Annotated in this window: 50 protein-coding genes and 1 pseudogene; 32 read left to right on the top strand and 19 right to left on the bottom strand. The window is 71.1% G+C overall.

Annotation, left to right across the window (positions count from 1 at the left end; genetic code table 11):
* Nucleotides 1–65: 65 nt before the first annotated feature.
* Entirely contained in the window at nt 66–266 is a 201-nt protein-coding gene (locus tag Q0L54_RS00255; protein WP_296664432.1) for a hypothetical protein, read from the top strand.
* Nucleotides 267–338: 72 nt separating this feature from the next.
* On the opposite strand, the gene Q0L54_RS00250 is transcribed toward Q0L54_RS00255, so the two are convergent.
* Nucleotides 339–2,132, bottom strand: coding sequence for a long-chain fatty acid--CoA ligase (locus Q0L54_RS00250; RefSeq protein WP_296664431.1), 1,794 nt, complete (start codon nt 2,130–2,132; stop codon nt 339–341).
* An 86-nt stretch (nt 2,133–2,218) separates the two neighbouring features.
* Here Q0L54_RS00250 and Q0L54_RS00245 point away from each other — a divergent pair, with 86 nt between their 5' ends.
* The 4 genes from Q0L54_RS00245 to Q0L54_RS00230 all read left to right on the top strand — a co-directional run bounded on the left by Q0L54_RS00245 (nt 2,219) and on the right by Q0L54_RS00230 (nt 6,570).
* Complete coding sequence (locus tag Q0L54_RS00245; protein ID WP_296664430.1) at nt 2,219–3,181, top strand: ROK family protein; 963 nt, start codon at nt 2,219–2,221, stop codon at nt 3,179–3,181.
* Between the two features lie 6 nt (nt 3,182–3,187).
* Nucleotides 3,188–3,901, top strand: a complete 714-nt coding sequence (locus tag Q0L54_RS00240) for a 1-acyl-sn-glycerol-3-phosphate acyltransferase (RefSeq protein WP_296664429.1) — start codon at nt 3,188–3,190, stop codon at nt 3,899–3,901.
* A gap of 82 nt (nt 3,902–3,983) precedes the next feature.
* Nucleotides 3,984–5,183: a pyrophosphate--fructose-6-phosphate 1-phosphotransferase gene (locus Q0L54_RS00235; protein ID WP_296664428.1), complete on the top strand. Its 1,200-nt coding sequence runs from the start codon at nt 3,984–3,986 to the stop codon at nt 5,181–5,183.
* 4 nt (nt 5,184–5,187) lie between these two features.
* The gene (locus Q0L54_RS00230; protein ID WP_296664427.1) at nt 5,188–6,570 is read left to right on the top strand and encodes a class II 3-deoxy-7-phosphoheptulonate synthase; all 1,383 of its coding nucleotides are present in this window, start codon (nt 5,188–5,190) and stop codon (nt 6,568–6,570) included.
* A gap of 14 nt (nt 6,571–6,584) precedes the next feature.
* Here Q0L54_RS00230 and pknB read toward each other — a convergent pair whose 3' ends face one another.
* Together pknB and Q0L54_RS00220 are read right to left on the bottom strand one after the other, a co-directional pair.
* The gene (pknB, locus tag Q0L54_RS00225; RefSeq protein WP_296664426.1) at nt 6,585–8,543 is read right to left on the bottom strand and encodes a Stk1 family PASTA domain-containing Ser/Thr kinase; all 1,959 of its coding nucleotides are present in this window, start codon (nt 8,541–8,543) and stop codon (nt 6,585–6,587) included.
* Nucleotides 8,544–8,644: 101 nt separating this feature from the next.
* Nucleotides 8,645–9,784: a LysM peptidoglycan-binding domain-containing protein gene (locus Q0L54_RS00220; protein ID WP_296664425.1), complete on the bottom strand. Its 1,140-nt coding sequence runs from the start codon at nt 9,782–9,784 to the stop codon at nt 8,645–8,647.
* Nucleotides 9,785–9,896: 112 nt separating this feature from the next.
* On the opposite strand from Q0L54_RS00220, the gene Q0L54_RS00215 reads away from it, so the two are divergent.
* A complete protein-coding gene (locus tag Q0L54_RS00215; RefSeq protein WP_296664424.1) occupies nt 9,897–10,247 on the top strand; it encodes an Rv2175c family DNA-binding protein in 351 nt (116 codons plus the stop codon).
* Between the two features lie 25 nt (nt 10,248–10,272).
* On the opposite strand, the gene Q0L54_RS00210 is transcribed toward Q0L54_RS00215, so the two are convergent.
* Nucleotides 10,273–11,328, bottom strand: coding sequence for a polyprenyl synthetase family protein (locus Q0L54_RS00210; RefSeq protein ID WP_296664423.1), 1,056 nt, complete (start codon nt 11,326–11,328; stop codon nt 10,273–10,275).
* Between the two features lie 118 nt (nt 11,329–11,446).
* Here Q0L54_RS00210 and Q0L54_RS00205 point away from each other — a divergent pair, with 118 nt between their 5' ends.
* The 3 genes from Q0L54_RS00205 (at nt 11,447) to Q0L54_RS00195 (ending at nt 14,378) form a co-directional block, all read left to right on the top strand.
* The gene (locus Q0L54_RS00205) at nt 11,447–12,433 is read left to right on the top strand and encodes a DUF4192 domain-containing protein (RefSeq protein WP_296664422.1); all 987 of its coding nucleotides are present in this window, start codon (nt 11,447–11,449) and stop codon (nt 12,431–12,433) included.
* 112 nt (nt 12,434–12,545) lie between these two features.
* Complete coding sequence (locus Q0L54_RS00200; protein ID WP_296664421.1) at nt 12,546–13,961, top strand: RNA polymerase sigma factor; 1,416 nt, start codon at nt 12,546–12,548, stop codon at nt 13,959–13,961.
* Nucleotides 13,962–14,087: 126 nt separating this feature from the next.
* Entirely contained in the window at nt 14,088–14,378 is a 291-nt protein-coding gene (locus Q0L54_RS00195; protein ID WP_296664420.1) for a hypothetical protein, read from the top strand.
* A gap of 200 nt (nt 14,379–14,578) precedes the next feature.
* Here the strand turns inward: Q0L54_RS00195 and Q0L54_RS00190 are convergent, their stop codons facing one another.
* The 3 genes from Q0L54_RS00190 to Q0L54_RS00180 all read right to left on the bottom strand — a co-directional run bounded on the left by Q0L54_RS00190 (nt 14,579) and on the right by Q0L54_RS00180 (nt 18,952).
* Complete coding sequence (locus Q0L54_RS00190) at nt 14,579–17,515, bottom strand: AAA family ATPase (protein ID WP_296664418.1); 2,937 nt, start codon at nt 17,513–17,515, stop codon at nt 14,579–14,581.
* A gap of 40 nt (nt 17,516–17,555) precedes the next feature.
* Entirely contained in the window at nt 17,556–17,753 is a 198-nt protein-coding gene (locus tag Q0L54_RS00185) for a hypothetical protein (protein WP_296664416.1), read from the bottom strand.
* Between the two features lie 218 nt (nt 17,754–17,971).
* Nucleotides 17,972–18,952, bottom strand: coding sequence for a DMT family transporter (locus tag Q0L54_RS00180; RefSeq protein WP_296664415.1), 981 nt, complete (start codon nt 18,950–18,952; stop codon nt 17,972–17,974).
* A gap of 72 nt (nt 18,953–19,024) precedes the next feature.
* On the opposite strand from Q0L54_RS00180, the gene Q0L54_RS00175 reads away from it, so the two are divergent.
* A complete protein-coding gene (locus Q0L54_RS00175; protein ID WP_296664414.1) occupies nt 19,025–19,366 on the top strand; it encodes a hypothetical protein in 342 nt (113 codons plus the stop codon).
* 1 nt (nt 19,367) lies between these two features.
* On the top strand, nt 19,368–19,838 hold the full coding sequence (locus Q0L54_RS00170; RefSeq protein ID WP_296664412.1) for a GNAT family N-acetyltransferase: 471 nt from the start codon (nt 19,368–19,370) through the stop codon (nt 19,836–19,838).
* On the opposite strand, the gene Q0L54_RS00165 is transcribed toward Q0L54_RS00170, so the two are convergent.
* Nucleotides 19,835–20,680, bottom strand: a complete 846-nt coding sequence (locus Q0L54_RS00165) for a tryptophan-rich sensory protein (protein ID WP_296664410.1) — start codon at nt 20,678–20,680, stop codon at nt 19,835–19,837. The genes Q0L54_RS00170 and Q0L54_RS00165 overlap by 4 nt on opposite strands.
* Nucleotides 20,681–20,784: 104 nt before the next feature.
* Here Q0L54_RS00165 and Q0L54_RS00160 point away from each other — a divergent pair, with 104 nt between their 5' ends.
* The 5 genes from Q0L54_RS00160 to Q0L54_RS00140 all read left to right on the top strand — a co-directional run bounded on the left by Q0L54_RS00160 (nt 20,785) and on the right by Q0L54_RS00140 (nt 25,938).
* Nucleotides 20,785–22,881 (top strand): DNA topoisomerase IV subunit B, encoded by a 2,097-nt coding sequence (locus tag Q0L54_RS00160; RefSeq protein ID WP_296664408.1) that lies wholly within the window; start codon nt 20,785–20,787, stop codon nt 22,879–22,881.
* The gene (locus Q0L54_RS00155; RefSeq protein WP_296664406.1) at nt 22,878–23,321 is read left to right on the top strand and encodes a hypothetical protein; all 444 of its coding nucleotides are present in this window, start codon (nt 22,878–22,880) and stop codon (nt 23,319–23,321) included. Before Q0L54_RS00160 ends, Q0L54_RS00155 begins: the two co-directional genes overlap by 4 nt.
* A 112-nt stretch (nt 23,322–23,433) precedes the next feature.
* Nucleotides 23,434–24,720: a threonine/serine exporter ThrE family protein gene (locus Q0L54_RS00150; protein WP_296664405.1), complete on the top strand. Its 1,287-nt coding sequence runs from the start codon at nt 23,434–23,436 to the stop codon at nt 24,718–24,720.
* Between the two features lie 37 nt (nt 24,721–24,757).
* Nucleotides 24,758–25,117, top strand: coding sequence for a hypothetical protein (locus Q0L54_RS00145; RefSeq protein WP_296664403.1), 360 nt, complete (start codon nt 24,758–24,760; stop codon nt 25,115–25,117).
* Nucleotides 25,114–25,938, top strand: a complete 825-nt coding sequence (locus Q0L54_RS00140) for a hypothetical protein (RefSeq protein WP_296664401.1) — start codon at nt 25,114–25,116, stop codon at nt 25,936–25,938. The genes Q0L54_RS00145 and Q0L54_RS00140 overlap by 4 nt, the downstream gene beginning before the upstream one ends.
* Nucleotides 25,939–25,973: 35 nt before the next feature.
* On the opposite strand, the gene Q0L54_RS00135 is transcribed toward Q0L54_RS00140, so the two are convergent.
* Nucleotides 25,974–28,400 (bottom strand): DNA topoisomerase (ATP-hydrolyzing) subunit A, encoded by a 2,427-nt coding sequence (locus Q0L54_RS00135; RefSeq protein ID WP_296664399.1) that lies wholly within the window; start codon nt 28,398–28,400, stop codon nt 25,974–25,976.
* Between the two features lie 154 nt (nt 28,401–28,554).
* On the opposite strand from Q0L54_RS00135, the gene Q0L54_RS00130 reads away from it, so the two are divergent.
* Complete coding sequence (locus Q0L54_RS00130; RefSeq protein ID WP_296664397.1) at nt 28,555–29,121, top strand: DUF5998 family protein; 567 nt, start codon at nt 28,555–28,557, stop codon at nt 29,119–29,121.
* The gene (locus tag Q0L54_RS00125) at nt 29,118–30,287 is read left to right on the top strand and encodes an alkaline phosphatase family protein (RefSeq protein WP_296664395.1); all 1,170 of its coding nucleotides are present in this window, start codon (nt 29,118–29,120) and stop codon (nt 30,285–30,287) included. Before Q0L54_RS00130 ends, Q0L54_RS00125 begins: the two co-directional genes overlap by 4 nt.
* Nucleotides 30,288–30,289: 2 nt before the next feature.
* Here the strand turns inward: Q0L54_RS00125 and sepH are convergent, their stop codons facing one another.
* Entirely contained in the window at nt 30,290–31,369 is a 1,080-nt protein-coding gene (gene sepH, locus Q0L54_RS00120; RefSeq protein ID WP_296664393.1) for a septation protein SepH, read from the bottom strand.
* 83 nt (nt 31,370–31,452) lie between these two features.
* On the opposite strand from sepH, the gene Q0L54_RS00115 reads away from it, so the two are divergent.
* From Q0L54_RS00115 to Q0L54_RS00095, 5 genes are all read left to right on the top strand, one after another.
* Complete coding sequence (locus Q0L54_RS00115) at nt 31,453–32,259, top strand: inositol monophosphatase family protein (protein WP_296664391.1); 807 nt, start codon at nt 31,453–31,455, stop codon at nt 32,257–32,259.
* Between the two features lie 248 nt (nt 32,260–32,507).
* Entirely contained in the window at nt 32,508–32,807 is a 300-nt protein-coding gene (locus Q0L54_RS00110) for a DUF4193 domain-containing protein (RefSeq protein WP_296664390.1), read from the top strand.
* Between the two features lie 3 nt (nt 32,808–32,810).
* Complete coding sequence (dut, locus tag Q0L54_RS00105; RefSeq protein WP_296664388.1) at nt 32,811–33,254, top strand: dUTP diphosphatase; 444 nt, start codon at nt 32,811–32,813, stop codon at nt 33,252–33,254.
* Nucleotides 33,251–33,535 (top strand): OB-fold nucleic acid binding domain-containing protein, encoded by a 285-nt coding sequence (locus tag Q0L54_RS00100; RefSeq protein ID WP_296664387.1) that lies wholly within the window; start codon nt 33,251–33,253, stop codon nt 33,533–33,535. Before dut ends, Q0L54_RS00100 begins: the two co-directional genes overlap by 4 nt.
* Nucleotides 33,532–34,197 carry a DUF3159 domain-containing protein gene (locus tag Q0L54_RS00095; RefSeq protein WP_296664385.1) on the top strand — a complete coding sequence of 222 codons (666 nt, stop codon included), beginning with the start codon at nt 33,532–33,534 and terminating at the stop codon, nt 34,195–34,197. Before Q0L54_RS00100 ends, Q0L54_RS00095 begins: the two co-directional genes overlap by 4 nt.
* On the opposite strand, the gene Q0L54_RS00090 is transcribed toward Q0L54_RS00095, so the two are convergent.
* Together Q0L54_RS00090 and Q0L54_RS00085 are read right to left on the bottom strand one after the other, a co-directional pair.
* On the bottom strand, nt 34,115–34,801 hold the full coding sequence (locus Q0L54_RS00090) for a TrkA family potassium uptake protein (RefSeq protein WP_296664383.1): 687 nt from the start codon (nt 34,799–34,801) through the stop codon (nt 34,115–34,117). The two genes, Q0L54_RS00095 and Q0L54_RS00090, sit on opposite strands and share 83 nt — an antisense overlap.
* A complete protein-coding gene (locus Q0L54_RS00085; protein ID WP_296664381.1) occupies nt 34,798–35,463 on the bottom strand; it encodes a TrkA family potassium uptake protein in 666 nt (221 codons plus the stop codon). The genes Q0L54_RS00090 and Q0L54_RS00085 overlap by 4 nt, the downstream gene beginning before the upstream one ends.
* Before the next feature lie 41 nt (nt 35,464–35,504).
* Between Q0L54_RS00085 and Q0L54_RS00080 the strand changes: the two genes are divergently transcribed.
* The 4 genes from Q0L54_RS00080 (at nt 35,505) to dxs (ending at nt 43,350) form a co-directional block, all read left to right on the top strand.
* Nucleotides 35,505–37,421 (top strand): APC family permease, encoded by a 1,917-nt coding sequence (locus Q0L54_RS00080; RefSeq protein ID WP_296664380.1) that lies wholly within the window; start codon nt 35,505–35,507, stop codon nt 37,419–37,421.
* Complete coding sequence (locus Q0L54_RS00075) at nt 37,414–38,613, top strand: class I SAM-dependent RNA methyltransferase (protein ID WP_296664378.1); 1,200 nt, start codon at nt 37,414–37,416, stop codon at nt 38,611–38,613. Before Q0L54_RS00080 ends, Q0L54_RS00075 begins: the two co-directional genes overlap by 8 nt.
* Before the next feature lie 93 nt (nt 38,614–38,706).
* Nucleotides 38,707–41,388 (top strand): aconitate hydratase AcnA, encoded by a 2,682-nt coding sequence (gene acnA / locus Q0L54_RS00070; protein ID WP_296664376.1) that lies wholly within the window; start codon nt 38,707–38,709, stop codon nt 41,386–41,388.
* Between the two features lie 99 nt (nt 41,389–41,487).
* A complete protein-coding gene (gene dxs / locus Q0L54_RS00065) occupies nt 41,488–43,350 on the top strand; it encodes a 1-deoxy-D-xylulose-5-phosphate synthase (RefSeq protein ID WP_296664374.1) in 1,863 nt (620 codons plus the stop codon).
* 94 nt (nt 43,351–43,444) lie between these two features.
* On the opposite strand, the gene Q0L54_RS00060 is transcribed toward dxs, so the two are convergent.
* Both Q0L54_RS00060 and Q0L54_RS00055 read right to left on the bottom strand, forming a co-directional pair.
* On the bottom strand, nt 43,445–44,695 hold the full coding sequence (locus Q0L54_RS00060; protein ID WP_296664372.1) for an HRDC domain-containing protein: 1,251 nt from the start codon (nt 44,693–44,695) through the stop codon (nt 43,445–43,447).
* Nucleotides 44,692–45,252, bottom strand: coding sequence for a DUF3000 domain-containing protein (locus tag Q0L54_RS00055; protein WP_296664370.1), 561 nt, complete (start codon nt 45,250–45,252; stop codon nt 44,692–44,694). The genes Q0L54_RS00060 and Q0L54_RS00055 overlap by 4 nt, the downstream gene beginning before the upstream one ends.
* A 103-nt stretch (nt 45,253–45,355) precedes the next feature.
* Here Q0L54_RS00055 and gndA point away from each other — a divergent pair, with 103 nt between their 5' ends.
* Entirely contained in the window at nt 45,356–46,792 is a 1,437-nt protein-coding gene (gndA, locus tag Q0L54_RS00050) for an NADP-dependent phosphogluconate dehydrogenase (protein ID WP_296664368.1), read from the top strand.
* A 3-nt stretch (nt 46,793–46,795) separates the two neighbouring features.
* Here the strand turns inward: gndA and Q0L54_RS00045 are convergent, their stop codons facing one another.
* Nucleotides 46,796–47,521, bottom strand: coding sequence for a dihydrofolate reductase family protein (locus tag Q0L54_RS00045; RefSeq protein WP_296664366.1), 726 nt, complete (start codon nt 47,519–47,521; stop codon nt 46,796–46,798).
* 67 nt (nt 47,522–47,588) lie between these two features.
* On the opposite strand from Q0L54_RS00045, the gene zapE reads away from it, so the two are divergent.
* On the top strand, nt 47,589–48,584 hold the full coding sequence (gene zapE, locus Q0L54_RS00040) for a cell division protein ZapE (RefSeq protein ID WP_296664363.1): 996 nt from the start codon (nt 47,589–47,591) through the stop codon (nt 48,582–48,584).
* A 1-nt stretch (nt 48,585) separates the two neighbouring features.
* On the opposite strand, the gene Q0L54_RS00035 is transcribed toward zapE, so the two are convergent.
* The gene (locus Q0L54_RS00035; RefSeq protein ID WP_296664361.1) at nt 48,586–49,491 is read right to left on the bottom strand and encodes a PPK2 family polyphosphate kinase; all 906 of its coding nucleotides are present in this window, start codon (nt 49,489–49,491) and stop codon (nt 48,586–48,588) included.
* A gap of 111 nt (nt 49,492–49,602) precedes the next feature.
* On the opposite strand from Q0L54_RS00035, the gene Q0L54_RS00030 reads away from it, so the two are divergent.
* Together Q0L54_RS00030 and Q0L54_RS00025 are read left to right on the top strand one after the other, a co-directional pair.
* Nucleotides 49,603–49,785 (top strand): hypothetical protein, encoded by a 183-nt coding sequence (locus Q0L54_RS00030; protein WP_296664358.1) that lies wholly within the window; start codon nt 49,603–49,605, stop codon nt 49,783–49,785.
* A gap of 93 nt (nt 49,786–49,878) precedes the next feature.
* Nucleotides 49,879–50,592, top strand: a complete 714-nt coding sequence (locus Q0L54_RS00025; protein WP_296664356.1) for a DUF4386 family protein — start codon at nt 49,879–49,881, stop codon at nt 50,590–50,592.
* A 31-nt stretch (nt 50,593–50,623) separates the two neighbouring features.
* Here the strand turns inward: Q0L54_RS00025 and Q0L54_RS00020 are convergent, their stop codons facing one another.
* The 3 genes from Q0L54_RS00020 to treY form a co-directional block, all read right to left on the bottom strand.
* Nucleotides 50,624–52,036: a hypothetical protein gene (locus Q0L54_RS00020; RefSeq protein ID WP_296664354.1), complete on the bottom strand. Its 1,413-nt coding sequence runs from the start codon at nt 52,034–52,036 to the stop codon at nt 50,624–50,626.
* A gap of 137 nt (nt 52,037–52,173) precedes the next feature.
* A complete protein-coding gene (gene treZ / locus Q0L54_RS00015; protein WP_296664352.1) occupies nt 52,174–53,922 on the bottom strand; it encodes a malto-oligosyltrehalose trehalohydrolase in 1,749 nt (582 codons plus the stop codon).
* Nucleotides 53,919–56,432 carry a malto-oligosyltrehalose synthase gene (gene treY / locus Q0L54_RS00010; protein ID WP_296664350.1) on the bottom strand — a complete coding sequence of 838 codons (2,514 nt, stop codon included), beginning with the start codon at nt 56,430–56,432 and terminating at the stop codon, nt 53,919–53,921. The genes treZ and treY overlap by 4 nt, the downstream gene beginning before the upstream one ends.
* A gap of 158 nt (nt 56,433–56,590) precedes the next feature.
* Here treY and Q0L54_RS00005 point away from each other — a divergent pair.
* Nucleotides 56,591–56,829: pseudogene (locus tag Q0L54_RS00005) on the top strand (hypothetical protein); the annotation flags it as partial.

The following is a 56,829-nucleotide window of genomic DNA, read 5'->3' as shown; positions in this document are numbered from 1 at the left end:
GGATGATCCGTGCCGCCACCAGGCAGGACGCGCCACTGTCGGACCCCGCTCGTAGCGTTGTCGTCATGATCATCGATTGCGATTCGTGCGAGATGCGCGGCAAGAGCTGCGGCGACTGCGTGGTGTCCTTCCTCACCATCGAGGTGAGGCCATCGGACCGGAGCAGGGTCGAATTGGACGACGACCAGGCGAGCGCCGTCTCCGCCTTGGCCGAGGCCGGGCTCGTCCCGCCGCTCCGCCTGGTGCGGCCGCCGCGCGCGAGCTAGCGGCATTGAACGGGCGCCGCGTGACGCCCGTTCGCGTGGTTCTCTGGAGGCGGTCTCGGTACCGCCCCGCGCCTACTCCGCGGCTGAGGCGTAGAGCGCCTCCACCTGGTCCGCGAAGTCGCGCAGCACCAGAGACCGCTTGAGCTTGAGAGACGGGGTGAGGTAGCCGTTCTCGACGGTGAAGTCGTCGTCCATGATCTCCCAGCGCCGGATCGACTCCGCGCGTGACACAACCTTGTTGGCCCGGGTGACGGCCTTGTCGACGTGTTCCCGCACGACCGGGTGCTGCGCGGCCTCCGCGACCGTCATGTCGGGGACGCCGTGACCCTTGAGCCATGCGGGCAGCGCCTCCGCGTCGAGCGTGATCAGCGCACCGATGAAGGGCTTGGCGTCGCCGACCACCACGCACTGGCTGACCAGGGCGTAGCCGCGAAGGCGGTCCTCGAGCACCGCGGGCGCCACGTTCTTGCCGCCGGCCGTGACGATGATCTCCTTCTTGCGCCCGGTGATGTAGAGGTAGCCCTCGTGGTCCTGATGGCCGATGTCTCCGGTGTGGAACCAGCCCTCGACCATCGCCTCGGCCGTCGCCTCCTCGTTGTGGTGATACCCGGCGAACAGCATGTCCCCGCGCATGAGGATCTCTCCGTCGTCGGCGATACGCACGTCGAATCCGGGCAGCGGTGCGCCCACCGACCCGATCTTCGACAGGTGAGTGCGGTTGACGTGGGAGGCGGCCGTGACCTCCGTGAGCCCGTATCCCTCCAGCACCTGGAGGCCGAGGCCGTGATAGAAGTGGCCCAGCCGCTCTCCGAGCGGCGCGGATCCGGAGATCGCGTGCACGGCCCGCCCGCCCAGGACGGCACGGATCTTGGCGAGCACGAGGCGATCTGCGATGGCGTGACGGGCCTTGAGCAGGAAGCCCGGGCCGCGCGGCGCTTCGAGTGCGCGCGAGTAGGCGATCGACTGCTGGGCGGCCCAGCGGAAGATCTTCACCTTCCCGCCCTCGGCGGCCTTCTGCTCGGCGGAGTTGTAGACCTTCTCGAATACCCGTGGGACGGCGAGGATCAGGCTGGGCTGGAAGGTGGCGAAGTAGGGAACCAGCTTGCGCGAGTCCGGGCAGTAGCCGATCACGGTGCCGGAGGCGAGCAACGCCACCTCGACCAGCCGGGCAAGCGAATGCGCCAGGGTGAGGAACAGCACGGTGCTCCTGCCCTCGCCGAAGAGCACGTCGTGCAGCTCCTCCTGGATCCCATAGGTATGGCGCACGAAGTTGAAGTGCGTGAGCGTGACGCCCTTGGGCCGTCCGGTGGTGCCCGAGGTGTAGATGATGGTCGCCGGCGACTCGAGGGTCGCCGTCGCGGTGCGTTCCGCGACCAGCGAGTCGGGGACGGCCTTGCCCGCCTCGGTGAGCTCGTCCATGGCCCCGTGGTCGATCACGAGCACCTCGGTGAGCGGGCTCTCTGAGTCCCGGGCGACCTTGTGTGCGAGCTTCGCGTGCTCCTCCGTCTCGACGACGAGCAGCGAGATCTCCGCATCCGACGTGATCCAGTCGATCTGCGAGGCGGACGAGGTGTCGTAGATGGGCACGGGGAGCGCTCCGACGGTCCAGATGGCGACGTCGAGGACTGACCATTCGATCCGAGTGCGCGCCATGATGCCCACGCTCTGTCCCGGCTCGACCCCGCGCGCGATGAGGCCCTTGGCGACCGCCGTCACCATCGCCTGAGCCTCCGCTCCGGTGACGTCTATCCAACGGTCGTCTGAGTCGGCGTGCCGCATGACCACCCGGTCGGCGTTCGCGAGCCACGACTGCGCGATCAGGGCTGCGATGTTCGGCGCGTAATTCTCGCGAGCGGGCTGGCTCATGACGATTGCCTCCGTTGGCAGGAGTCGGGACTCCTCACAAGATAGCCTTGTGGAAGTCCCAGGCGCGTATCGGAAGGCGACAGAGAATGCATGCGATCGGCGTAGACATCGGCGGCACCAAGATCGCCGTGGGAGTCGTCGACGAGCACGGCACGATCGTTGCGAAGACCAAGCGAAAGACCAAACCTCAGGATCCCGCCGGCATCGACGCCGCGATCGCGGACGCCGTCGCCGAGCTCGGTGCCGAGCACGACTTCCACGCGGTGGGCCTTGCGGCCGCGGGCTTCGTCTCCTCCGATCAGGAGCACGTGCTGTTCGCGCCCAACATCGCGTGGCGCGACTATCCGCTCGCCGCGAATGTCAGGGCGCTCATCGGCCGTGACGATGTCGCCGTGGTGGTGGAGAACGATGCGAACGCGGCGGGCTGGGCCGAATTCGCGTTCGGCGCCGCGCGGGACGTCAAGCACATGGTGCTGCTGACGATCGGCACGGGCCTTGGCGCCGCCCTCGTGGTGGACGGGAAGCTGGTGAGGGGCGCCTACGGGTTCGCGGCCGAGCTGGGTCATCTGCGGGTGGTTCCCGGCGGTCACCCGTGCGGGTGCGGCCTGCGCGGGTGCTGGGAGCAGTACGCTTCCGGTTCCGCGCTGACGCGTGAGGCGCGCCGCGCCGCCGTCGAGCGCTCCGTGCGCGCCGCCGCATTGCTGGAGCTCGCCGGCGGGGATGCCGCGGCGGTCACGGGTCCTCATGTCACGCAGGCGGCCGTCGACGGTGACGAGCTCGGCATCGAGCTGCTCGCGGAGCTGGGCGGATGGATCGGCGAGGGCTCGGCGTCGCTCGCTGCGGCCCTCGACCCCGAGCTGTTCGTGATCGGCGGAGGCGTCATCGCCGCCGGCGACCTCCTGCTCGTGCCCGCTCGCGAAGCGTTCGAGGAGAACCTTCCCGCCCGTGGTCACCGGCCCATCGTGCCCATCGTCTCCGCAGAGATGGGCAACGATGCGGGTATCGTCGGTGCCGCAGACCTGGCCCGGATCGCATCCGCCTACATCTAGGACCCCATGAGCGACACCTATTACCGACTTTTCAAGCACGTCCTGATCGGCCCCGGCGTCAAGGCGTACTACAAGCCATGGGTCGAGGGCGTGGAGAACGTCCCCGACGAAGGCGCCGCGATCCTTGCGTCCAACCACCTGTCCTTCTCGGATTCCGTGTTCCTGCCGCTCGTGATCACGCGCAAGGTGGTGTTCCTGGGCAAGTCCGAGTACTTCACGGGCAAGGGCCCCAAGGGCTACGCGACGAGGGTGTTCATGGAGGGCGTCGGAACCATCCCGGTTCACCGCGGCGGCGGACGGGCGTCTGAGGCGGCGCTCCGCACCGGCCTCCAGGTGCTCCAGGGCGGCGAGCTCCTGGGCATCTACCCCGAGGGCACCCGCAGCCCCGACGGGGCCCTCTATCGGGGTAAGACCGGTGCGGCGAGGCTGGCCATCGAATCGGGTGCCCCCGTGATCCCCGTGGCGATGATCGATACGCACATCGCCCAGCCCATCGGCCAGAAGGTGCCGTTCCGACACCCGATCGGGGTTCGAATCGGTGAGCCGCTCGACCTGTCCGCGTACAACGGCCGGCAGGACGACCGCACGGCGCTGCGCGAGGCGACGGACACGATCATGGAGCGGATCCGCGCACTGTCGGGTCAGGAGTACGTCGACCGCGACGCCGGGATCGTCAAGCGCGAACTCCTCAAGCGTCAGCAGCCGGAGGCGGGGCAGTAGGTCCAGCGTCCCGGTCGGGCGTACGGGCGCGCGCGCCTAGAATGAGCACCAAATCCACGAGTCATACGACGAAAGGTCCGTCATGTCGGTTCGCCGCGTAGCCCTTCTGACCGCGGGGGGATTCGCCCCTTGCCTCTCGTCCGCCGTCGGCGGCCTCATCGGCCGGTACAGCGAGATCGCGCCGGAGATCGAGATCATCGCCTACCAGCACGGATACTGGGGCCTGCTGCAGGGCAAGAAGATCGTCATCGGTGACGATGTGCGGGAGAAGGCCGGGATCCTCCACGAGTTCGGGGGCTCGCCGATCGGCAACTCGCGCGTCAAGCTCACCAACGTCGCGGACTGCGTCAAGAGGGGCCTGGTGCAGGAGGGCGAGGACCCGCTCGCCGTCGCCGCCGAGCAGCTCAAGGCCGACGGAGTCGATGTGCTGCACACCATCGGCGGAGACGACACGAACACCACCGCCGCCGACCTCGCCGCGTACCTCGAGGCCAACGGCTACCCCCTGACCGTGGTGGGACTCCCGAAGACCATCGACAACGACATCGTGCCGATCAGGCAGTCGCTGGGCGCCTGGTCGGCCGCCGAGCAGGCATCGGTGTTCGCCCAGAACGTGATCGGCGAGCACCGCTCCGGCCCGCGGATGCTCATCGTCCACGAGGTCATGGGTCGCGCCTGCGGCTGGCTCACCGCCGCCTCGGCCAAGAAGTACCGCGAGTGGCTCGACACCCGCGAGTGGGTCCCGGGCATCGGTCTCACCAAGGACAGCTGGGACATCCACGCGCTGTACGTGCCCGAGTCCCCGATCGACCTCGACGCCGAGGCCGACCGCCTCAAGGCCGTCATGGACTCTGTGGGCAACGTCAACATCTTCCTGTCCGAGGGCGCCGGTGTGCCCGAGATCGTGAAGGAGATGGAGGAGGCCGGCATCGACGTCAAGCGCGACCCGTTCGGCCACGTCCGACTGGACGAGATCAACCCCGGCAACTGGTTTGCGCAGCAGTTCGCGCAGCGGCTCGGCGCCGAGAAGGTCATGGTGCAGAAGTCCGGCTACTTCTCGCGCTCCGCTCGTGCGAACACGGAGGACCTGCGCCTGATCAAGTCCATGACCGACTACGCGGTGGAGTGCGCGCTGCGCGGCGAGGCGGGCGTGGTGGGTCACGACGAGGAGGACGGCGGCAGGCTCAAGGCGATCGCCTTCCCGCGCATCGCCGGCCACAAGCCGTTCGACGTCTCCACCCCGTGGTACGTGGACACGCTTCACGCGATCGGTCAGGCATAGCCGCATGACGGAAGCTGCCCTCACGGCGGCGGGTGTCGACTCGTACCTCTCGAAGGAGGCGAGGCAGCAGCCGCAATGGCCGGATGACGTCGCGCTGAAGCGCGCGACGGACCGCCTGAAGCAGGTCCCCCCGCTGGTGTTCGCGGGGGAGGCCGACAAGCTGCGCGCGCACTTGGCCGCGGCGTCCCGCGGCGATGCCTTCGTGCTCCAGGGCGGCGACTGCGCGGAGATCTTCGCCGAGGCGACCGCGGATCGCATCCGCAACAAGATCAAGACCATCCTGCAGATGGCCGTGATCCTCACCTATGGCGCGTCCATGCCGGTCGTGAAGATCGGTCGCATGGCGGGTCAGTACGCGAAGCCCCGCTCCGCGGACGAGGAGACGAGGGACGGCGTCACCCTGCCGGTCTACCGCGGCGACATCGTCAACTCTTCGCTGTTCACGGAGGCGTCGCGCATCCCCAACCCGGACCGGTTGGTGGACGCCTACCACGTGTCGGCCTCGACCCTGAATCTCATCCGCGCCTTCACGCAGGGTGGCTTCGCCGACCTTCGCCGGGTCCACCAGTGGAACAAGGGCTTCGCGGCCAACCCCGCCTACGCCAAGTACGAGCAGTTCGCCGCGGAGATCGACCGCGCCGTTCGCTTCATGGCGGCCGCCGGCGGTGACTTCGACGCGCTCAAGACCGTGGAGCTGTTCTCGAGCCACGAGGCGCTGCTGCTGGACTACGAGCGGGCGCTCACGCGCATCGACTCGCGGTCGGGCCTCGCCTACGGGTGCTCGGCGCACTTCCTGTGGATCGGCGAGCGCACCCGTCAGCTCGACGGCGCGCACGTCGAGTTCCTGTCGAAGCTTCAGAACCCGCTCGCCGTCAAGCTGGGTCCGTCCGCCACGTCGGCCGACGCGATCAGCCTTGCCGAGCGCCTCAACCCCGACAACGCGCCGGGCCGCCTCACCTTCGTCGCTCGCATGGGCGCTGACAGGGTGCGCGATGCGCTGCCGTCGATCGTGGAGGGAGTGCGTGACTCGGGAGTCGCGGTGACCTGGCTCACCGATCCGATGCACGGCAACACCTTCACGTCCGATTCCGGGTACAAGACGCGGGACTTCGACACCATCCTGGACGAGGTCACCGGGTTCTTCGAGGTCCACGAGGCCCTCGGCACCGTTCCCGGCGGTCTCCACGTCGAGCTCACGGGCGACGACGTCACCGAGGTTCTGGGCGGCACGGAACAGATCGACGACGAGGGTCTGGCGCAGCGCTACGAGACGAAGGTCGATCCTCGGCTCAACCACCAGCAGTCGCTCGAGATGGCGTTCCAGGTGGCGGACCTGCTCGCGAAGCACAACGCCGCTCACCCGCGGCTCAGCGAGGACCTCGCCTGACCGACCCCGAGGGGTCAGTTGTAGATGAGGACGATGGAGGTGTTCTTCTCCACCTGCGCCCCGGGAACCAGGGACTGATCCACGATCGAGTTCTTGGTGCTCCATGGCCACTTGGAGTACAGCGTGACCTTGAGGCCGTCCGCCTTCGCAGCCTTCTCCGCGGCGTCCACCCCGAGGCCCACGTAGTCGTCGACGGTGACCAGCGGCGGTCCGTCGGACACCGTGATGGTGATCGCGCCGGTGCGGAACGCATCGGCCCCAGCCTCGGGGCTCTGTCGGAACACCTCGCCCTTGCGCGCCTCGTCGGTGCGCTCGGTCGCGACCGTCACATCCAGGTTGTCCTTGGCCAGCTCGGCCTGGGCGTCCTTGAGCGACATGCCTGTGACGTCGGGGACGACGATGGGCTCGGGGCCCGCCGAGACCTCGAGCACGATCTCGGTGCTGTGCAGGATCACCGTCTCGCCCGCGGCGGGTGTCACCGACATGACCTCTCCCGCAGGAACGGTGTCCGAGTACGTGGTGGTCACCTCGCCGAGCGGGAATCCGAGGTCGGTGAGCGTCGCCTCCGCCGCGTCACGGGCGCCGCCCACCACATCGGGCACCGTCTCCATGCGCGGGCCGAGCGACACGCTGAGCGTCACCGTCGAGCCGTTGGCGACGCGCTGCTGCGCGTTGGGATCGGTGGAAGCGACGAATCCCTCCGGCACCTCGTCGTAGTAGGCCTCCTCGACCTCGGCCACGAGCCCGGCACCCTCGACGAGCGCCTGCGCGTTCTCGAGGGTCTCTCCGTCGACGGGCGGGACAGTGGTGTAGGCACCCGGGCCGATCGAGTTGTACCACCAGAGTCCACCGCCGCCGAGCACCAGGAAGGCGACCACGATGGCCGCGATCCACCACCCGGCGCGGCGGTCGGAGCGCTGCGGCTCCTTGGCCTCGGGGTCCTCATCCGGGAGCGGTTCGAGCTCGGTACCGACGGTGGGGAACCGATGGCCGAGCCCGATGGGCAGCGCGACGGTCGAGCCCGAGGCCGCGGGGCGGAGCACGGCGGTCGCGTCCGGGTCATCCACGGTGGCGATCGCGCCCGACGGGGGGTCCGCGCGCCGGTCGAGGGTCGGGTCGTCGAGCAGGCTGCGGGTCTGACGCACCAAGGCGAGCGCCGCAGACGCGTCCGCGGGCCGCCCGTCGGGGTCGCGCGCGGTGAGCGTCGCGACCAGCTCGTCGATCTCGGGCGGCAGCCACGGCACCACCGACGAGGCGGCCGGGATGTCCTCATGGACGTGCATCGTCGCGACCTGTATCGCCGTGGCGCCCGTGTGAGGCTGCCGTCCGGTGATCATCTCGTAGAGCAGCACCCCTGCCGCGTACACGTCGGTGCGAGCGTCGGAGACGCCTTGGGTGATGAGCTCGGGACCCAGATACGCCACGGTCCCGAGGATCGTGCCCGAGGTGGTCGACGTGACCTCGGTGACAGCCCGCGCGAGCCCGAAGTCCGCCACGCGAGGGCGGCCCTCGGTGTCGATGAGCACGTTCTCGGGCTTGACGTCCTGATGCACCAGGCCTTGTCGGTGCGCTGACGCGAGGGCATCCAGGACGTGGTCGAGGGTGGTCAGGGACTCCCCGAGCGACAGCGTGCCCTCGTGCGCCATCCGCTCCCGAAGGTTCTCGCCGTCGACGAACTCCATGGTCAGGTACGAGACGTCCTCGTCCACGCCTTGGTCGTACACCCGCACGATGCCGGGATGAGTCAGTCGGGCCGCGGCCTTCGCCTCGCGTCGGAACCGCGCGACGATCTCCTTCGAGTTCGGATCGATCTCCAAGTGCCGGTGCATGACCTTGAGCGCCACGTCTCGTTCGAGCCGGCGATCGAACGCCAGGTACACGGTGGCCATGCCGCCTGCCGCCACACGCTCGCGCACCTCGTAGCGGCCGTCGATGACGCGGCCGAGGAGGGGATCGGTGAGGGTGTCGGACACGCTGGCCATTCTAGGCGCCCCACGGCGCGGGTTCAGCGGCCCGTCCCCGGCGCGGCGCGGCGCGCCGGTGCGGCGCGCTCATCGAGGCACCCGCCGCATCGTCACGCGAAGCGCGACATGAGGGACTTGACGCTCGACACGTAGGTGACCGTGCCCGGATACAGGCCGTGCTTCCGCACCGCTGCTCCGCCCTGGTAGTACCCGCCGATGGCGTGGTCGAGCCGGTCGAACGAGCGGGTCAGCGACCGCAGGATCAGGACGCCGGCAAGCACGTTGTCCTCGGGATCCAGCAGGTCGAGGCGGCGGCCGGCCATGTCGGACGCCCACTCGCCCGACGTGGGGATCACCTGCATCACGCCGATCGCGTTGGCGGGGGAGACCGCGCGCATGTTGAAGCCGGACTCCTGATACGCCACCGCCTGCGCGAGCGCCGGGTCCACGCCGAAGCGGCGCGCGGTCGACGCCACCAGCCGGCGCATTTCGGCACGGGAAGGGACCTCCGTCGCGAGGAGCGCCGCCTTGTTCTGATTCGCGGCCGCCACCACATCCTTGGGGTAGGTCCGGCCCAGGAACGTGTCTCCCACGAGGCCCGTGGCCGCCGCGGCGCCACCCGGGATGGTGAGTCGCTGCCCCACCCTGATGAGCGACGGGTTCGCCAGCGAGTTGGCGCGCGCCAGGGCGGCGACCGTGGTGCCGTTGCGAGCCGCGATCGCGGACAAGGTGTCGCCGGGGCGAACGGTATAGGCGGCGGGAGCCTTCGCGGCCGGAGCCTTCGCGGCGGGCATCGAGCTGGGTGTGGCGACGGCGGCGGAGCCGCCACCGGGAATCGTGAGGCGCTGCCCCAGGCGGATCAGCGCGTTCGCGGAGAGGCCGTTCGCGGCGACGATCGCGCGCACGCTGACGTCGTAGCGCTGCGCGAGCGCCCAGACGGTGTCGCCGGACGCGACCACGTGGGTCGCCGACTTCGCCTTCGGCGCGGCGGTCGCCTTGGTGGAGGGGATCACCAGGGTGCGGCCCACGTAGATGGTCGCGCGCGAGTCGAGGCCGTTGGCGGCCGAAATCGCGCTGACGGTTGCCCCATAGCGGTGCGCGAGCGCGGACACGGTGTCGCCGGGCTCGACGCGGTGACGCTCGTCTGCGGCCGCGGGCGCGGCAGCGGCGACGGCGATCACGCCAGCGAGCGCGGCCCCGAGCGCCGCGCGCACCGCGACGGATCCGGTGGCGGGTGACAGTCCGGGCATGCGCTCCTCCTGCGGGACGGGTGTGCCTGATGTGGCGGATGTGACAGATGTGACGTTAGCCCGGGTGAGCCTGCGTGGCAAGGGCTCTCGCCACCCTCGGTACGCTGAGCCCATGACCGAGGACGCCGCCTGGCTGACCGTGCCCGACTTCGCCGACCGACTGGGCATCACCGCCAGTCGTGTGCGCGAGATGGTCCGTGAGGGCGAAGTGGTCGCGATGCGCAGAGGCGAACGGCAGATCTTGCAGGTGCCCGCCGGCGTGATCGTCGAGGGCGAGGACGGCCCGGAGGTGCTGGCCACCCTGCGCGGCACGCTCACGCTGCTCCGTGACGCCGGGTTTCGCGACGAGGAGAGCATCGAGTGGCTGCTCGCTGACGAGCCCGAGCTGGGGATGTCGCCCCTGGACGCGCTGCGCGAGGGCCGCCGGGCTCACGTCCGACGCATCGCACAGACCCTTCTCTAGCCGCCTGGCAGGGGCGGAGCGGGCCTCAGGCGCTCCGGTCGATCGCGGCGTCGACCAGCGCCAGCACGGCTCCGGCGTCGTCGAGCGCGGAGTCGAGCGCCGCTCGCGCGAGCGCGGCATGCTGCTCGATCTCGGCCTCGACGAACGCGAGCGCGCCGGATTCCTCCAGCGCCAGCAACGCATCCTCCAGCGCGCGGCCGTGGGCCGCGCTCGTGCCGAGCACCGCGGTCACCGCGTCGCGCTGCGCGGCGGTGCCGTGCGCGGCGGCATGCCACACCAGGAGAGTGCGTTTGCCCTCCCGTAGATCGTCGCCCACCGGCTTGCCGGTGACGTCGGGGCTTCCGGTCACCCCCAGCACGTCGTCGCGGAGCTGGAAGGCGATCCCGAGCGGGACTCCGGCGGCGCGCAGGGCCCGGATGGTCGCCTCGTCGGCACCCGCCGCCGCGGCGCCCATCGCGAGCGGGAACTCGGCGGTATAGGACGAGGTCTTGGCCCGCATCGTCGCGCGGATGTCGTCCTCGAGGGCGGGGAGCGAGGCCAGCGGCGACGCGGCCACGCGCATGTCCAGGTGCTGACCGGCGGTGCACAGCACCGCCATCTCGTCGAACAGGTCGGCGACCCCATCGCCCGCCCGTCGCGCGGCGAGCGTTGCCCCCCGCTGCGCGGCCACGAGCGCGACGTCGCCGGCGAGGATGGCGCCGGCGCGACCGTACGCCTCCGCGTCGCCGTGCCATCCGGCTCGCCGATGTCCTGACTCGAACTCGCGGTGCGCCGCCGGGCGGCCACGCCGGGTGTCCGACCCGTCGAGAACGTCGTCGTGGATGAGTGCGGCCGTCTGGAAGAGCTCGAGCGCCGCCGCCAAGAGAACGGCGGACTCGCGCTCGGTGCCGCCGCAGGCCTCGAAGGCCGCGAGCAGCAGGCGCCCTCGGAAGGCCTTGCCTCCTTCGGAGGACGCCGCCAGCCGCTCCGCGAGATCGGCCGCAGCGGGCCCCGCCGGCGCCATCGCAGCGCGAGCCCACGCGAGCAGGCGGTCCACGTCGGCGGCGATCGCCGCGCGGGGGTCATCCGGCTGGTGGTCCATGGAGCCAGCGTACGGCGGCGACGAGGCGTGATGTCCCCAGCCGGGGTCGTCACAGGCCGCGTCCCCGGAGTCCGGCGCCGGCGCGTGGTCGCGGCGTGGCCGGTCGCAGGCTGACGTCATGACAGTGATCACCGGTCCGGGCGAACTGGTCGCCCTCATCCCCTCGATGCTGGGCTTCGAGCCCTTCCAGAGCGTGGTCGTGGTGCTTGTTAAGGAGCGAGGCGCGATGGCGGCGATGATCCGCCTCGACGCCCGCGACTTGCTCACGGATGACGCGCCCGAGATCGCCTTCGGCGTCGCCCGTCACGCCGTGCGGGAAGGCGCTCGCCGCGCGGTGGTGCTCGGGTTTCTCGACGATGCCTCAGCGTGCGGCGCGGCCATCGATGCAGTGACGGGCGCGCTCGCGGACACGGTGGGCGAGGTCGAATCGTGGCTCGTGGTGGACGGCCGCTACTTCTGCCCGGACTGCGCCGATCCGAGCTGCTGCCCGCCCGGCGGCCGCATCGTCCCGGACGCGGGGCACCCCGGCGAGCGCACGTGGAGGGCTGGCTCTCCCGGCTGGAAGCGTGCGGCGCCCGAGGCGCGACGGCTGAGCGCCCGCGCCGCGAACCGCGCCGAGGGCAGGGCGGCGCGAGACCTGGTGCGATGGCGTCGGTCGTCCCTGGACGAGTGGCTGGTGGCGCTCGACGACGGCGTCGGAGGTCCCGCGCCGCTCGGCAGGCTCGCCGCCGGCCTGGGAGACGTGCGCGTGCGTGACGCGGTGCTGCTCGCGCTGATCCCCGGCGCCGAGGATGCGGTGGATGACGCCCTGGATGGGCGCGACTCGGCGGCGATCGCCGCCTCGCTGGGATCGGGGATGCGGCCGTCGCGACCGCCGGACCCGGATCGCACCTGCGCCGCGGGGGAGATGCTGAGGAACGTGCTCGCGCACGCCCCTTCCCGGCTCAGCGCACCGCCTGCCGCCACGCTTGGCGTGCTGGCATGGTGGATCGGTGACGCGGCGTCGGCGCGCTCGTGGTGCGAGATCGCCCTGGACGCCGATCCGGGGTACCGTCTGGCTCTGCTCACGTTGGCGCTCATCGGTACCGCGTCGGGTGAGGCGTGATCCCGGCGCTGCGGAACGAATCCGTTGACAACCGCGTTACAATTTAATGGATTTGCGCGAGGCGATCAGCGGAGCCTCACCATCCACTCCGTGACAGGTCGAGAGGCAAGCCGTGTCGCCAGAGCAGTCGGGTCGCGCCACCGGTCCAACCGGTGGCGGGGAAGAAGGTTCTTCGCGTCGCCCGGCAGTCGCAACCCCCGCATCGTCCGACGTTTCGCTGCCGCCCCGCGGCGGATCAACCCCGAAGGAGAAGGCCACGACTACCGCAGCCGCATCCAAGACCACCGCAGCCGCCACGACCGACGCCACGGTCGACCCTGCACCCACCGACGAGACCGCGGCGGAAACTCCCCGCAAGGCCGCGCCGCGCAAGGCCGCAGCCAAGGCTCCCGCCAGGTCCACCGCGGCGAGCCGCCGGGCGGCCGCGAAGCAGGACAAGGACGTCGCCGATGGCGAGGCTCAGGCCGACGCGCCCGATTCCGAGGACGGGGAGCCGGACGGCGACCAGGTGGCCGGAGAGGCCGCGACCGCGGCCGGCGAGGACGAGTCCGAGAGCCGCGGCTTCATACTCGGCGCGACGGACGATGACGCACCGGTGCAGCAGGTGATGACGGCCGGCGCCACCGCGGACCCCGTCAAGGACTACCTCAAGCAGATCGGAAAGGTCGCGCTCCTCAACGCGGAGCAAGAGGTCGACCTCGCCAAGCGCATCGAGGCAGGCCTGTTCGCGGAGGAGAAGCTCTCGTCGGGGGAGAAGATGACCCCCAAGCACCGCCGCGAGTTCGAGTGGATCGCGAACGACGGTCGCCACGCCAAGAACCACCTGCTCGAGGCGAACCTGCGACTGGTGGTGTCCCTCGCGAAGCGTTACACCGGCCGCGGCATGCTGTTCCTGGACCTCATCCAGGAGGGCAACCTGGGCCTGATCCGCGCGGTCGAGAAGTTCGACTACACCAAGGGCTACAAGTTCTCGACCTACGCGACGTGGTGGATTCGTCAGGCGATCACGCGCGCGATGGCCGATCAGGCCCGCACCATCCGCATCCCGGTGCACATGGTCGAGGTCATCAACAAGCTCGCACGCGTGCAGCGCCAGATGCTTCAGGACCTGGGCCGCGAGCCCACGCCCGAGGAGCTTGCGCGCGAGCTCGACATGACGCCCGAGAAGGTGGTCGAGGTCCAGAAGTACGGCCGCGAGCCCATCTCACTCCACACCCCGCTGGGCGAGGACGGCGACAGCGAGTTCGGCGACCTGATCGAGGACTCCGAGGCCGTGGTGCCCGCGGACGCGGTGGGATTCACGCTGCTCCAGGAGGAGCTGTCCAAGGTGATGGACACTCTGAGCGAGCGTGAGGCAGGAGTGGTCGGCATGCGCTTCGGCCTCACCGACGGCCAGCCCAAGACGCTCGACGAGATCGGCCGGGTGTTCGGCGTGACGCGCGAGCGGATCCGTCAGATCGAGTCGAAGACGATGTCGAAGTTGAGGCACCCGTCGCGTTCCCAGGTGCTGCGCGACTACCTCGACTAGTAGCCCGGAGGGAGGGCGCGCCCGTGCATGCACGCAGGCGCGAATTGCCGCCATCGCTCGGCATCGCCGGGAGCCTAGGATGCCTTCAACGCGCCTGACGACCGGTCCGCGCAGATTCGAGCGGTAATGGCGCCCAACCTCTTTGGCATCGGGGTCTTCGGCTCCCTCGTCTTCCTCGGCGGGGTGCTTCTACTCGTCGTTGCGATCATTGGACTTGCCCTCAGGAACCGCCGGCTCGCGCGCGCCGCATCGATCGCGGGCCTGGTGGTCACGGTCGGTGGCACCGCAATAGCGGGGATTGCCAATGCGGGTACGACCGCGGTGGCCCTTGCTCAGGCGGTGGTGTTCGTCGGCTTGTTCATCGCGTCGTCGCGCGGCAAGTCGAAGGCGCCAGGGGACGCGTCGTCGGTCGGCTGAGGCGCACCGCGGGCGGTCTGCGCGACTACCTCGACTGACCCATCGCAGCGACCGAGAAGCGCCCCTCCCGCCTCTGCGGGGCCGGGCGCCTCCGCCGCTCCAGGCCGGGTCGACTGCGTGGTGACCATCCTGGGAACGACCCGCTGTGGCCCTCGACGCGCTTCCCTCGTTGGCGCCTCCGTGTGGGGAGCCGCGCGCGATCACCCCGCCGCGTCGGTCCCAGCGGTGGCGAACCAGGCGGCCGCTTCGGCGCGATTTGAGGCGCCGAGCTTGGCGAGGATGGAGGATACGTGCACGCTCGCTGTCTTAGGCGAGATATAAAGCCGCTCGCCGATCTGCGGGTTGGTGAGGCCCTCGGCGATGAGCTCGAGAACCTGCCGTTCGCGGGCGGTGAGGACGGAGGCGGGCCCGTCCGCGGCGTTCGTGCTGCCCGCGCCGATGCGCGCGAGTGCGTGGCGCGCCCAGCCGGCGACCAGGCCCGTCCCGCGCTTGGCACCCTCCGCGGCGATCTCTGCGAGCTCCGTGACCGCCTCGGCGCGCGCCCCGGCATCCAACCGAGCGCACGCGAGCTCGTACCGTGCTCCGAGCGCGAGTGCTACCCGACCGCCTTCGACGTCCGCCGCGTCGCGTGCGGCGGTCCACCGCTCGACGCGGCCGGGGTCGCCGGCGATATCCGCGAGGAAGGCGGTCATGGTGGCCCGCAGCGGCCTGGACCATCGGTCGTCGGTATAACACTCGACGCAGCGCCGGAGCCCCCTCTCGAGCGCGGGGTCGATGTCCACGCCTCGCGCGCGAGCGAGCGCGAGCAGGCGCGCTCCTGAGACGAGGAACTCGCGTGCGATGACCGCGTGGTCTGGCAGCCGCTGATCGGTGAGCAGCGCCGCCGCGTCGAGCCCCTGCTGGAGCGCCCGGCGCCTGTCAGCACCCGCCGTGGCGTGCGCGCGAGACACGGCGGCGTCGATGGCCAGGCGCGCCCAGTCGGCCGACTCTTCGATGTCGTGGGCCATCTCGGCTACCACCGGCCGCATTTCCGCCGCGATAGTGAGGTAGCCATCCTGGTCGCCGTCCCAGAGTCGAGCGCCGGCCTCGACGCGCTGCGCCACCGACAGCCACCGGCGCGACTCCCCGCGCCACAGCACGCTGGCGCGACGCGCGTGGTAGATCGCCTCATCGACTCGCCCGAGTGCGGCCAACGCATCGGCGGTGTTCGCGTGGATGTACCCTCCACCCGAGCGCTCGCGGCCAGCCGCTATCGCCTCGTCGATCCCTCGCAGCCCCGCCTCCACGGCCTCCTGGTATCGACCCATGGCGACCAGCTGGTCCACGCGATTCGAGCGGGCGATCAGGCCGCCCTCAGAATCGGGCCCCTCGACTGCGCAGGCGCGGTCGAGAGACTCGAGAACCTCGTCGTTCCTGCCGAGCGCCTGAAGCACGATGCCGCGCAACCGCAGCACTGGCCCGAGCGTCTTCGGATCGTCGACGGTCTCGGCGATGGCGAGCGCGCGATCCGCCAGCGGCAGCCCATCCTCCGCACGCTCCCTGGCGGTCGCCCGCAGGGCGAGCGCGGTCGCGCGCATCGGCGCCATCGCGGGGTCCGACGATGTCGCGGCCAGGCGTTCGAGTTCGGCGAGGTGGTCGCTTCCGCAGGCGCAGAGGTCTGCATCGCACGAGACGTTGGTGGCAACCCGGTGGAGGGCCGCGAGCTCGAGCGGCGTCGCGTCGGTGCAGGTCGCCAGCGCGTCGTCAACCACCGTGACGGCGGTGCGCTTGCGGCCTGCCGCGAGGTAGTCGCCGGCGATGTCGGCGGCGATGGCGGGACGGCTCCGTCCGGCTCGACCGGCAGGTTCGCTGACCACGTTCCACAGTTCGAGGAGCCGCTCTCCCAACTGGGCGCACGCCTCGAAGGCGTGCGCATCGCGCGCCTCGTCGAGCGCCGCGACGGCTGCGTCGAACGCGCGCACCGGATCGCGCGCGCCGAACCAGTGCGCGGCGATGCCCGCCGACAGCCCGCGTTCGCCGCGCGCCGCGCGCGCCTCGAGGGCCTCCGCGATGGCAGCGTGGTGCCGGGCGCGCTCCGAGGGAAGCACCTCCTGGTACACCGCTTCGTGGACAAGCGCGTGGCGGAACGCATAGCCGCTGCCGTCGACGAGGAGGAGATTGGCGCCGATGCAGGCCTGTAGGCCGTCGACCAGGCCATCGCGGTCCCCGTGCCACACGTGAGCGAGAGTCTCGTCGTCGACGCGTACGCCGGCGACCGCGGCCAGCTTCGCAACCGACCGCGCGGCGGTGGTGAGCCGGTCGTATCGCGCCAGCACCACGTCACGAAGGGAATCGGGCAGCGGGCCGGGCGGCAGGTCGAGGACCTCCTCGACGAAGAACGGCACGCCGTCCGTCCGCTCGACCAATGCCGCGAGCTCGCGGGCGGTGGGTGGCCGGCCCATGATCTGGTGCGCCTGGTCGTCGATCTCCTCCGCGGAGAGTCGGGCGATCTCGATGGTGGTGACGGCGCGGTTGCGCCCGAGCTCGGTGAGCACCGCGCGCAACGGGTGGCCGCGCCCGACGTCGTCGGACCGGTAGGTGAGCACCAGCGTGAGATGGGTCGCACGCAGGGCCACCGCGAGCGTGGCGACCAGCGCGAGCGAGGCCGGATCCGCCCAATGAAGGTCTTCGAGGACCATGATCACGTGGACGCCCGCGGTGAGATTCTCGACGAGCACCTCGATCGCCTCGGCGACCTCGGCGGTGGCGGGCGCGTGCTCGCTCCGATCAATTCCGAGTTCGGGGATCAGGGCGGCCAGCGGTACGAGCGTCGCCGGACCGCCCGCCGCGGCGCGGAATGCGTCGAGCCCGACGGCATCGAGCAGCTCGAGCAGCGCCCGCCGGAAGGGCATGAATGGGGCGCCGATCGGGCCCATGTCCACGCAGTGGCCGGTCGCGATCGCGCGCGGTACCGGGGATTCGCTCGCGCGCGCCTCGGCGAGCATCTCGGCGACGAGCCTGGACTTGCCGATACCCGCCTCGCCCCGCAGGACGAGCACGCGTGGACTCCCCGCCGCACCGTCGAGGACCGCGGCGCGTAGGGTTTCCCACTGCTTGCGCCGTCCCACCATCCTTGTGGCCGGCGCGATCGCGCTCATCTGCATATCGTGTCACCGTCCAGCGATCCGCGACAGGGCTTCACGCCGCTGCGGCGCGGCCGGTGAACCGCGACACGGCCGGGCGAGCCGGTCGCGCGAACCAGTCGCGCAGCGACCGGCGGCGCACGGGCGCCGTGCCCTCGATGCGCTCGAGCTGGGCCCGTCGGCGTTCCGCCGCGGCGTCCAGGCCCGCCGCGCGAGACTGGAGGTAGAGGTCATTCCCCGTGAGGTTGTCCATGATCGCTCCCCTTGTTCCGACCGACCGGCCGGGTGCCGGTGCTCCAACACCCCTCACGGTGCTCTCTAAGACGCAACGGCGGCATCGGGAGGATGCCCTATTTCTGCTCGCGCGGCGTCCTAGCTCAGCGGTACGCGTACAGCGGTGGCTCGGGCGCGAGCGCCGCGCCACGTCCGTCACGGCACCTCGGTCACGGCACCTCGGTCACGCCACGTGGGTCACGGCACCTCGGGCGGGACCTCCGGCGTATCGACGCGTGCGGCGACGCGGTCGCGGGCGGTCTGCGCCACCACGATGGCAACCAGCACGAGTGCCGCGCCCGCGATCTGCACCGGGAGCAGAGTCTCGCCCAGCCACACCCACGCGACCAGGAAGGCGAACAGGACCTCGGACGACGCGAGGATGCCCACGGCGGTGGCGCTGACGTGGCGCAGCGCCATGAAGATCAGCACGAACGGCGCGAAGCTACCGAGCGTGACGATCCACGCCAGCGGCACCCACAGTGGAACCTCGACGGAACTCAGCGCGCCGTCGAGCGAGATCCGTTCGACGAGCAGGGCGGGGTCGATGCTCCACCAGCCGGAGAACAGGCCCCAGAACACGCTGGCGAACAGCGCCGCCCAGAACGCGACCGCCATGGGAGGGCGCCGGGCGACCCCGCGCTCGCCCGCAAGGAAGTAGAACGCGTACGCGACGGCGGCGCCGAGGCCGGCCGCGATCCCGAGCCCGTCAAGCGAGGAGTCCCAGACCTGCGCGACCACCGCGAGGCCCACCAGCACGCCGCCGATCGCCCACCACAGGCGCCGATGCACAGGCTCTTTGAAGACCACGAGCGCCGTCAGGGCCACCAGCACCACGGCGGTGTACTCGAACAGCAACGCCACCCCGACGGGCAGGCGGGATATCGCGACGGAGTACAGCCACTGGATCATCGCCAGACCGGCGACGCCGAGCGCCGCGAAGAAGCCGACCTCGCGGCCCGACAGGCGGAACTGGCTGCGATCCGTGATCAACAGCACCATGCCCGCGATGGCGGCGGTCGCGACCGTCCGCGCGAACGTCAGCTGCTGCGGGCTGATGCCCGCCGCCATGACCACCTTCGACATCGATCCGTTGATGCCGAACATCGCGGCGCCCAGAAGAGCGAAGAGCGCGCCAAGCGCGGCAGAACGATGGGCGGGAGGGGCGGCTGATGTCACGGCCCAAGAATAGGGCCGCAGGCGCGGCCACTGCCGCTAGCATCGTGCCATCCGAACCTGCGAGGAGAGCCCGTGACCGTCCTGCGCATCGTCCTGTTGATCCTCCACTTCATCGGCCTTGCGGCCATCCTGGGCCCGTTCCTCGAACAGTGGTGGGGCAACGCGCGCCGCATCACCATGGCGATGGTGTGGGGCGCGCGCGCGCAGGTGGTGACGGGCCTCGGGCTGGTGGCCGTCGCTTATGCGTCGGACCACGAGCCGGATCACGCGAAGGTCGCGGTGAAGCTGGTGATCGCCCTCGCGATCGCCGGCCTGGCGGAGGCCAACCGGAAGAAGGACAGCGCGCCGCGCGCGTGGCTGCTCGTCGGAGTGCTCACCGCCGTCAACATCGCCGTCGCCGTCGCCTGGCGCTGACATGATCGAGGTGCGTCCGGCGGTCGCGGCAGATGCCGCTGAGATCGTCCACCTGGGCGCCCTGATGTACAAGGCCGTGGGAGCGAAGCCCACACCCAGCTGGGCGGTGGAGTCGACGCGCACGGTGCGGGAGCGCCTCGACCGCGACCTCTTCGGCATGGTGATCGACGCGCCGGAGGGAGGGCTCGCGGCGTGCGGTCTGGTGAACGTGGCGCCGCGGCTGGCGCGCCCCGGAGCGGATGCCCATCAGATGGGGTACATCCAGTGGGTGTCGACCGCCCCTCAGCACCAACGCCGGGGTTACGCGCGGGCCATCATGGAGGCGCTGCTCGCCGAGACGGACCGCCGCGGCATCGAGGTGGTCGAGCTCCACGCGAGCCCCGCGGGCCTGCATCTCTATCAGGATCTGGGCTTCTTCATCAAGCACGACAACGTGTCCATGACGTCGCTGAGGCGCAAGCCGCGCGCCTAGGTCGCGCGGCCGTCCCTGCGCTGTGCGAGGGAGTGGCGCACACGTGCGGCGACCGTGGTCACGAGCGTCGCAGCGACCGCGACGGCCGCGACCCCCACCGCCGTCCAGCCCACCACGGCGTCGGACGGCGTCCCGTTGAGGCGACCCTCGCCGATCCACACCACGCCCCACGCCATGGCGCCGGTGGTGGCCCACGCGAGTGTGGCCGTGCGGGCGAGGTCGCGGGCGACGGCGATCGCGAGGAAGCCCACCGCCACCAGCACGCCTACGGCCGCCGGCATCCCCTCGCCCGGCTCGAGTCCGAACCAGACGACGCCGAAGGCGGTCACGTTGGCGACGGTGGCGACCGACGCCCAACCCAGATAGAGACCCACGGGAAGGTCGAGCGCGAGGGCCTCGATGAAGGTGGACGGTCCGCTCTGCCCCAGGCGCGCGACGGCGAGCACCAGCACCACAACGATCGCGGCGAGCACTCCCACGGACGCGAGCAGCCATCCCTCCTGGACCACTGCGATCCAGGCGGCGTTGAGCACCATCGCGGCGAGCACGTGCCAGGCCACCGAGCGGACCCGCGGGCGCGAACCCGGGCGCGGGAGCGCCTGATACACCGCGAACACCAGCAGGCCGGTGTAGATCACGGACCAGATTGCGAAGGCGGGTGTGGCGGGTGCCAGCAGCGTGGCGTCGGCGGCCAGCGCCCCGCCCGCCGCTTCCTGGATGGGGGTGCCGCCGAAGGCGCCCGAGCCCCACGCGGCGCCCACGATCGCGAGCACGGCGCCGGCGGCGACGACCACACGGGTCGCCACCGGCGCGGTCGTGCGATCAGCGGTGATGGTGGTCATGGTTCCTCCTTGCGGGGGGCAACGCGCTGAGGCGCGCGGATCATCCACGGGGTTGCCGGTGAGGCGAAGCGGCCGCGTCGGAGCGCGCAACTAGGATTGCCGGCGTGGCCAACGACTACTCCGCACGGCATCTCTCGGTCCTCGAGGGGCTCGAGGCGGTCCGCAAGCGCCCCGGCATGTACATCGGCACCACGGACTCTCGCGGGCTCATGCACTGCCTCTGGGAGATCATCGACAACTCGGTTGACGAGGCTCTGGGCGGCTTCGGCGACCGCATCGACATCCTGCTCCACCCGGACGACTCGGTCGAGGTGCGCGACTCGGGCCGCGGCATCCCCGTGGACACCGAGCCCAAGACGGGGCTCACCGGCGTCGAGGTCGTGATGACCAAGCTGCATGCCGGGGGCAAGTTCGGCGGCGGCTCGTACGCCGCGTCCGGGGGCCTGCACGGCGTCGGAGCCTCGGTGGTCAACGCACTCAGCGAGCGGATGGACGTCTGGGTGGACCGCGGCGGCAAGACCCACCACATGGCGTTCCGCCGCGGAGAGCCCGGGTACTACAAGGACGTAGCGACGGGACCGATGCCCGACGCGGTGTTCGAGCCCTTCGTGGTGGGCTCGGAGCTCGCGGTCACCGGCAAGGTGGCCAAGGCGCGCACCGGTACCCGCATCCGCTATTGGGCGGACCGACAGATCTTCAACAAGTCGGCCACATTCAGCTACGACGAGCTGGTGGCGCGCGCCCGCCAGACCGCCTTCCTGGTCCCCGGCCTCGAGCTGGTGGTCCGCGACGAGCGCAACGTGCTCGAGCCGCATGAGGAGCGGTTCCGCTACGAAGGTGGCGCCAAGGACTTCGTGGAATTCGTGGCGACCGATGCGGCGGTGACGGACACGTGGGAGCTCTCGGGTTCCGGCGCGTACACGGAGACCGTCCCCGTGCTCAAGGCCAACGGGCACCTGGTCTCCGAGGAGGTCGCGCGCGAGTGCCAGGTCGACATCGCGCTGCGATGGGGGACGGGCTATGAGACCGACACCCGCTCGTTCGTCAACATCATCGCCACGCCCAAGGGTGGGACCCACCTCGCCGGATTCGAGCAGGGACTCGTGAAGGTGCTGCGCGCGCAGATCGCCGCGAACGCGCGCAGGCTCAAGCTCACCGGCAAGGACGGAGCCGAACGGATCGAGAAGGACGACATCATGGCGGGCCTGACCGCCGTGGTGACGGTCCGCATCCCGGAGCCACAGTTCGAGGGCCAGACCAAGGAGGTGCTCGGCACGGGTCCCGTGCGCGGCATCGTCTCCAAGGTCATCGAGCAGGAGCTCGCCGCCATCCTCACCTCGACCAAGCGAGACACCAAGGCGCAGGCCAGCACCGTGCTGGAGAAGGTGGTGGCGGAGATGCGGGCCCGCGTCGCCGCGCGCAAGCAGAAGGAGATCTCGCGCCGCAAGAATGCGCTCGAGACGTCCTCCCTGCCCGCCAAGCTCGCCGACTGCCGCAGCAACGACGTCGAGCAGTCCGAGCTGTTCATCGTGGAGGGCGACAGCGCGCTCGGCACCGCCAAGCTCGCCCGCCGGTCCGACTTCCAGGCGCTGCTACCCATCCGAGGCAAGATCCTCAACGTGCAGAAGGCGTCCGTGACGGACATGCTGCACAACGCGGAGTGTGCGTCGATCATCCAGGTGGTCGGCGCCGGCTCCGGACGCACCTTCGACCTCGAGCAGGCGCGCTACGGGAAGATCATCCTGATGACGGACGCGGACGTCGACGGCGCACATATCCGAACGCTGCTGCTCACGCTGTTCTTCAGGTACATGCGCCCGCTCGTCGATGCCGGGCGCGTGTTCGCCGCGGTGCCCCCGCTCCACCGGATCGAGGTGTCGGGATCCGCGCGCCGAGAACGCGAATACGTCTACACATACTCCGAGAAGGAGCTGCAGGAGACGCTGCGGGAGTTGAAGCGCGCGGGCCGCCGCTACAAGGATGACATCCAGCGCTACAAGGGCCTGGGCGAGATGGACGCGAATCAGCTCGCGGAAACCACGATGGATACGGGCAAGCGCACGTTGCGCCGCATCACCAGCGCCGATGCCGCAGCAGCGGAGCGCATCTTCGAGCTCCTCATGGGCAACGACGTCTCGCCGCGCCGCGACTTCATCGTCGCGGGCGCGGCATCGCTCGACCACTCGCGGATCGACACGTGAGCGGACACGCCGCCCGTGCGCGCCACGACACCGCGCCGCCGTGCCCCGTGCACCCCTACGGCTACCACGAGCGGCCGCGGGTCAACGCCGCAGGTGCGCGCACCGTTCTTCGGAGCACCTCCGTGGTGGGGATCCCCGCCCGCTGCGCCCGGCTCGAGGAGGAGCTCTTGGATTCCGACCGGGAGCTCGACTTCATCGACGAGCTGTGGGTGCGAGAACGCTCGGCTCGCGGCCACGGCCTCGCCGCGCTCGGTATCGCCCTCGTCGTGGCGTGGGCGGTCCTGCTGATGGTCAACGACGCCGCCTCGTCGGTCCAGACCGGCGCGATCCTCGCGGGCGGGCTGCTGATCGTGGCGCTGGATCGGGGCGACGGCGCGCTGCAACGCGAGCGGCTGCGGCGCATCCGCGATTGGCACAAGCGCGTCGGCTCGCCTCACTAGGTCGGGGAATGGCGCTCGCGGCTCTCGCGCGGCGCGCCCTGCTTTGCGATGATGGAGGCCCCGGAGCATCCCGCGGCCCGGCCGCGACTCTGTTCGGACACGAGGGAGAGTGATGGCGGACCAGCGCGCATACGACCGGGACCCTGAGGACTCGCTCGAGCCCGTGGGGCTCATCCGACAGTCCGGCGCGATCCTGCGCGTCGGGCGGATGATGCTGTCCTCCGGCACCGCGAGCTACCGCGTCAAGGAGGCCATGCAGGCCGTGGCGCACGCGCTCGGCATCGACCGCCACTCGGCGGCGGTGACGCTCACCGAGATCACCGCGACCTCGCACCGCGGCTCGATCTTCCGCACCGAGGTCACCGAGGTTCGTCGCACCGGCGTCAACGCCGAGCGGATCGCCTTGCTGGACGCCTTCCGCCGCGACATCCCCGCTCGCACCACCGTGGATCAGGTCCACGCCGCGCTCGACCGCATCGAGCGGCGGCCCGCGCTTCATCCGCCGGTGATGAATGCGTTGTTCGCCGGCGGCGCATGTGCCGGGTTCGCGGTGCTCAACAATGCGCGAGCGCTCGAGGTGATCGCGGTGCTGCTCGCCGCCACGGCCGGCCAGTATGTGAGGCGAGCGCTGGCTCATCGAGGCTTCAATCCGTTCGGCACCACCATGCTCGCGGCGGCCCTGGCGTGCGGGGTGTACCTGGCGTCGGTCGCGACGTACCGGGCGTTCGACGTTGGCGTCGACGTCCACGCGTCGGGCTACATCGCATGCGTGCTGTTTCTGCTCCCCGGCTTCCCCCTCATCACAGGGGCCTTGGACATGGCGAAGATGGACTTCTCCGCGGGCATCTCACGCATCGTGTTCGGGAGCATGATGACCGTGGGCGCGGCGCTGTCCGTCTGGGCGATGACGCTGGTCAGCTCGCTCGACACCAGCGTGCGAGAGCCGATTCCCATGGATGTGCTGACTCACCTGGGGATCACGGCGCTGGCCAGCTTCATCGGCGTGCTGGGCTTCGCGCTGATGTTCAACTCGCCCTGGCGGATGGCCATCGCAGCGGCGGTCATCGGGATGGTCGCCAACACCGTCCGGAAGGCCATGATCGAGCAGGGGATGATGATCCAGATGGCGACGGTGATCGGGTGCGTCATCGTGGGCGTGCTCGCCGCAATCGTCGCCCGCCGGATCGGCTCGCCGGTCATCACCCTCTCGGTGCCAGCCGTGCTGGTCCAGATCCCCGGGGTGCTCGTCTTCCAATCCGTGGTGAGCCTCAACGAGGCTCGCTACGCGGACACCATCGGGGCCATCCTCGAGGTGCTCCTGGTGGTGCTGTCGATCATGGTGGGCCTGGTGGTGGCCAAACTGGTGACGGACCGCCGGTGGGCGTTCGAGAACGGCTGACAGGTCGCGACGGTCCGCGACGGAACAGGGGAGTGGAATGAGCGCAGGACTCTACCGTGACGTGGATCCGACCCTGCCCTGGATGGGCGCGAGTTCACTCGGGCCGCGTCGCCTGACCCGCGAGGCGGCCGTAGCGGTCATGGCGTGCGCCGACCCGCTCGCCCTCGCGCTGATGCTCGCCTACGCCCGCTCCTACGCTGCGGCGCTGGGAGGCGTGGTCCAGGGTTCCGCGGCCGCCGTCGCCCTAGGCCTGCTGGGGCACCGGCGCGAGGCGGCCTTCGCGGCGGCCGGCGCCGGTCTGAGCGCCCTCGTCGTGGTCGAGGCGCGCAGGCGGGCCCGCCAATGGGAGTCCGTGATCGGGGCGCGGCTCGCGAGTCTCCCGGCGGACGGCGCGTGACCCGGGTCATCGAGGCGAAGCGGCGGATCGCCGTCTTCGACGGTCACCGGCTCAGTGACCGCGCGGTGGACCGCATCGCGAGGGCGGCGGCCTCGCTGGTGCTCTTGAGCTCCGACGCCCTCTTCGACGAGACGGCGCGATTCCGCACGTTGTGCCCGGACGTCGACATCGTCGACGGCGGCCTGGTGCGCGGGGGCGTCCGTGAGGCGATCTTGCGAGCCGCGGCACAGGACTGCAAGATGCTGGCCGTCGCCACGCCGCTGCACCGGCGCCGGTTCCTGCTCGAGGCGGTCAACGGGGCGATCGACGCGGGCGAGGCAGGGCACCCGACGGTGGCCGTCATGGTGATGCGGGACAACGAGGTTCCCGGTGACGTCGCCGTGTTCTCCAACACCGGCGAGGCGTCGGGGTATGGGCTCGCGTTCGCCCTCGAGATCGCGCTGCGCAGGGGAGTCTCCGTGGCGCGGATCCTGCCCAAGAAGGGTCTGTATGTGCGGCGCGCCGCCGAGGTGGGCCATCGAGCGGACGTCGAAGCGGGTGGCTACGGCGTGAAGGTCCGCTATCGGAAGGTGGCGCGGCCGCTCGACACCGTCCTCCGGGGCGAGTTCACGCTCGCCGTGCACTCGGTCCTGGACGTCATCGGGCGTCGTTCGACCCGCGCGGAGCCGGGTGCGCCCGCCCGCATCCAGCACGATGCGAACGTCGACGCCGTCCTGTGGCTGCTGAGGTTCTTCAAGGGCGACGTGCTGCTGGTGGGCGACGCCGTGAGGCTCCGCGACGGGCGGGGGAGAGTTCCCGAGGACTCGGCCACCGAGGGCTGAGCGTCGGGGTTGCCGAGGGCGCCCCGGGGTGTCCGTCAGCCGATGCCGGCGACCGGCGCGGCGAGCGCCGTTCCCGAGCCGTCCCGGCGGCCGGGCTGGGCCGGGAGCTCGACCGGCTGGCCCGCTCCCGAGCATGCGCGCGGAGGGGTGGGCCCCGCCCAGGCCAGGAGCAGCACGTCCTCGCCCTTGAGGAAGCGGTGGGCGCGCACGCCGCCGGTGGCGCGCCCCTTGGTGGGGTACTCGGCGAGCGGAGTCCACTTCGCGGATCCCGCCGCGGTTCCCGGAAGCGCGCCGGACGGGCCGGAGACCGTGGCGATGGCCGCATCGGTCCCCGCCCGGACCACGCCGAAGAACACGACGCCCGCCCCGGCACCCAGCTTGATGCCGGCCATTCCTCCGCCCGCGCGTCCCTGCGGGCGCACCAGCGCCGCGTCGAAGTGGAGCAGGCTCGCATCGTCCGCGATGAAGATCAGGTGATCGCCGTCGGAGGCCGCGCCTGCGCCCAGCACGGCATCGCCGTCGGACAGCGAGATCGCCTCCCAGGCGTCCTTCTGCGGGATGTCATCGGCCCTCACGCGCTTGACGACGCCGTGCGCGGTCCCGATCGCGACGGGCGTGGAGCCGTCGAGCGGCACCAGGCCCACGGGCTCCTCCCCACGCTCGAGTCCCACCACCTCCGAGACCGGCGTGCCGCCGCCCAGCGAGGGCGGCTCCGAGGTGGGTGCCAACGCCGGCACGTCGAGCAGCGACAGGCGAACGATGCGGCCCTGGCTCGTCACGAGCCCCACGTCCGCGCGCGCCGAGGAGTGGACCACGCTGCGCAGCGCGTCGTGAGACGAGCGACGCCCCTCGCGCGCGGGCGGCTCGTCCGAGGACGTCCTTGCGATGAGACCCGTGGTCGAGAGCATCGCGTAGCACGGCGAGTCCTCGATCTCCATCGCCAGGGCGGGGGCCTTGCTCCCTGCCACGGGAGTGGGGGACAGGGCGCCGCCATCCGCGAGCAGGATGGTGCGGCGCGGGGTTCCGTACTGCGCCGCAACCGCGTCCATCTCGCGGCCCACCACGCCCTTGAGCACCGTCTCCGAACCGAGGATCTCCTCGAGCTCGGCGATCTCCGCGAGCAGCTGGGCCTTCTCGTTCTCGAGCTCGAGGCGCGAGAACTTGGTCAGGCGGCGAAGCCGGAGCTCGAGGATGTAGTCGGCCTGGATCTCGGACAGGTCGAAGGCGGTCATGAGGCGACCACGCGCCTCTGCCGCGTCCTCCGAGGAGCGGATGATCTGGATGACGTCGTCGATGTCGAGAATCGCCACCAGCAGGCCGTCCACCAGGTGCAGCCGGTCCCGCCGCGCCGTCAGGCGGAACTCGGAACGGCGGCGGACCACGGTGATGCGGTGCCCGACCCACACCGCGAGCAGCTCCTTGAGCCCGAGCGTCCGCGGCTCGCCGTCGACGAGGGCGACGTTGTTGATGGAGAAGCTCTCCTCGAGCGGGGTCACCTTGTAGAGCTTCTCGAGCACGGCCTCGGGGTTGAAGCCGTTCTTGATCTCGATCACCAGCCGCAGGCCGTGGTGCCGATCGGTGAGATCGGTGACCGCGGAGATGCCGTCCAGCTTCTTGGCGGAGACCCCGTCCTTGATCTTCTCGATCACCTTCTCCGGGCCCACGCCGTAGGGCAGCTCGGTGACGACGATTCCCTGGCGGCGCGCCGTCACCTTCTCGACCCGGGTGCTGGCGCGCGTGCGGAAGGCGCCCTTGCCCGTCTCATACGCCTGGCGTACACCGTCGAGGCCCACGATCTTGCCTCCGGTGGGCAGATCCGGACCGGGTACGAACCGCATGAGCTCGTCGAGGGTCGCACGCGGGTTCGCGAGCAGGTGCCGCGCGGCGGAGACCACCTCGACCAGGTTGTGCGGTGCCATGTTGGTGGCCATGCCCACCGCGATCCCCGAGGCGCCGTTGACCAGCAGATTGGGCACGGCCGCGGGCAGCACCGACGGCTGGGTCAGCTTGTTGTCGTAATTGGCGACGAAGTCGACGACGCCCTCGTCGAGGTCCGCGGTCATGGCGAGCGCGGCCGGGGCGAGCCGGGCCTCGGTGTAGCGCGAGGCCGCCGGCCCGTCGTCGAGCGAGCCGAAGTTGCCATGACCGTCCACCAGCGGCAGGCGCAGCGAGAACGACTGCGCCATACGCACCAGCGCGTCGTAGATGGCCGTGTCGCCATGGGGGTGGAGCTTGCCCATCACCTCGCCCACGACGCGGGCCGACTTCACGTAGGCGCGGTCGGGCCGCAGGCCCATGTCCTGCATCATGTAGACGATGCGGCGCTGGACGGGCTTGAGGCCGTCGCGGGCGTCCGGCAGGGCCCGGGAGTAGATGACCGAGTACGCGTACTCGAGGAACGACGCCTCCATCTCGGCGCTGACGTCGATATCGACGATCTGCGCGTCGGGTGCGTCGGTCATCTGACACCTCGTCCTTCGTCTCGTACGGCTCGCGCCCGTATTGTCTCCCGCGGGCCCCACGGCGCCCCGGTGCCACGCGGGACGGCCCCCAGGCCGCGCATCGTCCACCGGCGGTCGCCCTCACACGGCCTACGAAGGTGAGACAATAGCGGCCATGGCACACACCCTCGACCAGGCGGTGCGGTTCGCGGGGTACTACCCGGCGCTCGCGACCGCGGTGCTCCGCTCGGCGATCGGCGCCGAGACCGCCCGCGCACACTTCGTCCACGCCGAGACCACGTTCGACGACCGCGAGGTCCGCCGGCACATGACGGTGCTCGTGGTGACCGATACGCGGCTGCTGCGTGTCCACATGGACGATGGCGCCGGCCACGGGGCCGAGGGCGTTCACGAGGCCTCGGCGACAGTCGAGACCACCGCGCTGTCCGCGATCCGCAACATGGCGATGACCCACGTGGTGCACGAACCGGAGCAGTACACCGACGGCGATGCTCCCACCGAGCTGGTGCTCGCCGTGGGCGGCTCCGTGCATTCGCGCGTCGACCTCGAGCCCGCCTCGTGCGGCGACGAGAGCTGCGAGGCGGATCACGGCTACACGGGCACGCTCACGTCGGACGACGTGCTGGTGCGCGTCAGCCTGATCGCCGACGGCGAGGACTCGGTACGCGCGCTCCAGGACTTCTCCGGGGTGCTCCAGAACGCGATCGGGGCTCGCGGGTGACCTCAGCCGGACTGCTCGCCGACGCCGGGCTGTCCGTCCCCGACTACGGGGGTCTGGAACTGGGTGCCGTCCTGCCCGCGGCGTTGGCCGCCGTGGGCGTCGCACACGCGGTGGCCGGTCGCGACGCCGAGGCGGACCGGGTGCGGCTGGGCGTGCCGCGCGCCGAGCACGCCGTGGTGGTGCTGCTCGACGGATTGGGTCACCTGCAGCTCGACGCGCGCCGGGGCCACGCGCCCTTCCTGCGCTCGACCGAGTCTGAGGTCATCACCGCGGGCTTCCCCACCACCACCGCCACGTCTCTCGCGCTGTTCGGCACGGGAAGCGCCGCGGGTGCGACGGGCATGACCGGTTACACGGCTCACAACCCACGGACGGGCGCCGCCGCCAACCTCGTGTCCTGGGAGGGCGCGGACGAGCCGGAGAGCTGGCAGCGCGAGCCCTCCTTGCTGGCCGCCGCGCACGACGCCGGCGTGGCGGTCGCCTCGCTGGGCAAGCGCCGGTTCGCGGGCTCGGGGCTCACGCGCGCCGCGTTGTCCGGGGGAGAGTTCGTGGGCGCCGACCGGCTTGCGGCCCGGGTGGACGAGGCGATCATGCGTGCGCGTCGGCCGGGCCTCACGTACCTCTACTGGGGCGACATCGACGCGGCGGGGCACAAGCACGGCTGGCAGTCCGATCCCTGGGTCGCGGCGCTGGAGGACGCGGATCAGGAGCTGCGGCGCCTGCGCGTCCGGCTCCCGCGACGCGCCGTGATGGTGGTCACCGCCGACCACGGCATGGTGGACGTGACCGGAGCGCCCCGATGGGACGTCGCCGGCGAGCCCGCCCTGGCGCGTGGCGTGCGGCTCGTGGCGGGGGAGCCGCGTGCCCTTCACCTCCACGTGGACGATGCGGCGGAGGCCGCGAGCGTCGCCGCGCGGTGGCGGGACACGCTAGGCGTCCACGCCGCGGTGCTGGAGCGCGCCGAAGCGATCGCGCTGGGATTGTTCGGTCCCGTCGCGGCGCACGTCGAGGAGCGCATCGGCGACGTCGTGGTCGCGATGACGGGCCGCGCGACGGTGGTGGACTCGCGCACGCAGTCGGATCGGGCGTTGGCGCTCATCGGCGTCCATGGCTCGCTCACACCGGAGGAACTGATGGTGCCCCTGCTCGTGGCCGGGGACGCGTAGCCTCAGCCCTGGTCGTTCTTCGCGCCGAAGACGATCTCGTCCCAACTGGGAACCGAGGCCCGGCCTCGCTTGCCCCCGCGGCGCTCCGTCGACTCCTCGCTCGGGGCCCGAACGGTCGCGACCGGCCGCGTCTGCTCCGCCTTCGGGCGCGCCGCCGGGTGAGCGAATCCGGTCTCGGCCTGTCGCGCGCGGCGGGCGGGACCGAATCCTTCGAAGGCGTCGTCGTCCGCATCGTCGCCCTCGTCGGGCTCCGCGACGCTCTCGCGCGTGCCTCGCCGGAGGTCGAGGTCCTCGAGCAGCAGCTCCGTCTGCGTCTCGACGGGACGCGGCAGCACGATGGCGGACTCGGCGGTGTCGTCCGTGACCTCGGCGCCGGCCTCCTTGACCACGGGGGTGGCGTCGGTGACCGGGGCGGGCGGGCGGCTCGCCTGCAGCGGCGGCACCCTTCCCTCGAGGGCGTCGCGCACCGCGCTCAGGTGGCGGCGCGGGATGGGGACGTCCAGCAATTCGGTCTCGGAGAGCCAGCGGGCCTCCTCGTCCTCGGCCGTCACCGTGCGAGCCGTGTGGTCGAACGTCCACAGCGCCCGCACACTGCGCCCCGACACGCGATAGTCGGCCGCGACGTTCCACGGCTCGTCCTGCTCGCGCCACGCGTCCCACGTCACCGTCTCGGGATCGACGCCGCGCGCAGCCAGCCGATCCGTCACCAGCTCGCCCAGCTGGGGTGCGCTCGGGTCGCGGCCGATCCGGGTCTCACGAGCCAGGTCGGCGATGTACTGGCGCTCGGCGGCGACCGGGGCCTCGTACTTCTCGATGGTGGTCAACGACGCGCCGGTGAGCTCCGCGAGCTCCGCTCCGCTGAGCCCCGCGCGGATCCGCTGCTGGATCTCGCGCGGCGACAGGGTGGGTGCGTCGTCGTCTGCGTCCTGACCCGCATGGGCGGTCGGGACGGTGGCACGCGTGTATCGCACGGCGTGTCGGAGCTCATCGGAGAGGGGGAGCTCGAGGCGGTCACCCGACTCGGTCTCCACCATGAGGTGAAGGCCGTCCTCCGAGGGACCCACGAGGGTGAGGCGAGTCATGGACTCAGGGTGCCACGCGAGTGCCGGAGCGAGGCCGCGACACCCCGGTCCCGCGCGATTGGTCCCCCTCCTACGATGAATGCATGCCCGCACCTTCCGAGCTCCTCGATGTGGCCACCGCGCTCGCCTCCGAGGCGGGTCGCCTCATCATCGACGGGCGGCGCGCGGCGCGTGTGGCTCACACCAAGACGTCCGCCGTCGACGTGGTCACCCAGATGGACCTGGCGGCAGAGCGGTTGGTGCGCGACCGCCTGGCGCAGCTGCGGCCCGACGACGGCATCCTGGGCGAGGAGGGCGACGACGTGGTGGGCACCTCCGGAATCACGTGGGTGGTCGACCCCATCGACGGCACGGTGAACTACCTGTACGGGATTCCTCACTTCTCCGTGTCGGTCGCCGCGGTCAGCGGACCGCCCGAACCCGCGCGATGGACCATCGAGGCGGGCGCCGTGCTCGACGGCTCGGGGGTGCTGTGGACGGCGGCGCGCGGCGAGGGCGCGCGCCGGGACGGCGAATTGCTGCGCCACGAGGACGGGCCGGGGCTCGAGGGCTCCCTTGTCGCGACCGGATTCCAGTACACGGCCGAGCGGCGCGCCCGCCAGGGCCGGATCGTGGCCACGATCCTCCCGCAGGTGCGAGACATCCGTCGCCTGGGCGCCGCCTCCATCGACCTGTGCCACGTGGCCGCGGGCCTGGTCGACGCCTACTACGAGCACGGCCTGCATCCGTGGGACTTCGCCGCTGGGGCGCTCATCGCCACGGAGGCGGGGGTGCGCGTGGGCGCTCTCGACGGCGGCGCGCCCGACGGCAGGCTCCTGATCGCCGCCGTGCCCGCCACGTGGGACGCGCTGCGCGATGCCTTGGTGGAGGCGGGCGCCGGCGAGATCTGACCAGTGCGCCTCTCCACGCGCCACCGTAGGAATCGGCCCCATTCGGGCCATCCTGTGCAGGAAACCCCAGGTTGCCGGTGGAGAGATGGTCATTCGGTGTGGAGGGGTGATGGGGGTGTTGGGCGGCACGCGCGCTCAGGAGTCGCTTTCTGGCCCGGGATGGGGCACAATGCGTGCGCCGCATGGGAACAAAAGTCCCTCGTGAGGCATTAGCAAGCCACAGACTCCGTGGAAGGGACCCCAGCCGCATGGCAACGGATTACGACGCTCCGCGCAAGACCGATGACGAGATCTCGGCCGACTCGATCGAGGAGCTCAAGGCCCGTCGCGCCGACAAGTCCTCGGGCGTGGTCGACGAGGACGAGGCGGAGGCCGCCGAGGGCTTCGAGCTGCCCGGAGCCGACCTCTCCGGCGAGGAGCTCTCCGTCCGGGTCCTGCCCCCGCAGCAGGACGAGTTCACCTGCATGTCCTGCTTCCTGGTGCATCACCGCAGCCAGCTCGCCACCTTCAGGAACGACCAGCCGATCTGCTCGGAGTGCGCGGCCTGACGCATGGCTGATCTCGAGATCCTCGTCAGCACGACCTCTCCGGACGTGCCGCTGCCGAGCTACTCCCATCCGGGGGACGCGGGCGCGGACGTCACGACCCGTGTCGACGTGACCCTCGAGCCCGGCGAGCGCGCCACGGTGCCCACCGGTCTCCGGCTCGCGCTGCCCGACGGCTATGCCGCCTTCGTGCACCCGCGCTCCGGTCTCGCGTCCCGTCACGGCATCACCATCGTGAACGCGCCCGGCACCGTGGACGCCGGCTACCGCGGCGAGGTCTCCGTCACGCTCCTCAACACCGATCCGCGCGAGACGGCGCGGCTCGCCGCGGGCGACCGGATCGCGCAGCTCGTGATCCAGCGCGTCGAGCGTGCGGCCTTCGTGCCCGTCGAGGCGCTGCCCGGTTCGCATCGCGGCGAGGGCGGCTTCGGTTCGACGGGAGCGTCGTGACGGACGGGGTCACCCGGCCCATCTCCGAGGTCCAGCCGCGCGAGGTCGCTCGCGTCGCCGGCCGGGTGGTGGCGATCCAGGTCGAGCCCTCGGACGCGCCGCCGGCGTTCACCGTCAGGCTCGAGGACGCCACGGGCCGCATCGACGCAGTCTTCATGGGCCGCCGCGACGTGCCGGGCATCGGGCCCGGGGCGCGTCTCGAGCTCGAGGGGCGCGTGTGCGCCACCGACTCGGTCCCGCGCCTGTACAACCCCCGCTACCAGCTGATCACGCGCGCATGAGCGGCGCCGAGGACTCTAAGGCCGCTCGCCTCCTCGGCGGGGAGACGTTCTCCCTCCACGAGGCTGTGGGCGGATGGCGAGGCTTCGTCGAGTCCTCGCTCCCCGGCATCGTCTTCGTTGTCGCCTATTTGGGGTGGGGCGGCTTCCGCGTGCCCGTGCTCGCCTCGGCGGGCGTGATGGTGGCGATGGTCGCGGTCCGCCTGATCCAGCGGACCCCGGTGACTCAGGCCCTGTCGGGGGCGATCGGGGTCGCGATCGGCGCGATCTGGGCGTGGCGGTCGGGCGACGCCTCCGGGTACTTCACGCCCGGCCTGTGGCTCAACGGTGCCTACCTGACGGGCGTGCTGATCTCCATGGCCGTGGGCTGGCCGGTGGTGGGCATCGTCATCGGGCTGATCCGCGGCGAGGGCACCTCGTGGCGCGCCCGGCCGGCGGAGCGCCGTCGCTTCCAGCTCGCGTCCGCCGTCCTCGCGGCGATGTTCGCGCTGCGTCTCGCCGTTCAGCTGCCGTTGTACTTCGCCGGCGAGGTCGCCGCGCTCGGCACCGCGAAACTCGCCATGGGAGTGCCGCTGTTCGCGCTCACGCTGTGGGGCGTGTGGCTCCTGGCCCGTGGCGAAGCAGGTGCTCGAGAGACTCAGGCTCCGCCTCCGACGACACGATGAACAGCAGCTCGTCGTGAGCCTCGAGGGTGTCGTCCGGCGACGGGGCGATGGTGCGATCGCCGCGCACGATGCAGGCGAGCACGATGTCCACGGGCCACTGGAGCTCGCGCAGCAGCACGCCGATCACCGGTGAGCCGGGCGGGAGGGTCACCTCGACCATCGCGGCGCCCGACTGGCGGAAGGTGAACACGCGCACGAGGTCCCCGATCGCTACGGCCTCCTCGACCATGGCGGTCATGATGCGAGGCGTCGACACGGCGACATCGACGCCCCATTGAGCGTCGTACATCCATTCGTTGCGGGGGTTGTTCACCCGCGCCACGGTGCGGGGGACCCCGAACTCCGTCTTCGCGAGGAAGGACACCACCAGGTTCGCCTTGTCGTCCCCCGTGGCCGCCACCACCACGTCCATGCCCTCGACCTGGGCATCCCGTAGCGCGGAGAGCTCGCAGACGTCGGCGAGCATCCACTCCGCGTCGGCCACCTGTGCCACCCGCATCGCGGCGGGGCTGGAGTCGACGAGCAGCACCTCGTGGCCGTGCTCGAGGAGGTCGCGTGCGATGGAGCGCCCCACGGAGCCTGCGCCGGCGATCATCACCTTCACTTGGCCACCTCCGGTGCGCGCCCGATGACCCGTGTCGGGTCCGGACCGTCGCCCGTCGCCATGACGAAGTAGGCCTCGTCACCCTCCTGCACGAGCGTCTCCGCGTTCGGCAGCAACCGATCCCCGAAGCGCACCAGGTAGGCCACCCGCGCCCCCGAGTTCTGTTGGAGATCCTCGTACCGGCGGCCCACCCACCCCGAGTCAACCCGCAAGCGTCGCAGGCCGATCCCCGCGGAGGGGTCGAGGTACAGATCGTCGCTGCCTCCGGGAAGCAGTCGCGACACGATCTGCGCCGCGGTCCACGGGACGGGAGCGACCGTCGGGATGCCGAGCCTGCGATACACGTCCGCTCGGCCGGAGTCGGCGATGCGAGCCACCACGTTGTCGACGCCATAGGTTTCGCGCACCACGCGCGCGGCGAGGATGTTCGAGTTGTCGCCGTCGGACACGGCGGCGAACCCGTAGGCATCCTCCACGCCCGCGGAGACCAGCGTGTCGCGGTCGAAGCCGATGCCGGTGATGCGTTGTCCCTTGAAGGAGGCGGGCAGCCGCCGGAAGGCGTCTCCGGACTGGTCGATGATGGCCACGCTGTGGCCGCGTGCCTCGAATTCGGTGGCGAGCGCCGCGCCGGTGCGGCCACAGCCCATGATCACGATGTGCACGGAGACCCACGCTATACCCGTTGAGCCTAGGATGGTGCGACGTGCAGAGGTTTCTCGAAAGCCTGAAACTGCTGGTCTTCGGCCGTCCGATCGCGACGGAACGCGCCCAGCGCCCCGCGCTGCGGACGCGCCTCGCCCTGCCCGTGTTCGGGGCGAGCCTGCTGTCGACGGTTGCGTACGCACCCGACGCGGTGATCGACGCGCTGCGCAAGGGCGCCGTGCAGTCCACGCTGCCGTGGATGGCCCTAGGCGTGGTCGCGATCATGGTCCTGCTCGGCTTCGCCTACCGGTCCAACGTCCGCAAGCGGCCCGACGAGCGCGGCGACTACGGGATCGTGAGGGACCGGCTGGGCCCCAATGCGGGTCTGGTCACCGGCTCGGCGCTGCTGGTCGACTACATCTTCACGGTGGCCGTCTCCGTCGCCGCCATCTCCCAGTTCGTGGTGTTCGTGATCCCCGACTCGAGCGGCTGGCACACGCAGATCGCACTGCTCGCCATCGCCGTCATGACGCTCGCGAACCTCCGCGGCATCCGAGAGCGGGCGCGGCTGATGTTCGCCGTGTGGTTCGGCTTCCTGCTGATGGTGGGCATCGTCTTCGTCTTCGGCGCGACGCGCGACGATGTGGCGCCGTTGACCACCGTGCCGCCCGAGGCAGCGTGGTCCTCCGCCCTCGCGTTCGCGGGCGCGATAGCGTCGGGCGCCGTGATGCTCACGGGCATCGAGCACCTCTCGTCATCCGCTCCGTACCACGCCGAGCCGCGAGCCAAGCGCGCGGGTCGAACCCTGATCCTCGCGGTGCTGGCGGGAGCCGTGGCCTTCCTCGCCGTGTCGCTGATGGTGTGGCGCTTCCGGGTGTCCGGGTGGCAGTCCGGCCCGGTGCTGCTGCAGGCCGCGGACCGCATCTTCCACGCCCCTTGGGCCTTGTGGCTGGTCGCCGTCCCCACCGTGGCCATCCTCTACGCCGCCGCCTCCTCGGTGTTCCGGCGGTTCGCGGGGCTCTCCTCACTCTTGGCGCAGGATTCGTTCCTGCCCCGACAGCTGGCGCAGCAGAGCGACCGGATGGTGTTCCGCGGTGCGGTGCTGTGGGTCGCCGGCTTCTCGGCGATCGTGGTGGTGGTCACGGGCGCCCGCCTCGAGCAGCTGGTGCACATGTACCTCATCGGTGCGTTCGCGGCGATCGTGCTCAGCCAGCTCGCCATGATCCGGCTGATGAGCGCGCGGATCGCGCTGCAGCCGTCCGGCCGGGTGCGACTGCGCATGATGGGCACGCGCGCTCTGCACGGCGCCGCGGCGGGCGTGGCGGCCGGCGTCTGGATCATCATCGCGGTGTTCAACTTCGGCGCCGGCGCATGGTTCGCGCTGCTGCTCGTGGTCGCCCTGGTGCTGCTCATGCGCGGCATCTCGGCGCACTACGCGAACGTCAGGGAGCAGCTCGAGATCCTGCCCGACGATCCCGCCTCCGCACGCCCCAGCTCGACCCACGGCATCGTCCTGGTGGCGCAGCTGCACCGTCCGGCGCTGCGCGCCGTCGCGTATGCGAAGGCCGCTCGCCACGCATCGCTCCAGGCCGTGGCCGTGCAGATCGAGCCCCGTGCGACGGCGGAGCTCCAGCGCCAGTGGGGCGAGCTCGGGCTGAGCGTCCCGCTGGTGATCCTCGACTCCCCGTACCGCGACCTCGCAAGCCCCGTGCTGGAGCACGTGCGCTCGACGCACCTGCAGTCGCCGCGCGACATGGTGGTCGTGTACGTGCCCGAGTACATCGTGGGCCGGTGGTGGGAGCGATTCCTGCACAACAGGGCGTCGATGCGACTGCGCTCGAAACTGCTGTCCATCCCGCGCGTGGTGGTGGCGGCCGTGCCGTGGCACCTGTCCTCCGCGCTCGGCGAGGGTGAGGCCGCATCGTTCACGCGCGAGCTCGCCCAGGTCGAGGCCTTGGACGGCGACCCGGATGAGTGATCTGCTCGAGCTCGACATCGGCGCGGTCGCGCACGGCGGGCACTGCGTCGCTCGCCACGAGGGTCGCGTCATCTTCGTTCGGCACACCCTCCCCGGCGAGCGTGTGCGCGCCCGGCTCACGGACGCGGGCGACGATGCGCGGCTGTGGCGAGCGGACGCCGTCGAGATCCTCACGCCGTCGCCGGATCGGGTCGACTCCGCCTGGCCCGAGGCCGGGCCCGCCGGCGTGGGCGGGGGAGAGCTGGCACACGTCGCGCTGCCCGCGCAGCGCGAGTGGAAGCTCGCCGTGCTGCGTGAGGCGTTCGTGCGCTTCGCCGATCGGGAGTTCCCCGGCACGGTGACGGCAGCGCCGGGCGACGATGCGCGCGGCGGCTGGGGCTGGCGGACCCGCGCGGACGCGGTGGCCGACGCGGAGGGCCGGGCCGCCATGCATCTGCATCGGTCGCGCGAGGTGCGCCGGCTCGAGAGGCTGCCGCTCGCGGCGCCCGAGCTGGAGGACTCCTTGCTCTCCGGCCGATTCCCGGCCGGCAGCCGCATTCACGCCGTGGCGCCCGGAGGGGTCGCGCCGCGCATCGTGGTGGACGGAGTGCCGTGGCGGAACGGTCGCGCGGACCGGCGCGACAACGCGCCGCGCCGCGTACACGAGGAGGTGGAGACCCGCGACGGCCGATGGGGCTACCAGGTCGATGTCGAGGGCTTCTGGCAGGTTCACCTTGACGCGCCGGCCGTCCTCGTGGCCGAGGTTCTCGACCGCGTCGGCGACGCATCGTCGGTGGTGGACCTGTACTCCGGTGCCGGGCTGTTCACCATCCCGCTCGGGTCCCAGGGCCGTGCCGTCACGGCCGTCGAATCCGATGCCCGCGCCTCCCGCGACGCGCGGCGGAACGCCCACGGGATGCCCGGGGTGCGCATCGTCCACTCGGATACCCGCGCGTACCTGGCGTCCGGCGAACCCGCGCCGGGTGTGGTGGTGCTCGACCCGCCGCGATCTGGCGCCGGCGCCCGCACCGTCGACGCGCTCGCCGCTCTGGGAGTGCCGAGGGTGGTCTACGTGGCGTGCGACCCCGTGGCGCTCGCGCGCGACACTGCGCTGCTGGCCGCGCACGGGTATGTCATGAGCGACGCGCAGGCGTTCGACCTGTTCCCGATGACCCACCATGTGGAGGCCGTGGCGACGTTCGAGCGCGCCTGACGGCGGCGTTCGCTGGGGACCTGCGGTCCAGGAGGGCCGATAGGATGACCGCAGGCACGATGAGGGGGAGATCCCCGAGCACGGAGGAGACGCATGAGCGCGAACACCCTTGGTTCCCGGTCGAAGCTGACGGTAGGACAGCACGAGTATGAGATCTTCCGCCTCGACGCGGTGCCAGGGCTCGAACGCCTGCCGTACTCGCTCAAGATCCTCGCGGAGGCGCTGTTGCGCACCGAGGACGGCGCCAACATCACCGCCGACCACGTCCTGGCCCTCGCGCAGTGGGAGCCCACCGCTGAGCCGGACACGGAGATCCAGTTCACGCCGGCACGCGTGGTCATGCAGGACTTCACGGGCGTGCCGTGCGTGGTCGACCTCGCCACCATGCGCGAGGCCGTGGCGGAGCTGGGCGGCGATCCCACGATCATCAATCCGCTGGCGCCCGCCGAGATGGTCATCGACCACTCCGTGGTGATCGACGTCTTCGGCCGCAAGGACGCCCTCGAGCTGAACACCGCGCTCGAGTATGAGCGCAACCGCGAGCGCTACCAGTTCCTCCGTTGGGGCCAGACCGCGTTCGACAACTTCAAGGTGGTGCCCCCGGGCACCGGCATCGTCCACCAGGTCAACCTCGAGTACCTCGCGCGCGGCGTCATGACGCGCGAGCTCGACGGCACCACGCAGGCGTACCCCGATTCGTGCGTCGGCACCGATTCGCACACCACGATGATCAACGGCCTCGGCGTGCTGGGCTGGGGCGTCGGCGGCATCGAGGCCGAGGCCGCGATGCTGGGCCAGCCGGTCTCGATGCTCATCCCCAAGGTGGTGGGCTTCAAGCTCACCGGCGCCATCCCGGCCGGCGCCACGGCGACCGACGTGGTCCTCACCATCACCGAGATGCTGCGCAAGCACGGCGTCGTGGGCAAGTTCGTGGAGTTCTACGGCGAGGGAGTGGGCGCGGTGCCGCTCGCGAACCGCGCGACGATCGGCAACATGAGCCCCGAGTTCGGCTCGACCGCGGCGATCTTCCCCATCGACGCCGTCACGGTCGACTACTTGCGGCTCACGGGCCGCACGCCCCAACAGGTCGCGCTGGTCGAGGCGTACTGCAAGGAGCAGGGCCTCTGGCACGATCCGTCGCGCGAGGCCGCGTACTCGGAGTACATCGAGCTCGACCTGTCGACCGTGGTGCCGTCCATCGCGGGACCCAAGCGGCCGCAGGACCGCGTGGCGCTCACCGAGTCCAAGCCGAAGTTCGAGGAGGCCGTCGCGCAGGTGCGTACGGGTGACGCGAAGGCCGCGACCTACATGGACGAGTCGGGCGCCGAGGTGCCGCTCAAGGATGGCGACGTGGTCATCGCGTCCATCACCTCCTGCACCAACACGTCCAACCCGTCCGTGATGCTCGCGGCGGCGCTGCTGGCCCGCAACGCCAACGAGCGCGGGCTGACCAGCAAGCCGTGGGTCAAGACGTCGATGGCACCCGGCTCCCAGGTGGTCACGGATTACTACGAGAAGGCCGGACTGTGGCCCGACCTCGAGGCGCTCGGCTTCCACCTGGTGGGCTACGGCTGCACCACGTGCATCGGTAACTCCGGACCGCTTCCGGAACCCGTGAGCGCGGCCGTCAACGGCCACGACCTCACCGTGGTCTCCGTGCTGTCCGGCAACCGCAACTTCGAGGGCCGCATCAACCCCGACGTGAAGATGAACTACCTGGCCTCGCCGCCGCTGGTCATCGCGTACGCGCTCGCGGGCACGATGGACCACGACTTCGAGTCAGAGCCGCTGGGCTTGGACTCCGCCGGCAACGAGGTCTACCTGCGCGACATCTGGCCGGACCCGACCGAGGTCGAGGCGATCGTGCAGTCGGCGATCACCCAAGAGATGTTCGAGAAGGACTACGCGGACGTCTTCGCGGGCGACGAGCGCTGGCAGAACCTTCCCACGCCCGACGGCAAGACCTTCGAGTGGGCCGAGGACTCGACCTACGTGCGCAAGCCCCCGTACTTCGAGGGCATGGGTCTCACGCCCGAGCCCGTCGAGGACATCACGGGCGCCAGGGTGCTCGCGCTGCTGGGTGACTCCGTCACCACCGATCACATCTCACCCGCCGGCTCCATCAAGGCCGACAGCCCTGCCGGACACTACCTGGCGGATCATGGCGTCGAGCGCCGCGATTTCAACAGCTACGGCTCGCGCCGTGGCAACCACGAGGTCATGATCCGCGGCACGTTCGCGAACATCCGGCTCAAGAACCTGCTGCTGGCGAAGCCCGATGGCAGCGTCGTCGAGGGCGGCTTCACGCTCAATCACCTCACGGGTGAGCAGGCGTCGATCTACGACGCGTCGGTCGCCTACGCCGAGGCCGGCGTTCCGCTCGTGGTGCTCGCGGGCAAGGAGTACGGCTCCGGCTCGTCGCGCGACTGGGCGGCGAAGGGCACATCCCTGTTGGGAGTCCGCGCCGTCATCACGGAGAGCTTCGAGCGCATCCACCGGTCGAACCTCATCGGCATGGGCGTGATCCCGCTGCAGTTCCCGGAGGGCGAGAACGCGGCGTCGCTGGGCCTCGACGGCACCGAGACGTTCGACATCGTGGGCGTCAGTGCGTTCTCGCAGGGCGAGCACCCGCGCACGCTGCCGGTGCGCGCCACGCGGGCCGACGGCTCCGTGGTCGAGTTCGACGCCGCGGTGCGCATCGACACGCCCGGCGAGGCCGACTACTTCCGCAACGGCGGCATCCTGCAATACGTGCTCCGCTCCCTGGTGAGCTAGGCGGGAAGCATCGGGGCCCCGTCCAGCGTTGACGCGCAGGACGGGGCCGCCGGCCCGCTGGTCGTACAGTGGGTGGTCACGAACGAGTGAGGAGCACGCGTGCTGGAGCGCATCGGATCGCCGCGTGATCTGCGTGCGCTCTCGTACGAGCAGCTCGCCGAGCTGTCGTCGGAGATCCGCGACTTCCTGGTCGACAACGTGTCCCGGACCGGCGGGCACCTGGGTCCGAACCTCGGCGTGGTCGAGCTCACGATCGGCATCCACCGGGTCTTCGATTCGCCCCACGACTCCATCGTCTTCGACACTGGTCACCAGGCCTACGTCCACAAGCTCCTCACCGGTCGGCAGGACTTCTCGGCGCTCCGTCGGCGCGGCGGACTCGCGGGCTACCCCGCGCGCCAGGAGAGCATCCACGACATCGTCGAGAACTCCCACGCCTCGACGGCACTCTCGTGGGCCGCGGGAATCGCTCGCGGCCACACGTTGCGGGGCGAGTCGGAGCGCACCACGGTCGCGGTCATCGGCGACGGCGCGCTCACCGGCGGGATGGCCTGGGAGGCGCTCAACTCGCTAGGAGCCTCGGACGACCGGGTGGTCGTGATCGTCAACGACAACGGCCGATCGTATGCGCCCACCACCGGGGGCCTCGCGCGCAAGCTGGACGGAATCCGGACCGACCGCAGGTACGAGGACTTCCTCGGATGGGGCAAGCGCACCTTCGAGAATCGCGGTCCGTTCCGCAACTTCGCCTACATGTCTGTCATGCACGGCAAGCGCGCCCTCAAGGGCCTGCTCACGGACGCGAGCATGTTCTCCGACCTGGGGCTCAAGTACATCGGTCCCATCGATGGGCACGATCAGCGCCGTGTCGAGAGGGCGCTCGCTCAGGCCCGCGAGCTCGACCGACCCGTGCTGGTGCATGTCCTCACGGAGAAGGGCCGTGGCTACAGCCCCGCCGAGCAGGACGCGGCCGATCGCTTCCACGCCGTGGGCCGGATCCATCCGGAGACCGGCCTCCCCATCGAGGAGTCCCGCTTCGGGTGGACGTCCGTCTTCGCGGACGAGATCGTGTCCGTCGCCGAGGAGCGGCCGGACGTTGTCGCGTTGACCGCGGCGATGCTGGCGCCGGTGGGCCTGCAGCCGCTCGCCGATCTTCACCCGGATCGAGTGATCGACGTGGGAATCGCCGAGCAGCACGCCGTCACCAGTGCGGCGGGGCTCGCCTACGCCGGCTTGCACCCCGTGGTCGCCGTGTACGCGACGTTCCTCAACCGCGCCTTCGACCAGGTGTTGATGGACGTGGCGCTCCACCGCGCGGGCGTAACCTTCATGCTCGACCGGGCGGGCATCACCGGCGACGACGGACCCAGCCACAACGGCATGTGGGACATGGCGCTGCTGCGCCACGTTCCGGGGCTGCGCCTCGCCGCGCCGCGGGACGAGCCGACCCTGCGCCGCGCGTTCCGCGAGGCTCTCGACGTCGACGACGCCCCCACGGTGGTCCGATACCCGAAGGGCGCGGTGGGCGATCCCATCCCCGCTGTTCGCCAGGTCGGGGACCTCGAGGTGCTCGCGCAGCATGGAGACGCGCCGCGCGTGGTGGTGGTCGGACTCGGGTCGATGGCCAGCGCGGCAGTCGACGCTGCCGACAAGATCGCGGCCGATGGCATCGACGCGCTGGCGGCTACCGCGACGTGGGTGCATCCGGTGCCGGCGGGCCTCGCCGAGCTCATCGACGGGGCCGAGCTGGTGGTGACCGTCGAGGACGGCCTGACCGACGCGGGGATCGGCGAGGAGTGGGCGTCGTACGCCCGGCTCGCGGGGCTCACGGCGCAGTGGTCGCACCACGGGGTGCCGCGCGAGTTCCTCCAGCACGCGTCCCGGGCTCAGATCGTCGACGATCTAGGGCTCGACCCGTCCGCGATCGCCGACGACACCCTGGCGCGGCTCTCGAGGGACTGAGCTCCGCGACACTGATCCGCACCGTTGACGGGATTCGGGCCCGAAAACGACACAATTCCGCACCGTTGTTGACGCGGGACGGGCGGCAGTCGGCTCAAGAACCCGCCGGCTCCGCAAATGCGGCGGCGAGCTCCGGCGCCGTGAGGTCGATCTGCCACTGCCGGGCGCCACGCCCGGCGAGGAAGTCGCGGATCCACTGCTCGCCCCCGCCGCCGGGATACTCCCAGCACGCCCGGCGCAGGGCGTCGGGCTGGAGCAGGTTCTCGGCGGGAACCGAATGAAGCTCGACGAGCGCGATGATGCGCCCGCGCGCGGCCATGAGCCGCGCGTAGGCCTCGGGACGCTTGTCCCTCCAGATCCGCTGCTGCGGCGGGCCGTCGCCCTGGGGCGCGCGCCGCGCCGGGAGCTCGGCATCCGGCAGCGCCATGGCTTCTGCGACCGCGACGTACCACTGCGAGGCGCGGCGGCGGGTGCCCTTCGACTGGAACTCCCGCACCGCGACCAGCTGCTCGAGCGAAGTGGGGCGCGCAAGCGCGGCCGCGACGATCGCCTGGTCTCGTAGCACCCGGCCTGGCGACGTGTCCCGGCGGTGCGCCTCGGCCTCGCGCGCCTCCCAGAGCGACCTCACGATCGCGAGCGAACGCTGGTCACGCACCAGGTGAGATCCCGACGTGCGTCGCCACGGATCGATGCGAGGCTCCGCCGGGGGCGCCAGGCGCACGGCCTCGAACTCCTGCTCCGCCCACTCGAGCTTGCCCGCCGCCTCGAGATGGGACCCGAGCCGCTCGCGCAGGTCCAGCAGCACCTCCACGTCGAGCGCGGCGTACACCAGCCAATCGTGGGGGAGTGGCCGCGTGGACCAGTCCTGGGCCGAGTGCTCCTTCGCCAGCGCGAACCCCAGTTCGCGTTCGACCACGGCGGCGAGGCCCACCTTGGGCCAGCCGAGCAGGCGCGCCCCCAGCTCGGTGTCGAACACCCGTGCCGGGGTCATCCCTAGCTCCCGCATCCCGGGGAGGTCCTGGCTGGCGGCGTGGAACACCCACTCCGCGTCGCCCAGCGCCTCTGAGAAGGCCCCGAGGTCGGGGAGCGCGGCCGTGTCGATCAGCGCGATCCCGGCGCCGGCGCGCTTGAACTGCGCCAGATAGGTGCTTTGGCCGTAGCGGAACCCGGACGCCCGCTCCGCGTCGGCGGCGACGGGGCCGGTGCCGGCCGCGAACGCCGCGCACGCCGCGGCCAGAGCCTCGGGGGTGTCGATGAGCGGCGGCACGCCGTCGGCAGGCACGGTGAGCGGGATGGCGGGGGCGGTCTCGTCCTCGATGGGCGAGGCCTCGATGGGCTCGGTCACGCGGTCCTTCCCGGCAGGGTGCTGACGCCGTCGGGCGTCGGGGGGACGCCGGCGCACGACGCCATGAGTTCGGTCCACGCGACGATGTGCGGGGCGAGGTCGGTGGTGGTTGGCGTCCAGGATGCCCGCAGTTCGATGGTGACCTCGTCGGCGCGTCCCGAGAGCTCGCCGTAGGACTCCGACGACACCTTGGTGACGGTGCCACCGCGCGCCCGGTGCGGTACCGCCTCCAGGGACTCGGACAGCCACGACCACGCGACCTCGCCCCACAGCTCGTCCCGTCCAACCTCCGGCTCGACCACGGCCTTGACCAGGGCGATGACGCGCATCGTTCCCTCCCAGGCGGGCGGGCCGTCCGGGTCGTGCAGCAGCACGAACCGGCCCGACGCCTCGTACCCGTCGACGTCGAGCTCCCCGCTGATCGCGGCGGCGAACGGCGCGATCCGGCCCGGCGCGGGGACCTCGGTGAGCGTCACCGCCGGATGCGTGGGGGCGTGGCGTAGCGAGAGCAGCGCCGCGCGGAAATCCGCGGGCGCGGTGTCGAGATCGCCGGCCATAGCGCGAGCCTAAGCCCGGGCGTCTCGCAGCCGGGTGACGCCACGCTCGGGCCGAGCGTCTAGGCTTGGCGGGTACCCCTTGGACCCCGAAGAAGGATGGACGATGGCGCTCGCTCAGATCGGCGTGACGGGACTCGCGGTGATGGGCCGCAACCTCGCACGGAATTTCGCTCGCAACGGCTTCACGGTGGCGGTGCACAACCGCTCGGTGGAGCGGATGAGGTCGCTGATCGCGGAGCACGGCGACGAGGGCGACTTCATCGGCTGCGAGTCGCTCGAGGACTTCGTGGCCGCGCTGGCGACCCCCCGCACGGTGGTCATCATGGTCCAGGCGGGGGGCCCCACGGACGCCGTCATCGAGCAGCTCACGGGACTGCTCGAGCCCGGGGACATCATCGTCGACGCCGGCAACGCGCTGTACACGGACACGATGCGCCGCGAGAAGGACCTCGCCGCTCAGGGATTCCACTTCGTGGGCTCGGGCGTGTCCGGGGGTGAGGAGGGTGCCCTGCTGGGCCCGTCGATCATGCCCGGCGGTCCCGCCGAGTCCTACGTGACGCTGGGTCCGATCCTCGAGAAGATCGCGGCGAAGGCGGAGGACGGCACGCCGTGCTGCGTGCACGTGGGTCCCGATGGCGCCGGCCACTTCGTGAAGATGGTCCACAACGGCATCGAGTACGCGGACATGCAACTGATCGGCGAGGCGTACGACCTGCTGCGCACCGGCCTCGACCTGGATCCGGAGCAGATCGCCGACATCTTCGCCGAGTGGAACCAGGGGGACCTCGAGTCCTTCCTCATCGAGATCACGGCCGAGGTGCTGCGCCAGACGGACGCGCGTACGGGCAGGGCCCTGGTCGACGTCATCAAGGACGAGGCGGGCCAGAAGGGCACCGGCCGTTGGACGGTGAAGGCCGCGCTCGACCTGGGCGTGCCCGTGACCGGCATCGCCGAGGCCACGTTCGCCCGCGCCATCTCCTCGCAGGTCGCCCAGCGCGCCGCGGCCCGCGACGTGCTGACCGCCTCGACCGGCGACTTCCACATCAACAACCGCGAGGGGTTCGTCGAGGACGTGCGCCTGGCGCTGTACGCGTCCAAGGTGGTGGCGTACGCGCAGGGATTCGACCAGATCCGGGCGGCCTCCGAGGAGTTCGGCTGGGACATCACGCTGGGTGACATGGCGAAGATCTGGCGTGCGGGCTGCATCATCCGCGCGCGCTTCCTCGACCGCATCACGGAGGCGTTCGAGCGCGACGCGGACCTGCCGACCCTGCTGGTGGACCCGTACTTCTCCGACGAGATCGCCGGCGGCGTGGGCGCTTGGCGGCGCGTGGTCGCACAGTCCGCGCTGACGGGTGTGCCGGCCCCGGCCTTCGCCTCGTCGCTCGCGTACTACGACTCGCTGCGCGCGGAGCGCCTGCCCGCCGCGCTCATCCAGGGCCAGCGCGACTTCTTTGGCGCGCACACCTACCAGCGCGTCGACATGGACGGCACCTTCCACACGCAGTGGTCGGGCGATCGCACCGAGATCGAGGCGTAGCCCCTAGCGCCGCACCCAGCGGCGCATCGTGAAGCCGCCGCCGTCGAGCGTGTGGGCGGCGGCCATGTCGGGCGGCACCGGGGGCGTCTCGGGCGCCTGCGCTCCCCCCTGACGGGGGGATTCCGTCAGGCAGTACTCGTCGATGATCGATCGCTGCAGCAGCCGGCGCGCGAGCGTGGGTCCGCCCTCGCACAGCATGCGCGGCAGGCCGTGCGAGACGAGCTCGCGCAGCGCGGTCCGGGGGGACAGGTCGTCGGCACCCGCGATGATGATCCTCGACGCCCACGCGGGTCCCAGTCGGGAGATCGCGGGCGAGCCGCCGTGAGTCAGCACCCAGGTGCGCTCGGGCGTGAGCCCCGGCGGCAGAATCCCGCCGTGGGTCGCCACGGCGATGTCGACAGTGGCACGCTGGCCCAGTCGCTCGCGGGCCTCGATCATCGGGCCGGGCAGCACGATGTCGGCGTACCGCTCCCGACGCGCGGTCTGCGCACCCACCACCACCACGTCGCACAGCGACCGCAGCACGTGCATGATCCGCGCGTCCTCGGGGCCGCCGAGCGAGCCCGACGAGCCGTCAGCGGCCGCGGCCCTGCCGTCGGTGGTCACGAGCATGCCGAGTCGCACCACGCCGGGACGATGCGCGTAGAGAGTCCGCAGGCGGGTTTCCAGAGGGTCGGGGGCGATCTCCTCCGGCGCGTCTCCGAGCAGGGTGAGCGTGCCCTCAGCCATGGCCCCTCCGCCGCTGGTCCGGGTGCCCGGTCCGGTGGAGGCGATCGCTCGCCTTAGGCTGGGGCACGTGAGTGTGAGCGTGCTGGGTCGGAGGCCCGTTGTCGAACCCGCCGAGCTGATCGCGGCGCTCGTGCCTCCGCCGCACTTCGCCGAGGCGTCCTTCGATTCCTACGCGCCCGACCCTGCGCACCCCAGTCAAGCACAGGCGCTCGCCGCCGTCGCGCGATTCGCGGCGCCGCACCTGCGCCGAGGCCGCGGGCGCAAGGGGCCGGGGGAGGGGCTCTACCTCGACGGCGGATTCGGCGTGGGCAAGACTCACCTGCTCGCCGCGCTGGCACACGCACTCGGGTCCAAGGCGGCCTTCGGCACGTTCGTGGAGTACACCAATCTGGTGGGAGCGCTGGGGTTTCGGCAGGCGCGGGCGGCGCTGTCCGAGTTCGCGGTGGTGTGCATCGACGAGTTCGAGCTGGATGATCCCGGTGACACGCTCATCATGGCGCGCCTGATGCGGGAGCTGACGGACTCGGGCGCGTGCGTGGCGGCGACCTCCAACACGCTTCCCGATGCGCTCGGGGACGGCCGGTTCGCCGCCGACGACTTCCAGCGCGAGATCCAGGCCGTGGCGCGGGTCTTCACGACGATGCGGATCGACGGCCCGGACTACCGGCACCGCGGCGACCTGGACTTCCCGGAGCCGGCGGACGATGCTGCGCTCGCCGAACTGGCCCAGGGCGACGGGGGAGCGCTGGTGCCGTGGACGGCGTTGCTCGACGATCTGGTCCACGTCCACCCGAGCCGCTACGGCGCCTACCTGGACGGGGTGGCGCGGTTGGCCGTGAGCGGCGTGCGGCCGCTGGCCGACCAGAATCAGGCGCTACGGGTGGTCGCGCTCGTGGACCGGCTGTACGACCGTGACGCGGTGATCGCAGCGTCGGGGGAGCCCCTCCCCTCGATCTTCACGCCCGACATGATGCGCGGTGGCTACCGCAAGAAGTACCTGCGTGCGCTCTCGCGGCTCGAGTCGATGGCTCACGCCGCCCTCGATCACACGCGACCCGTCTAGGTCACCCCGGGGCCGCGCCTGCCGCGCCGCTCGCGGCGCCCCCCGCATCGTCCCTCCGCAGTGCGGCGAGCCGCGCGCGCTCGTGCTCGACGTCGAAGTCCGCGGCCGGCCACTCGAGCTCCATGCCCTCCATCGCGCGCGTGAGCAGCTCGGTCACCGCGAGACGGGCGAACCACTTGTGGTTGGCGGGGATCACGTGCCACGGCGCGACGTCGGTCGAGGTGCGATCGAAGACGGCCTGGTAGGCGTCCATGTAGTGCGGCCAGTGCGCGCGCTCGTCGATGTCGCTGGGGTTGTACTTCCAGTACTTGTCCGGACGGTGAAGCCGCTGGTCCAGACGGTCCAGCTGGACCCCGGGTGAGACCATCAGCGCGCACTTGACGATCACGACGCCCTCGTCGACGCGGCGCTGCTCCCACGCATTGATCTCCTCGTAGCGCGCACCCCAGACGTCCGGCGGAACCAGGTCGTGAACCCGCACCACCAACACGTCCTCGTAGTGGGAGCGATCGAACACGCCGATGCGGCCGCCCGCGGGCAACGCACGCTCGATGCGCCACAGGTAGTGGTGGGCGCGCTCCTCCTCGGAGGGCACGCCGAAGCTGCGGGCCTGGACGCCCTGCGGGTCGACCATGCCGATCACATGGCGGACGATCCCGCCCTTGCCGGCGGTGTCCATGCCCTGGAGCACCAGCAGCACGGACCGGGTCCCCCCCGAGCGGCCGTTCGCGTAGAGCCGCTCCTGGAGCTCCGAGAGATCCTTGCCGCGCCGCCTCATCAGGCGTTCGGCGGCCTTGCGGCCGCCGTGGTATCCCGGCGTGGTCGCCGGATCGAACGCGCTGAGATCGAAGCCTGGTCCCACGCGGAGCGCGTCCGCAGCCCGGCCGTGCCAACCCTTCTTGCCCATCGCATCCTCCCTGATGCTCGCTCGATTTCTCACCCTAGTCGCCGGGCGGCGCGGGCGGTGGAAGGATGGAAGCGAGGACGTGCGGAGACCCGCGTCCGAAGGGGGCGAGCGATGAGCAACGGCAACGGTGCGGCGGCCGGCTGGGGAGGCGGCTACTTCCTGGCGATGATCGGATCCGCCGTGTGGTTCTGGCAGCAGGCGGACGGGTTCTGGAACCACGTGGGCGCGTTGCTGCAGGCCCTGGTGTGGCCCGCGTTCCTGATCTACGACGTCTTCGAGGCGCTCGCTTCCTGAGTGCCGCCGACGCCCGCGCCGCCGGGAGGGCTTGTCGGCGTGGGGCTTACGGGCGCATCATGTGGACGTTGCACCGGAGCCCGGGAGGCCGCCGTGAAGAGGTTGACCGCGGGCATCGCCACGCTGGCTTTCGGGCTCATCGGGTTCGCCTGGACGGTGGTGGAGGCCATGCCTCCGCTGCTGGGCTTCGAGGACACGGACGACCCGGCGGTGATGGTGGCCTTCCTGCGCGAGCACTCGTACCTGTACCGGGTGTCCGGCGTGCTGCTGCTCGCGATGTCGCTGAGCCTCACGGTGGCGGTCCTCGCGGTGTTCGAGAGGTTCGCCGCGACCACCTCGCGCTCGCTCGGGCTGCGGGTCGCCACCGCATTCGGGCTCTTTGCGGCCGCGCTGTTCGTCCCGCACGGCGCGCTGAGGTTGGCCTCCGCGAGCACGTTGCTGCACGTCGATCGGATCGACTCCGGCTGGGGTGAGTCGGCGTACCTGGCCGTGCAGATGGTGGGGACGCAGGCGCTCGGAGCGGGCGGGATCGTCGCGATGTGCGCCTGGGCCGTGGGCCTGAGCGTGCTCGGCTTCAGGGCGCGGACGCTACCCAGGTGGCTGTGCGTGCTGGGCGTGGTGCCGGCGTTCCGGATCCTGGTGGGGTTCGGCGGCGTATTCGGTTTCGACTCGTCGCTGGTGTGGATCCTCTACATGCTCGCCATCCCCGGGACCACCGTGTGGCTGGTCGCGTTCGGCATCGTCCTGATGCGCAGGCCCGTCGACGCGCCTCGGCCGGCGGCATCCCCCGACGTCGCCGCGGTCTAGTGTTGCCGCCTGGGCGTCGCGTGACTGGGCACTACGTGGTGATCGCGTGCTCGGCCGCCTGCGCTTCCTCGGGGGTGGTAGTAGGTTCGGACGTCCCCGCGAGCACCCCGTAGAGGGCCGCGGCGAGCCCCAACACGATCGTCACGACGATGACGTCGCTCACCGTGAGCGGCCGCATGGTCGCGAACATGATGAGGAGCAGGGCGCCGAGCCATAGCCAGAGGAGCCAACCCTGGCGCCGGAGCACCGCCGGGAGGCCATCGGGCCGCCAGCCGCGGTTGTCGAGCGCGGCGGATCCGCGGGCGAGGAGGGCGCCGCCCGAGCGCCGGAGTGCGACGGCCCCGTCGCTGCCACCCGCGATGAGCCCGGCGGTGACGGCGACGGCGCCGAGGACCACGTAGGCGAGCATGGCGGCCCCCGATTCGCCCGTGAGCGAGCGGTAGATGGCATCGGTGGCATCCGTCGGCACCTGGGCGGCGATCGCAGCCGCAGTGATCGACCCGCCGATCACGATCGCGCCACCCACCGCGGCTCCCGTGACGAGGATCAGCGTGCCCGCGACCACCACCGCGCGGGGCCGGCGGGGATGGACCACGATGCCGATCACGAGCAGGACGAGCGCGATCCACGGCAGCACGTCGCCCACGGTCGTGAGCGCCGAGTACCCGAGCCGCGCCCGCGCGATCGACGGCAGCTCGGCCACGGTGATCGAGGCGGACACCTCGGGGATCGAGTCCGCCAGGGTGAAGCCGGCCTCGACAAGGGCGGGCTTGAGCGCCGCGATGATGGGTCCGAGCTGGATCGCCACCACGCCGGAGTCGCTGATCTCGACGGCGCCGTCCGGGTTGGCCTCGATCGCGGCGAGCAGCTGCCTGTGGGTGAGTTGCAGCGCCTGCTCCCACACCGTCGCGAACGCGTCAGACTCGACCACGGTCCCGAGCGCGCTCCGGATCGCGACCCGAGCCTGGTCCGCGAGCAGAGGCCCGAGCAGGTCGGACGCGCGCGCGAGCCGGGGCGTCGCGTCGGCGTCGATCACCTTGTCGAGGAGATCGGCCACGAGCGCGTCGGGGTCGAGCGCCTCGTCGATCGCGCGGGCCGCGCGATCTACGATCAGCGCCTTGACGGCCGGCTCGTCGGCCAGGGGAGCGAGCGTGCGGACGAACGATGGGGTGTCGCTCGCCTGGCGTGCGGTGAACGAGACCACCGTCGCCATGGGCGCCAGCAGGGTCGCGATCACGATCAGCGTCATGCCCAGGAACGCCCTGCCGCGGGTGCGTCGGCGCGGCGCCGCGACCTCGGGGGAGCGCTCGTCACGGGCGGCGCTCGCCGCGGCGAGCTCGTCGCGCAGGCTCCGGTTGTCGTCCTCGACTGCTCTGAGCCTGGCGTTCTCGGCCTCCACCGCCGCCAGCCGGGCCTCGATCTGGGCCTTCGTCATCCCCGCCATGATTCCTCCTCGCGGTGCGACCGTCCGCCCTGGTCCGGTGCGCTCTCCACGTCAGAGACTAGGCCCAAGCGGCGGCCTTCGGCGGCGTGCGCCGCTTCGGGTCCGCGGGTGCGCCGCCGGTCGACCTCAAGAGCGCCTCAGCCGAGGGTGGTGAGTGCCACCGCGTCCGGCGCGAGCTCCAGCGTGCCGTCGGTCCATGTGGCCGCTCCGAAGGCCGCGAGCAGCGCCCCCGCCTCGACCCGCATCGGCTCAGCGGAGAGGTTGGCGTGGACCTCGACAGGGCCGTGCATGGTCAGCTGTCGCGGCGCGCTCTCCGAGGCGCCCGCGGGATGCCGGCGCCACGCGTCGTCGCTGAGCGTGCGCTCCCGCGCCCCCATCACCGCCGCCACCCATGCCTCGATCCGGCGGTTCGCGTCGGTGGTTGCCGCGACGCCCGAGCCCAGCTTGGACCGGAGGAACGTCTGACGGTCCTGCGGATCCGGCACGTCGACCTGGCCGCCGTACAGCTCCTCCCAGCCGTGGCCCGCGAACTCGCTCATGCGCCCCTCGGAGACCGCGGTACCCAGCGGCTCGTCGTGGTCCGTGAAGAACATGAACGGACGCGTCTCGCCGTACTCCTCGCCCATGAAGAGCATGGGGGTGAATGGCGACAGCAGGACCAGGGCGAGGGAAGCCGCCTGGCCTCCCTGCGACAGCCGCGCGGAGGGACGGTCGCCGATGGCGCGGTTGCCCACCTGGTCGTGGTTCGAGGCGAAGACCACGAACCGGCGCCTGTCCACGTCCGCAGGCACGGGGCGGCCCCAATCCTCGCCGCGGAAGGTCGAGAACGTGCCGTCATGGAGGAAGACGTGCCGATACACCTTGTCCAGTGCGGCGATGCCAGCGAAGTCTGCGTAGTACCCGTGGGTCTCGCCGGTCAGGTAGGCGTGCAGCGCATGGTGCACGTCGTCCGCCCACTGCGCCGTCATGCCGAGCCCGCCCTCGGCGGTGGGCGTCACCATCGAGGCGTCGTTGAGGTCGGACTCGGCGGTGAGCGACAGCGGACGGCCCATGCTCGTCGCCAGGCGAGCCGTCGCGTCGGCGAGCTCGGCGAGGATGTGCGGACTCGAGTCGTCGACCAACGCGTGGACCGCGTCGAGCCGCAGCGCGTCGACGTGGAAGTCCTCGAACCACCGCAGGGCGTTGTCGACGATGAAGCCCCGCATGCCCTCCGAGCCCGGCTGGTCGACGTTGACCGCCCAGCCCCACGGTGTCTCGTGCGCGTCGGTGAAGTACGGGCCGTATTGGGCCAGGTAGTTGCCGTCGGGACCCAGGTGGTTGTAGACCACGTCGAGGCAGACGCCCAGGCCCTGGGCGTGGGCGCGGTCGACGAGCCGCTGCAGGGCGGCGGGGCCGCCGTATGCGTCGTGAACCGAGTACAGCGCGACGCCGTCGTAGCCCCAGCCGCGGTCGCCCGGGAACGCGGCCAGCGGCATCAGCTCGATCATCTGTATGCCGCGTGCGGCGAGATCCCGCAGTTGGCGTTCGTCGATCGCGTCGAGCGTGCCACGCGGGGTGAACGTTCCGACGTGCAGCTCGTAGTGGACCGCGCCACGCGCGTCGATACCTGCCCAAGAGTCGTCGGTCCAGGAGTGCTCCGCCGCGTCGAACGCGCGTGAGGGTCCATGCACGCCGTGGGCCTGCCACGCGCTGCGCGGGTCCGGCAGCGGGCCGCTGCCGTCGACGACGAACGCGTAGTCGGTGCCGGACGCCAGCTCCGGACCCAGCCACCACCCCACACGACCCTGATCCCTGATCATCGGGTGCGTGCCCTGTTCGCCGTCTTCGCCGAGCACGCAGGAGACGGACGATGCGTCGGGCGCCCAGACGCGCGCCGGCCCGCTCATGCCCGCTCCAGCAGGGCGACAGGGTGGGCCTTGAGTATCGAGGCGAGCGGCACCGCGCCGCCCTCGAACGTGTTGCGGCCGATCACGTCGCGCCACGTGCCCGGCGGGAGCTGCACGGTGTGCTCCGCCCAGCCGCCGAGCCTTTCGAGCTCGATGGCGACCCTGGTCGCGACGGTGATCACGCGCGGGTCATCGTCCGCGGTGCGGGCGAAGACCACGGCGTGGCCGCTGGAGGCGGGCAGCGGCAGGTAGCCCGCGCCCGGTCCCGTGAACGCGTCCGCATGGTCGCGCCGCAACCGCAGCGCGGCGGCCGTCACCAGCGTCTTCTCCTCCGCGACGCCGCGCGGCTTCGCCTTGCCGCTCACGCGCGCCAGCATCTCCTGCCGCGCGTCGAAGTCCACGGGCCGGCGGTTGTCCGGGTCGACCAGGCTGGGCGCGACGGTCTCGGTGCCCTGGTACACGTCGGGAACCCCGGGCATCGTGAGCTGGATGATCTTCTGCGCCAGGATCGCGGTGCGCACCCCGGCGGCCGTGGCCCGGTTCCACGCCGCCACCTCCTCGCGCACCGCCGGGTCGGCGTGAGTGGTCTGCGCGAACCACAGCACCTGGAGCTCGTAGTTCTCGTCCACGGACGTCCAGGTGGTGTGCGTCTTGGCCTCGCGCATCGCCTTGATCAGGTAGCCCTCGAGGCGCCCCCACGCCATCACGCCGTCATCGTCGGATGTGCCCACCAGCGTCTGCCACCACAGGTTCTCCATCCGCCCGTCGAGTTCTGCGGGCCGCAGCTCAGCCGTGGAGGCGCGCAGGCGCTGGACCAGCTGGTCCCAATCGTCGGCGACCTCGGAGAGCACGCCCAGGCGCGCCCGCACGTCCTCCGAGCGCTTGGTGTCGTGAGTGGACAGGCACGTCATGGCGTGCGGATACATCTGCTGCTGATCGTGTGCCCACGCGTGGAATGCGGCCGGCGGGACCGCGAAGCGGCCGGCGGGGGAGCCCACCTCGCACAGCGGCAGCAGGTGCGTCCAGCGGTAGTACGCGGTGTCCTCGACGCCCTTGGCCATCACCGCGCCGCAGGCCTGCTGGAAGCGCGTGATGAGCTCCCGACGGGCCGCATCGTCGGTGCGGCCGGCGGATCCCACCTCGACGCCCTTGAGCAGGTCCACCACCACGTCGAGGGTTTCGTGACGCTCGGGATCGAGCAGCGCGCGCGCCCGGCTCGCGGCGTGCTCGATGGCGTCCGCCGAGGCGGGCTTGGTGGGAACCCCGACCACCACGTAGGCGCGGTAGCGGTCGAACGTCACCAGCAGCGTCCGCAGGCAGTCGTAGAGGGAACGCCAGGTGTGGTCCCGAAGGCGCACGTCGGTGGTGCAGATGGTGTGCGCGATGGTCGCGAGTCGATGCACCTCGCTCGACAGCGACTCCTTGACGATCTCGCGCTTGGCCGCGTCGATCATGTCGGGCAGCTCGCCCATGGCGTCGCCCGCGATCCGGTGCAGCGTGCCCGCCAGCGGCGAGCTCCCCGCCGGGTCACGCAACAGCGCGCCCACCCTCCACGAGGCGTCATAACCCGTGGTGCCGGCGCACTTCCAGGTGGTAGGGAGCCGCTCGTCGTCCTCCAGGATCTTCTCAACCACGATCCACGCGCCGTCGGTCGCCGCCGCGAGGCGGTTGACGTATCCGCCCGGGTCCGCGAGCCCGTCCGGGTGGTCGATCCGCAGGCCGTGGATGGTGCCGTCCTTGATGAGCGAGATGATCAGCCGGTGCGTGGCGTCGAACACGTCCGGGTCCTCGACTCGCACGGCGACCAGGGACCCGACGTCGAAGAAGCGTCGGTAGTTGAGCTCCTCGTTGGCCACTCGCCAGTACGCGAGCCGGTAATGCTGCTCCTCGACCAGGGTGGCGAGCGGCAGGTTCTCGGTGCCGGCGCGCACGGGGAAGACGTGTTCGAAGTACCGCAGCACGTGAACCTCGCCGCGCTCCTCCTGGCCGGGGACCACCATCGTCTCGACCGTCAGGTCGCCGCTCGCCAGCACCGTGCCGATGCGCTTGCCCAGCACGGGCATCAGCACCGGGTCGCCCGAGGACCAGTCGACGTCGAACCAGTGCGCGTACGGCGACGCCGTTCCCAGCTCGAGCACGGACCACAGCGCCTTGTTGTGGAAGGCGGGCGTGGGGACCGCCATGTGGTTGGGAACCAGATCCGCCACCAGCCCGATTCCGTGCTCCCCGGCCTGCCAGGACAGGTCGCGCAGCGCATCCTCGCCGCCCAGGGATTCCGCGATGCGGCTGTGGTCCACCACGTCGTAGAAGTGCGTCGAGCCGGGCGCGGCGGTGAGGATGGGGGACAGGTAGAGGTGGCTCACGCCCAGCGAGGCGAAGTAGTCCAGCCGCGCCGCCGCGTCGGCGAACGTGAAGTCCGCGCTGAGCTGCAGCCGGTAGGTCGCGGACGGCACCTTCGCTCCGATGCGGTGCCCCGTCCTGCGGGCACGTTCGTGGGCGGAATCGGGCATCAAGACCTCCTCGGATACGTCCCATCATGTCAGACGCGCCCTGGTGGCCGGCTGTCCATCCTGCCAGGTGCTGACCCGATCGCGGCCCGGCCAGCGGCCCCCCGGCGGGAATGCCGCGAGCCCGGCATGATGGGTGCGGGGAGTGCGAGGGAGGCAGCATGGTGACGGCGTGGGACGTTCGCGACTGGCGGGCGCGGGTCGCCGATCTCTACGGCGAGGTGCGCTCCGAGGTCGCTCCCGAGCGGGCGCATCGGCTCTGGGCCGATGGCCGCGCCGCCCTGCTCCGCGACCACCCCGCCTCGCCGGTGCCCGACCATGCGCGCGCATCGTTCATTCCCGAGGTGGCGCCCTACGATCCCGCGTTCCGCTTCGTGGTTCCGGTGCTCCCGGCCGATCC

Source organism: Demequina sp., assembly GCF_024642165.1.
Lineage (GTDB): Bacteria > Actinomycetota > Actinomycetes > Actinomycetales > Demequinaceae > Demequina.
The sequence above is the reverse complement of the archived record's forward strand: the minus strand, read 5'-3'. Positions and strand labels throughout refer to the sequence as shown.

Coding starts and splice junctions, on each gene's coding strand:
- Q0L54_RS00255 (WP_296664432.1), top strand. CDS start 66: ATGATCATCGATTGCGATTCGTGCGAGATGCGCGGCAAGAGCTGCGGC.
- Q0L54_RS00250 (WP_296664431.1), bottom strand. CDS start 2,132: ATGAGCCAGCCCGCTCGCGAGAATTACGCGCCGAACATCGCAGCCCTG.
- Q0L54_RS00245 (WP_296664430.1), top strand. CDS start 2,219: ATGCATGCGATCGGCGTAGACATCGGCGGCACCAAGATCGCCGTGGGA.
- Q0L54_RS00240 (WP_296664429.1), top strand. CDS start 3,188: ATGAGCGACACCTATTACCGACTTTTCAAGCACGTCCTGATCGGCCCC.
- Q0L54_RS00235 (WP_296664428.1), top strand. CDS start 3,984: ATGTCGGTTCGCCGCGTAGCCCTTCTGACCGCGGGGGGATTCGCCCCT.
- Q0L54_RS00230 (WP_296664427.1), top strand. CDS start 5,188: ATGACGGAAGCTGCCCTCACGGCGGCGGGTGTCGACTCGTACCTCTCG.
- Q0L54_RS00220 (WP_296664425.1), bottom strand. CDS start 9,784: ATGCCCGGACTGTCACCCGCCACCGGATCCGTCGCGGTGCGCGCGGCG.
- Q0L54_RS00215 (WP_296664424.1), top strand. CDS start 9,897: ATGACCGAGGACGCCGCCTGGCTGACCGTGCCCGACTTCGCCGACCGA.
- Q0L54_RS00210 (WP_296664423.1), bottom strand. CDS start 11,328: ATGGACCACCAGCCGGATGACCCCCGCGCGGCGATCGCCGCCGACGTG.
- Q0L54_RS00205 (WP_296664422.1), top strand. CDS start 11,447: ATGACAGTGATCACCGGTCCGGGCGAACTGGTCGCCCTCATCCCCTCG.
- Q0L54_RS00195 (WP_296664420.1), top strand. CDS start 14,088: ATGGCGCCCAACCTCTTTGGCATCGGGGTCTTCGGCTCCCTCGTCTTC.
- Q0L54_RS00190 (WP_296664418.1), bottom strand. CDS start 17,515: ATGAGCGCGATCGCGCCGGCCACAAGGATGGTGGGACGGCGCAAGCAG.
- Q0L54_RS00185 (WP_296664416.1), bottom strand. CDS start 17,753: ATGGACAACCTCACGGGGAATGACCTCTACCTCCAGTCTCGCGCGGCG.
- Q0L54_RS00170 (WP_296664412.1), top strand. CDS start 19,368: ATGATCGAGGTGCGTCCGGCGGTCGCGGCAGATGCCGCTGAGATCGTC.
- Q0L54_RS00165 (WP_296664410.1), bottom strand. CDS start 20,680: ATGACCACCATCACCGCTGATCGCACGACCGCGCCGGTGGCGACCCGT.
- Q0L54_RS00150 (WP_296664405.1), top strand. CDS start 23,434: ATGGCGGACCAGCGCGCATACGACCGGGACCCTGAGGACTCGCTCGAG.
- Q0L54_RS00145 (WP_296664403.1), top strand. CDS start 24,758: ATGAGCGCAGGACTCTACCGTGACGTGGATCCGACCCTGCCCTGGATG.
- Q0L54_RS00135 (WP_296664399.1), bottom strand. CDS start 28,400: ATGACCGACGCACCCGACGCGCAGATCGTCGATATCGACGTCAGCGCC.
- Q0L54_RS00130 (WP_296664397.1), top strand. CDS start 28,555: ATGGCACACACCCTCGACCAGGCGGTGCGGTTCGCGGGGTACTACCCG.
- sepH (WP_296664393.1), bottom strand. CDS start 31,369: ATGACTCGCCTCACCCTCGTGGGTCCCTCGGAGGACGGCCTTCACCTC.
- Q0L54_RS00115 (WP_296664391.1), top strand. CDS start 31,453: ATGCCCGCACCTTCCGAGCTCCTCGATGTGGCCACCGCGCTCGCCTCC.
- Q0L54_RS00110 (WP_296664390.1), top strand. CDS start 32,508: ATGGCAACGGATTACGACGCTCCGCGCAAGACCGATGACGAGATCTCG.
- dut (WP_296664388.1), top strand. CDS start 32,811: ATGGCTGATCTCGAGATCCTCGTCAGCACGACCTCTCCGGACGTGCCG.
- Q0L54_RS00095 (WP_296664385.1), top strand. CDS start 33,532: ATGAGCGGCGCCGAGGACTCTAAGGCCGCTCGCCTCCTCGGCGGGGAG.
- Q0L54_RS00075 (WP_296664378.1), top strand. CDS start 37,414: ATGAGTGATCTGCTCGAGCTCGACATCGGCGCGGTCGCGCACGGCGGG.
- acnA (WP_296664376.1), top strand. CDS start 38,707: ATGAGCGCGAACACCCTTGGTTCCCGGTCGAAGCTGACGGTAGGACAG.
- Q0L54_RS00055 (WP_296664370.1), bottom strand. CDS start 45,252: ATGGCCGGCGATCTCGACACCGCGCCCGCGGATTTCCGCGCGGCGCTG.
- gndA (WP_296664368.1), top strand. CDS start 45,356: ATGGCGCTCGCTCAGATCGGCGTGACGGGACTCGCGGTGATGGGCCGC.
- Q0L54_RS00045 (WP_296664366.1), bottom strand. CDS start 47,521: ATGGCTGAGGGCACGCTCACCCTGCTCGGAGACGCGCCGGAGGAGATC.
- Q0L54_RS00035 (WP_296664361.1), bottom strand. CDS start 49,491: ATGGGCAAGAAGGGTTGGCACGGCCGGGCTGCGGACGCGCTCCGCGTG.
- Q0L54_RS00030 (WP_296664358.1), top strand. CDS start 49,603: ATGAGCAACGGCAACGGTGCGGCGGCCGGCTGGGGAGGCGGCTACTTC.
- Q0L54_RS00020 (WP_296664354.1), bottom strand. CDS start 52,036: ATGGCGGGGATGACGAAGGCCCAGATCGAGGCCCGGCTGGCGGCGGTG.
- treZ (WP_296664352.1), bottom strand. CDS start 53,922: ATGAGCGGGCCGGCGCGCGTCTGGGCGCCCGACGCATCGTCCGTCTCC.
- treY (WP_296664350.1), bottom strand. CDS start 56,432: ATGCCCGATTCCGCCCACGAACGTGCCCGCAGGACGGGGCACCGCATC.